The following is a 57,671-nucleotide window of genomic DNA, read 5'->3' as shown; positions in this document are numbered from 1 at the left end:
ATCTTGAACAGGTATCCAAGCACCAATCCCTTGTGAAGTCACATTTTTCACGACAATGGACCTCTTATTTCCTTTGAGCATAACATATACTTCTCCATAAGTTATCTTTCCTTTTTCATTTACAGCTGGAGCATATCCGAATAAATAGCCTAGTCTTTTGGGAGGGATATTATATACTTGATCTTTTTTTGTCCCTGTTCCGATAACTGTTTCAAAGGCTAATGGCAGGCCAGAATTTTGCATGGCTTTAACAAGCATCATTTTTTTCACATCATCTGCATTCGATACTTTTGCTGTTAATCCACCTCTTATTGTCTTTTGTGCCTCTTGAACATAATGAATTTGGTAAGCTGCATTACCGCCTCTGTTATCATAAAAGTTTGTATTAATTTTTTGATATTCCCAATTTGGTGCAGTTTCGGATGATTCATAATTAAGTGGCCATTGACCTAAATAGACAATCGCTTTATATCCAAGTGCGAATGGGCTACTATTGACTGTAGATTCATTTAACATTCGAATTAACTCGGGATTTTCAATTTTCACTTTGGATGAATTAATTAATTCTTGTGTTAATTCACTTGGTTGTAGCCTTGGCACATCTTGTGCAGGATTTGGATACGTATTTTCTTTCGTTATATTCATAACAGAACTAGGTATGGTTACAAGTTTAGATTTTGGTGCTTTTTCTTCTGTTTGCTTATCTGGTGCTTTCTCTGCATATGTGATCATTGGAAGCATTAACAATATAGATAAAAGCATTAATGAAATTTTTTTATACAAAGTAAAGAACTCCCTTCAATAATCCTTAAGACTAAGGTTATTTTCCTCGGAGTTCGACTAGATTATCCATTATTTTAAACTTTTTTTCCAAAAGCTACTTAATAATGAGCTTGCCTGAGAGCTTGGAACAAACAGGATGGAAAAATTGAATAGCTGGGCCAATCCCAATAGCAATAATGAGTGTTCCAAGACCAATTGGACCATTTACTAATAAGGCAAAAACTAAGGCCAATACTTCTCCAATTAGTTTTGCTACCACAAGATTTAATCCGAAGCGTACTTGAATAGATACCATGAAGTCATCAATTGGATTTAACGGAAAACTTGCCTGTAAATATAACGCAATCCCAAGCCCCACAATCAGTAAACCAATGATTAAAAGTGTTAATTGACTGCTAAACACAAAGAAATGAAAGCTATTCACTAGTCGAATCATCCAGAAGTCTACAAAAAAACCTAAAATAAAGACAGTGAACAGAGCAAGTAAATCAGGTTTCTTTTTTAATAAAATGGCATTAACACCGATTAGGATAATCCCTATGATGACAATCCAACTACCGATTGTTAGTCCAATTAAATGGGAGAGCCCTACATTCAATGCATCCCATGGCCCTGCTCCCAAATTAGCCTTAATGGTCAAAGATGCCCCAAAGGCTAGAATAAAGAGACCTCCTATATATAATAGCCCTCTATAAAACATGGTCATGTCATGGTCCTCCCTTCTAAATTACTTTCGAATTGTATATGTTCTATGCATATGCTTCACATTCCAAAAACTTGTCCAGAAAAGTGAAAAATAAATAATCAGAATATTTACATTTATCAGTAAATATAGTATACTAAAGCTATCAAAGAAAAGGAGGGCAGTCACTAAAGTGCCGCTTATATTAGATAAAAAGGAGGTTAAATAGTTACCTTTGAATACTCATCAATCCAAGCAATACTTAACTGTATTAAATAAAAAGAAGGTTGGTGATCTGATGGAAGCGACATGATAGATTGGCCTAATTCGCACATAATGAACATATTTTATACATCACTCTATAACAGAAGGGTCTTGATTCATACAAAAAAGCCTAGCTACTGTAAAGAAAGTAGCTAGGCTTTGTTTTGCTTATTTAAATTAGTTTATCCCATTTCACTCTAGAAAGTTCAATTAGATATCTTCCTTCGTTTTCCAAATGCAGCTTGAATTATTTATAATAAATAAAATCCAATTCCCATAATAGCATATGCTGCAAGCAGGGTAGCTCCCTCAAACCAGTTTGTCTCTCCATCATTGGACAAGCTGATCATTAACAGAACAGCGGCTGCCATAGAGACAAGTTCTGGTAGGGTAAATACAAGTGACATTCCAGTTGGAAAGAATAAAGAAATCAGGACTAATAATGGTGCAACAAACATGGCAATTTGTAAAGTAGATCCTATTGCAATTTCAACTGCTATATCCATTTTATTTTTGTATGCCATAACAACAGCTGATGCATGTTCCGCTGCATTACCTACTATTGCCACAATAATAATCCCGATAAATAACTCTGACCAGCCAAATGATTCTGCTACTACTTCAAATGTATGTACTAAATTCTCAGAAACATAGGCAACTGCAATTGTTGCTAAAGCAAGAATGGTAATACTTTTTTTAACGGTCCATTCGGGCACTTCATCATGATGACCACTTTCTCCATTATGTTCCACCTGATAAACGCCTCGATGTGTTACAAGCTTAAAGAATAGTGCAGCTAGATAGAGTAATATAAGAATAATAGCGACGCCAATACTTAATGAAAGAGTTTGATCTCCATCCATGTTTACTGAGAATACCTCAGGAATCACAAAAGCGACAATCACCGCAAACATTAATAATCCAGAATTATGACGAGCATCAAAGACATTAAACTTTTGTCTTTTATACTTTAATCCTCCTATAAAAAAGGATAATCCGGCTACAAGTAATAAGTTTCCAAGAACAGATCCTGTTAGCGATGCTAATACAACTTCTGTTAATCCTTCTCTTAACGCAAAAATAGCGATAATTAATTCTACCGCATTACCAAAAGTAGCATTTAATAAGCCCCCAATTCTTGGACCTGCCACAATAGCTAAGCTTTCTGTTGCTCTTCCCATAAAGCTTGATAAAGCAATGATTGTTAAACAATAGATGATAAACATGACAATACTAGACCAATGCAGCAAAGAACCAATTACTGACAGAGGAACACCAATAAATGCGGCAATCATAAAAATTTTATTTACCATGATGACTCTTCCTTTCTATTCATATCTAACTATTAATCCCCTCTCTTGCTGGAGAATAAACTTATTATACGTCTTCCATAACCAAATAAAACCAATTTATTAAAAAATATAAATCAACTTTACGAAACGGGATTAAAGGATGCCAATAGAGTAAATGCTAAGTTGTACCTTTATAAAGAAAGGAAGAATAAACAATGACTAATTCATTAAAACAAAAAATTGACCATCTTTTTCAAAACCATACAATCGGAACATTAGCAACTATTGAAGAGGGTAAACCATATAGTCGCTTTATGCTATTTTATCCAGAAGATCTACTTCTTTACACAGCAACAAGTAAAAAAACTCATAAAGTAGAATCACTGAAACAGAATCCTTATGTACATGTATTACTTGGTTTAGCTGGCGCTGGGCATGATGGTGCTTATTGTGAGTTAGAAGCAACCGTTAGTACCGAAGATTCTTTAGATAAAAAAGAAGCAGTTTGGAATGAAAAATTAAATAAGTGGTTAGATGGACCAGATGATCCTAATTATCTTTTACTAAAGTTGACACCTACTAAAATACGCTACTTTGCTGACTCTGCTTCTCCCGCTGAAGAGTATACTATATAACTTAACGTTAGCTAATATGTTGGTACACTAAACCAATGTATTAGCTTTTTTTATTTTTTCGCATTATTGTATTGCATAAGTTTTCAGTATTGATTAACATTTAGAGAGACTAAATACTATGTAACTGTGCTATCTAAAGGGAGAAAATATTATGAACAGTAAAAAATTTGCAGCTCTTATCACTATTGTTAGTATTTCGGGTTTTAGTCAGGGGTTATTATTACCGTTGATCTCCGTCATTTTTGAAAACGATGGACTTTCCTCTAGCTTGAATGGCCTAAATGCAGTTGGTCTTTATATGGGAATCATTCTTATTTCTCCATTCATGGAATATCCTCTTCGAAAATATGGATATAAACCTATTATTGTTTTCGGGGGACTAATGGTTATTGTATCTTTAGCACTTTTCCCATTATGGAAGACATTTTGGTTTTGGTTTATTCTGCGTCTTTTTATCGGTATTGGCGATCATGCTCTACACTTCTCTACACAAACTTGGATAACAACCGCTTCATCTGAAGCAAATAGAGGGAGAAATATTTCTCTTTATGGTGTTTTCTTCGGAATTGGATTTGCAGTTGGTCCATTATTAACACCTTTAATAGAAATAAATGAATCACTTCCATTCATACTATCTTCTATCCTCTGCTTCATTGCTTGGATATTTGTTTTATGGATTAAAAATGAGATTCCTGAACAAGAAGTAGAATCCAATTCTTTTAAAGAAACAATGAGCCGATTCTCTAAAGCAATGAAATATGCTTGGATTGCTTTTCTACCACCATTAGCATATGGATTCCTTGAATCAAGCTTAAATTCAAGCTTTCCTATATATGGTTTACGTATTGAGTTAGAGGTCATTCAAATTTCTTTGCTACTAACTTCCTTCTCGATAGGTGCCATTGTATTTCAGCTTCCTTTAGGAATGCTTAGTGATAAGTTTGGTAGACGAAAAACACTCATTACCATACTTTTAGTTGGCACCGTTTGTTTTACTATGGCAAGTGTACTCGAAGTATATATCACTGGTTTAGCTATTTGTCTGTTTGTGGCAGGAATGGCGGTAGGCTCTACCTTCTCTCTAGGAATCAGTTATATGACGGACCTTGTACCAACTAACCTCCTGCCTACTGGTAATCTTTTATGTGGCATTGCCTTTAGTGTAGGAAGCTTAATTGGACCATATTTAGGAGGTACCTTTATTCAATACTTCCAACAATTTAGCTATTTCTTAATCATTGCTTTTATCTTATTGATTGTATGTTCCCTTATTTTCCTTTTCGGAAAGAAAGAACAGAACAAAAACGCAGGTTTTGTAGAAGCAAAATAATATTCAACCACATACAATATGTGGTAGGATAAACATAATACAAATAAATACACCAAGAATTCTTTATTCTTTCTTGAATGCTGTCACCGACTAGGTGGCAGCTTTCGTGTTTTTTAAGGGTAATGACGTTGATTATCTCTATCATTTAAATAAAAGGAGGAAATATAATTGTCTACAGAAACAGAAATACGACCTTACTTAGAACCAAATACTGAAGAAAAGATATCTGTCTTTAAAAGAATGCTACCATTTATAGAATTAATTGCAGCAGGAGTTAGTGGAGTATTTATTCTTATAGGTTGGTTACTTAGCCACTATCATATAGAAACTCTATCAGTTATCTTCTATTTACTTGCTTTTGTAATCGGTGGCTATGCAAAAGCAAAAGAAGGCATAGAAGAAACAATTGCCAATAAAGAATTAAATGTAGAAATGTTGATGGTTTTTGCAGCAATTGGATCGGCAATAATTGGTTATTGGGCAGAGGGAGCAATTTTAATATTTATTTTCGCGGTAAGTGGTGCATTAGAAACATACACCATGAATAAAAGTAATAAAGAAATTTCTTCTCTGATGAGCTTACAGCCAGAAGAAGCACTAAGAATTCTTCCAAATGGAGAAGAAGAAATTGTATCAGTATCCGAATTAGCAATTGCTGACTCTATCTTTATTAAGCCAGGAGAGAGAATTCCTGCTGATGGAATCATCATAAAAGGAACTACGTCTATAGATGAAGCAGCCATTACAGGGGAATCTATTCCTTTAACGAAAGGCACCCAAGAAGAAGTATTCGCGGGTACCGTAAACCTAAGTGGTTCTATTACCGTTAAAATTACAAAGAATACGAATGAAACCTTATTTCAAAAGATCATTTCCTTGGTTCAAACAGCACAAAGTGAGAAATCTCCTTCTCAAGCATTTATAGAAAAATTTGAAGGTACTTATGTAAAAGTGGTTCTGTCTATTGTTGCACTACTAATGGTTTTGCCACATTTTCTTTTTGACTGGTCTTGGAATGAAACCTTTTATCGTGCCATGATTTTTCTAGTGGTGGCTTCACCTTGTGCATTAGTCGCAAGTATCATGCCTGCGACCTTATCAGCCATTTCCAATGGAGCAAGAAATGGCATATTATTTAAAGGTGGCGTTCATATAGAGAATTTAGCACATGTGAAAGCAATTGCCTTTGACAAAACAGGAACATTAACTAAGGGTAAGCCTATTGTTACTGATGTACTTGTTCACGAGGACTATAAAGAGGAAGATATACTCCCTTTCATCGCAAGCATGGAATCGCACTCCAATCATCCGTTAGCGAATGCTATTGTGCAATATGCAGAGCGTATCTATCCAAACAGCTTGATTAAACTAGATAACATCCAAGATCATTCTGGACTTGGTATTACAGCCGATATCGACGATCAGGAATGGAAAATAGGGAAAGCAGATTTTGTAGGAGAAAACAAAGCCTCAGATTTCCAAAATGGAGTGTATAAGTCTTTAGCAGGAGACGGAAAGACTACTGTCTTTATAAAAAGAAATACAGAAATAATAGCATTAATTGGCTTAATGGATGTTGTTCGGAGTGAGAGCAAGCAAGCTATTGCTTCCTTAAAAGAAGAAGGCATTTATACGGTTATGATTACAGGTGATAATGAAAAAACTGCTCAAGCTATTGCAAGAGCTAATGAAATAGATCATTATATAGCAGAATGTTTACCCGAAACAAAAGTACAATCCATTAAAGAACTAAAAGAAACATATAGAATGGTTGCAATGGTTGGTGACGGTATAAATGATGCTCCTGCACTTGCTACAGCAACGGTAGGTATTGCTATGGGAGAAGGTACAGATGTTGCTTTAGAAACAGCCGATATCGTTTTAATGAAAAATGACTTACCTCGCATCACAGAAGCGATTAAGCTGGCTAAACGAATGAATCGTATTGTAAAGCAGAACATCATCTTCTCACTTACCGTCATCATGCTTCTAATCATATCAAACTTTCTTCAGGTTGTTGATTTGCCATTTGGAGTAATTGGCCATGAGGGAAGTACCATTTTAGTTATTTTAAATAGTTTACGATTGCTTAAAAATTAAATAAAAATTAGAGTGGTTTAATAGCTATGAGGCTATAGACCACTTTTTACTTATTCCCACAAACTTAAAAGGCGTTCATCTTAAAATGAACGCCCCTAAACTAATATATAACCAACTATTTAATGATATCCATTCTGCCCATTAGCAGAACCAGATGTTTTATGCTTTGGTTTACTTTTTCCTTTTTGCTTCGTATTGCTGCCATCTTTTTTCGTATGTTTAGTCATCGTATATTCCTCCTGATTATATATTGCTTGCTTCCCCAATTATAGTTTGCACGATATAAAATCTTTTATAGAGGTAAATAACGGTTTCTCATCCGAGTATTGACTAATTAACATGATTTATCTTTACGCTCCGATAAAAAGGCATTTATTTCTCCACCAATTATAATAATAACGCCAGTCAGATAAAACCAAATCATTAAAACAATAATCGTCCCTATACTCCCATATGTAGCAGAGTAGTTTCCAAAATTCCCTACATAATAAGAAAAACCAAGAGATGCTACTACCCAACCTACAGCTGCAAAAACGGCTCCAGGAACTGCTTTTATGCATTTTATTTTCTTATTTGGTGCGAACCAATATAAAGCTAGAAAAACAATAAAAAGAATAGCTGCAGATACTAAAAACCTTAATGTATTCCAAATCGTTAGAAACTCATCTGTTAGATTAAATTGAGAAAATAAAAACATGCCAATTTGCTCACCGAAAACTGGTAATAGTAAGGCAATAACTACAACAGCAATCATGCCAAGAGTCAACACAATAGACATTCCTCTAGCCACAATAAAGGATCTCGTTTCCTTGACGTCATATGCTTTATTAAAAGCTTTTACAATTGCATTTAACCCATTAGATGCTGACCAAATAGTGGCGATAATACCAAAAGATAACAAACTAGGATTTCTACTTAAAATTTGGTCCACATTTGTTTCCATTACATCCATAATTTCGCCTGGAGCAAATCCCTCAATCAGGCCTAATAAATCGTCCTTTGTAATTGGTAAATATGGTAAAAGAGTCATAACAAAAATCATTAATGGAAAAATAGATAGCAAGAAATAATAAGCTAACTGTGCAGATAAATCAAAAACGTCATCTTTTATAATTCTGTTAATTAATCCTTTTACTGAATGAATGAACTCTCCCATAAAACACACCATCCTAAAAGTACTTGGAAAATAGCTTTTATGTACTTATTGCCCTTTGAATGAAATTTAGAAACATCTCTCATTAAATTAATAGCAGAGATAAGAAAGACACACTATGTCATTAAAGTGTGTCTTCTTTGAGTAATCTAGTTATGGTAAGTATTGTATGCTAGAAGTCAACTTTCTTTCCTGTTGATTTCTTCCTTCCGTAGAAAACGTATCTTTTGTCTCACGTATAATACCTGCTACTACAGGTGTGATTTCCTTTAACTCTTCTAATTTTTCTACCACAAAGGTAGCATCATCAGAAAGCTTAACCGCTGTACTTTTTATCTTTTCAGATGTTCTATTTATACTATTAGTCATCGCTTTTAAATCTGTTGCAGTTTCTTTCCAATTTCGAATATTCTGTACAGATTGTGTTCTCGTTTGCTTATCAAACAGACTAAAAGCCACACCCACCATACTCCCTATAAATAACCCTTTTGTTAAACTCATTCTCATCTAAATTCCACCTTCTTATCATTGCTATTCTAATGAAGGATGGAAAGGTAGAAAAATTATAATAGATATTTGCTTTTAATTTCCTGAAGTAATCCTTCACACCCATCCTTCACTAGTTCATATACTTCTTCAAAATTCCCTGTATAATAAGGGTCTGGCACTTCTTTTCCAGAGTAATGCTCTGTATAATCCATTAATAGTCGCACTTTTGTTCCATCTAATGCTTCACTTAGTTTTTTTATATTGCTAATATTGCTGTTATCCATTGCGATAAGATAATCAAACTGTTCTAAATCCTTATCTAACAATTGTCTAGCAAAAATACCTGTATCACTGATTTTATTTAGTTTCAAGATATCCCTTGTCCCTTGATGTGGAGGATTACCAGTATGCCATCCACCTGTTCCTGCAGAATCACAGCTTATAGTAGCTGATAACCTGTCTCTTTCTACCAGATTTCTAAATACTGCTTCAGCCATAGGAGATCGACAAATATTTCCTAAACAAATAAATAAAACTTTTACTTCCATTTTATTTTCCCTCCATTTTTTCTTTTACATACAAAGTTTATTCTGTTCTCTCTCTTATTTTTTCGTGCAATCAATAATATATTGACATTTTATCCTTGTCATGAAAAGATGAAAAAAAGAAATTCCCTTTATTAAGGAAAGGAGACACACCATGAATTTAGATAATAAGACTACTGAAAACGTCAATTATATGATAGAAAAAATAAAAGAGAAACTTAAAGTATTAAATATTGGGGCGATTAAATCATCTCACTTTAATGAAGAACTCTATGATGACATAAGAGATATATATGAGCTTGTCATGAAGAGAGAATCTTTTAGTCCTAATGAGATGCAAGCAATTGCTGAGGAATTAGGTAGTCTTCGCAAGCAATAAAAGCAAGAAGTGTCTCCAAACCTAATGCTAGAGACACTTCTTGTTTTTTTATGCATCTTGGTCTGTCAGAATAATAGGACCATCACTTGTAATCGCAATAGTATGCTCATACTGCGCGGAGAGTTTCCCATCTCTCGTTCGTGCTGTCCAACCATTATTGTCCATCTTCATCTGATAATCTCCTATATTCACCATTGGCTCAATGGTAAATACCATACCCTCTTTAATGCGCGGTCCTTTCCCTGGAAGTCCAAAATGAGGTACTTCAGGTTTTTCATGAATCACTTTTCCTATTCCATGACCAATGAAATCTCTTACTACAGAAAATCCTTCACCCTCTACATATTGTTGGATAGCATAACCAATATCTCCAATACGGTTACCTATTTGTGCTTGTTTGATTCCCTTATAAAGTGCTTTTTTTGTCACTTCCATTAATTTTTTGGCTTCAGCGGAAATATCTCCAACTGCATATGTCCATGCAGAATCCGCTAATCCTCCATGATAATTTACAACCATATCAATAGTGACAATATCTCCGTTTTTAAGTGGCTCTTTTCTAGGAAAACCATGGCAAATTTCATCATTTAAGCTAGCACAAGTGGCGTATTGATAATCACGATACCCCTTTTGCTCAGGTGTTGCTCCTTTTTCCTTCAAATATGCTTCTACTGCCTGATCAATTTCTAATGTACTCACACCAGGCTTAATCATGCTCGCAATTAGTTTATGGCAGCCAACTAGAATTTCACCAGCTTTCTGCATTTGTTCTATTTCTCTTTTAGATTTTAAAATAATCATTGTTATACCCCTTTCAAACGATGTTGCATTATGTACTTATTTCTTAGATTAACATAAAATAAAGCCTATACATAGTTATCCATATGAAGCAAGGATAACTTTATGTATAGACTCCTTATAAACTTTCTATTACTTATTTAAAAGCTTTAATGATTCTCTAATAAACGCTGGAATATCATCAGGTGTGCGACTAGTTACAAGCTGCTCCTTACATACTACAACTTCCTCATCCTTATAGTTTGCTCCTGCATATTCCATATCTACTTTAATGGATTTATAACCAGTTGCAGCTCTTCCTTCTAATGTTTTAGCTGTAATGAGGAGCTGTGGACCGTGACAAATAGCAAAGACTGGTTTGTCCGCATCCATAAATGACTTAGTAAAAGCAACAACACGGTCATCACTACGAAGTTGATCAGGAGAGAACCCTCCAGGTATAAATAGTGCATCAAATTCTTCAGGATTTACATCCGCAATACCTTTATCAATGGTAACAGTTGCCTCTTCTTGCTTTCCTTTTACTGTTTTTCCAGCCTCTAATTCAATTGTTACTACTTCATGTCCAGCTTCTTTATAGGCTTTAGCTGGCTCCGTGTACTCTACATCTTCAAACATATTTGTAATTAAAGTTGCGATTTTTTTACTCAAAGCTAGCATCTCCTTTTATTTTTTTCTTCACAAGTAAACTTCCCCTTTGAAAAAAAATAAAACATGCTAATGAAAAATTTATGGTTCATTTCTTCTAGCAAAATCTACAAATCGGAACTTATCTGGTCTATGTCGTGATTCCGTATACTGAAAAAGTGTCGCATTTTCAAAGTAGATATAGTTTTTTACTACTACAATAGAATGAAAACCCTCTAAGTCCAGTAAGTTAAAATCCTCCTCAGTTGGCTCCTCTACAGTGAATTCCTTTCTCGCAAAGCTAATTTTTAAGTGTAAATCTTTCTCAATATAACTAAAAATAGAATTTCTACAAATTTCTTCTGTTAAACCTGGAACATACTGCTCCACTAGATAGTCTTTATCTAAGATAATTCTCTCTTCATTTATTTCTCTCACGCGAACGATTTCATAAATAGAATCCTCTTTTGCTAACTGCATTTCTTTTTGTAAACTAGAAGAAGGATTTTTTTTGGCAAAGCTTTCAATAATGGTTACAGACGTATGTCCCATTTTTTCCGCTAGTTCTTTAAAACTAACTAATCCAGATATAGGAAATTGTAATTTTTCTAAATCTAATACTAAAGAACCTTTTCCACGTAATTTCTGAATATACCCTTTTTGTGATAATATGTTTAAGGCTTTCCTAATGGTTTCCCTTGAGGTATTGTATTGTTCAGCTAATTCATTTTCAGAAGGCAAAATTGTATTAGCGGCATACTTACCACTTCTTATTGCTGCTTCTAATTCTTCAAATATCATGTAGTATTTATTCAATGCTTATTCACCAACATTACTTTTTTTCACTATTCTACCGTTTTTTTTTCTTCATGTCTAAAAAGTGAAGGTTTTTTTCAAAAAAAGGTTTTGTTTATAGAAAGTTTGGGTAAATAATAAATGGTACTTTATAAGTTGTGAAGATGTCCCATAGAGCATATTATAAATAGGAAAAAGGGCTGAATTATTTGACTATTTTATGAATGTTCTCCATTAGAAATCATTTAATAATAGAACATATTGTTCTTTATATGGAACTTTTTACTTATAAATGCTATGATATGTATACATACTGTTAGTGAGGGTGAGTGAGGCCGTATGATCGGTGATAGAGTAAAACAGCTACGTTTAGAGAAAAGAATGTCTTTATCTGAATTAGCGGACCAAGCAGGAGTAGCGAAATCCTATTTAAGTTCATTAGAGAGAAATTTACAATCCAATCCATCTATCCAATTTTTAGAGAAAATAGCTGCTGTATTTCATATACCAGTAGATCAATTATTACATGATCAACAGAATAAAGATGATTTAGATTCTGAATGGTTAAAAATTGTAAAAGAAGCAATGGATTCAGGTGTTTCTAAAAATGAATTTCGTGAATTTCTAGAGTTTAATAAATGGAGAATTGAACAAAAAAAATAAATTTTACTCAAGTTTAACATTACATCCATTATAAATAGGATTATAAAAGGGTTAAAATCCATTCCTTGATTACAAGTAAGATTCGTTTTCAAGTGGGATAGATTTTAACCCTATTTGTTTTTAATCAGAAAAATCTGACTATTCTAGAGGTGCAATAGAATTTCCTTCAATTAAGCAATCTTTTTCTTTTTTTATAAACGCTCTTACTTCTTGTAAATTCATTCCAAGGCTTTTAGCTTCACTAATTAGCTGAATCCATTCCGCATCTAGTTGTTCCTTAAAAAGATTACTATCAATCACTTAATTCTTCCCTCCCAAAAATACCTTCGTATTTCGGTAGTCCGGCCATCATCGCTCAAATACACATTAGATCCGTGACTTTGCGTCCCAAACTTTCGCCTTGGTTTGCCCTTAACTAGTACGATTATGTTTATTTATTTTTATTATAGCTCTTTATTCCCCATCATAGTGCTACATTTTGTCATAAAATTAGGATAATATACTAAAATATTTCTTTCGTTTTCTACAATTTTTTCTTTTATCACTCGAGAAAGGTCGAAATAATCCTACTATTGCATTACCCATATAACTATTTGTTCAACTATGCTACTACTTATTTACTTTTATTATAATAATATTGTGTTTGATATGTATTTATTACTTTTTCAAAAGGATATCTAACATTTATTCTTTCAAAGGTAATAGCATTAAAAAACGGATAGTCTGTAAGATCATGATTACAAATAGGACAATACCATTTTCCAATTTCGCTGCTACTAAAAGATGGTCTTTTGCATCTATCACAATTTTTCCTGTACATTTTCCACCCTCTTATACTCATAATCTATTCATTTGAACAGAATGTCTCTTTCTCTCAATAAAAAGAACTAGTTCTTTTTATATGTATTTTATGTTCTTTTTTAAGAACCACTTCTTTAGTATAGGGCAAATCTATCATTTTCTAAAATTCCAAAATCAGCGATATTTTCTTTTTTAAGAACAGTTTCCGTTCTTTTTCTCGCGTTATCTCTTCTATTCTAGCTTTTTCGTATTTTTTAAAGAAAGGTTCGTTCGTTATAATGAAACTGTAGACTTCCATATGGAATGAGGAGATTATTATAAATGTTGGTTGGAGCAAAAATAAAAACACTAAGATTGAAAAGGGGATTTTCAATAAACGCTCTCTCTGATAGAGCCGGTGTCTCTAAATCATATTTAAGTTATATTGAGCGAGGAATCCAAAAAAACCCCTCTCTCCAAGTGTTATCTAAGCTAGCATGTACTCTTGATACAAATTTAGAAGAACTGCTAGACACGAACAGTACATCAATAGACAGCATGGATGAGGAATGGGTTAAGTTAGTTGAGGGAGCCATTGAAGATGGTATTACGACAGAAGAATTTGCCGGAATTCTTGATTATGTTAAATATAAGAAGAAGAGAGAAGAATAGTACATAAAAATTGGCATAGCTAGAAAAGGGAAAGAAAAAGGAGAAATGCTAGTGTGATAACATTTCTCCTTTCTGTTTTTATTTATTTAACTCTACTGCAATTCTAGAACCAACTTCTGCATTATTTTTAACTAGAGCAATATTAGCAACTAGGCTAGTGCCTTCTGTTAATTCTTTTACTTTACTTAATAGGAATGGTGTAACATTCTTACCTAAGATTTGCTTTTCTTTTGCTTCTTGAAGTGCTTTCTCAATGATTTCTGTAATATAGCTTTCTTCAAGAGCATCCTCTTCTGGTATAGGGTTAGCAATGACTACTCCACCGTTTAAACCTAACTCCCATTTAGTACGGATCATTTCTGCTACTTCTTTTGGAGTATCAATAGAGAAATTCACTTCAAATGGACTAGTTCTTGTATAGAAAGCAGGTAATGAAGTTGTACCATATCCAACCACTGGTACACCATATGTTTCTAAGTATTCTAGGGTTAAGCCAATATCCAAAATAGATTTAGCACCAGCACAAACAACAGCAACACTTGTCTTAGCTAACTCTTGTAAGTCTGCAGAGATATCCATTGTTTGTTCTGCTTCTCTGTGCACGCCACCGATTCCACCAGTAACAAATACTTCAATACCAGCAAGTTCTGCACAAATCATCGTTGCTGCTACTGTAGTTGCTCCATTTTTCTTGCCTGCAATTAGAAAAGGTAAATCTCTTCTACTAGCTTTTTCAATGTCATCACTTTTAGCTAGGAATTCGATTTCATCATCTGTTAAACCAATTTTTATTTTTCCGTTAATAATAGCAATAGTTGCAGGTACTGCTCCATTTTTGCGGATAATATCTTCCACTTCTTTTGCTGTTTGCACGTTTTGCGGATAAGGCATACCATGAGAAATAATAGTAGATTCTAAAGCGACAATTGCTTGGTTATTTTTCTTTGCTTCTAATACTTCGTTTGAGTATTCTAACCATTCTTTTTTCATTTTTTATGTCTCCTCTTAGTGAAAGTAATTTCCAAACGTTTCTTGCAACTTCTTATTATTCAACTGGGGATTAACTGTTTCATTGGATTGTAAGGTTAGTAAGGAACAAGCAATCCCTATTTTACAAGCATCTTCTGTATGTAACCCTTTAATGTGTGAATACATAATTCCTGATACTAAGGAATCTCCAGCACCTGTAACATCTACCACATTTATCTTTGGTGGCAAAATAACCCCTGCTTCTCCCGATTTAGTGAAGTAGATTAGTCCCTTATCTCCACGTGTAATAACTACTTTGTCTACTCCCTTTGAGAGAATAATTTCAGCAGCCTGGAAGAAATCTCCCTCTTCCTTAATGTTCATATCTGCCAACACTTCTGCTTCGTCTTTATTAGCAATTAGCCAAGACACACCATGTAAATTCTGCGGAAGCTTCTTAACCTTTGGGGCAGAAACTGGTGTTATACATAACGATTTCCCTTCTTTTCGACATCTTTCAATCACATATGCAAGAACGTCTGCTGGGAAATTAGTATCTAGTATGACTAGATCTGCTGAAGCAACATGTGCCCACTTTTTCTCTATTAATTCCTGATTAATACTGTTGTAAATAGACATATCAGCCAATGCCACTTGTAATTCACCTTCAGAATCTAGCAATGCTGTGTACGTTCCCGTCTGATGTTTTTCTTTCATTACAGAAGGCGTAATATCTACATATGCTTTTGTACTTTCTAAAAGCCATTCCCCGCCATGATCCTCTCCAATTATCGTAAAGAGAGAGGTTTGGACTCCTAGTCTCCCAAGGTTTTCAGCAATATTTCGTGCTACTCCACCTGCTGATTGACTAGAATAGGCTGGATTAGAAGTGCCATATTGAATGGTCTCTTCTGTTTGAAGCTTACGATCAATGTTTGCACCACCGATACATACGACTTCTTTCTTTTTAGGAAAAACGTACGCTCTTCCTAATAGTTTCCCTTCTTTTGTTAACGAGGAAATATATCCTGCTACAGCCGAACGAGATAATCCAGTTTTTTCTGCTAATTCATTCTGGGTAACAAAAGGGTTTTCTTTAATTAACTCCAGAATGTGAATCTCTTTATCATTCATATAGTCCTCCTTAAAAAGGAATTACACAAATAAACTTTTGTCTATATTATAGACTTTTGTTTTATAATAAACAACCCTTAACTAGTATTCGTTTATAATAAATAAAACATTAGCTTAATATACTGTAATCTTAAGAACCCTTATTCTCACTAGGCTAGGGAGATGACAGGGATAGACAGACAAACAAAAAAAGACTGATTGAAAGTCAGTCTTTTTCTTAATTCGTTACTTCTTCTCTTGGTTGAATTAATATATCAACACGTCTATTTTTTTCTCTACCTTCTGCTGTATCATTGCTTGCAATTGGTTGGTATTCTCCAAATCCTTTTGCACTGAATGCTCTTGGGTCTAACTCATTATTCTCTAATAGTAATTTCATGAAATTCAATGCTCTTGTTACACTGAGCTCCCAGTTAGAAGAGTATTGAGAATTATGAATCGGTACATTATCTGTATGACCACTTACTATGATGCTCCTCGGAGGGTCCATTACTAGTAATTTTGAGATTTCTGATACAATATTTTTGTCTGCATCACGCACTTCCGCACTTCCAGAAGCAAATAGTACATTATCTCTTATGGATACATGTAATCCTTCGTCAGTAAGCTCTGTTTCAAGCTTGCCACCTAAATTATTTTGCTCAATATAAGCATTAACCTTTTGTTGTACTTCTGCTAGTTCCTGTTGATCCTGTTCTTTTTGTAATTCCTTTAATTTTTCATCTGAAACACTTTTACTGTCATCTTGGTTGTTTTCCACTTCTTCATTTGTGTCCAGATTTTTTTCTTCTTTAGATGGTGCTGGACTAGGAAAATCGAGTACTCCTGTACCGCTTTGGAACTCTTGATTAAATACTTCTGCCATGGCAGAAAATTTCTTTGCATCTAAGGAACTCATTCCATACAAAACAATAAACAACGCTAATAGGAGCGTGAGAACATCCGCATAGGGAACAAGCCATGACTCATCTACATGCTCTTCATGATGTTCTTTCTTTTTCCTTTTTTTACTCATTAGCACTCACGCTACTTTCACTTTCCTCTAAGAATTTCTTTCTCTCGGTTACCGGTAAATAAGATGCTAACTTTTGTTCAATTACTCTAGGTGCTTCTCCTTCTAAAATAGAAAGAACTCCTTCAATCATCAAATACTTTTGCTTTGCTTCAATCTGTGATTTTCTTTTTAGCTTATTAGCAAATGGATGCCATAGGACATATCCTGTAAATATTCCCATTAGTGTAGCAACGAAAGCAGCACTTATGGCATGTCCAAGAGCTTCTGCGTCAGACATATTCCCAAGTGCAGCTATTAGACCAACAACCGCTCCTAATACTCCTAATGTAGGTGCATAAGTTCCTGCTTGAGTAAAAATAAGTGCTCCTGTACGGTGTCTTTCTTCCATTGCTTCTACTTCTTCTGATAATACATCTCTTATATACTCTGCACTTTGTCCATCAACAGATAAGGACAAGCCATTCTTTAGAAATGGATCTTCCACTTCATTTGTTCTTGCTTCTAAAGCAAGTAATCCTTCTTTTCTAGCAAGCTGTGCCCAATCAGAGAAAAGACGAATTAATTCTTTTGTATCCTGTAACTTCTGTTCTTTGAAAAGAATTCCAAATAACTTTGGAACTTTCATAATTTCTGGTAAAGGAAATGCGATGACAACAGCAGCAACTGTTCCCAATAAAATGATTAATATGGCAGCTGGATTTAAAAGAACGACAGGGCTAACCCCTTTCATTACCATACCTACTCCAACAGCAATTAATGCGAGTATTACTCCAAATAAGGACGACTTATCCATTGAATCCACCTATCTTTTAAAAATTTCGTTTCTAGTTCTTACTCTTTTTTTCGACATAATTACGTTTTTTTTTAGAAGTATTTTGTGTATATTTGTATAAATTTGTTTTTTCATGCAAATAGAGATGAATGAATCATCTCTCGTTTTTGATAAGTTCGCTTTCATTGCACCAAATAGATTGGGTAATTTTCTGAGAACCTGAAATGAAAAGTTCCCACCACTCTTTATATTACTATTATATATCATTTCAATTTTTCTTTTGGTATAGGATGATTTATTTTTTCTAAAAATAGGAGAGAACAGAAAGGAGTGTTAGACATGGCACGTGGAGAACATTTTAATCATAAGAAGAAACATCACCCAGGCCCTTTACCTGCGGACACAAGAAAACATACTCATGCAGAAGATGCTCCTGAAGACGAAGAGTTCATTGTGACACAAGAAGCATTTAAAAATCGAGTAGAAAAAGATTAATTAATCTAACTCCATTTAACGGCGCTCTTCTTTTTGTAAGGGCGTCGCATTCGTTTATCCCTCCTTTCTACCCCTTATATAGACTTACTCCATGTTATACTAATAGCTGGAACTAAAATATAGAATTTTCTTTTGAAGGGAAATTCATCTATTGGAAGGTGTATTATGAAATCTCTTGTATTATGTGAAAAACCAAGTGTTGCTCGGGAAATTGCCCGTGTGCTTGGTTGTAATAAAACTTCAAAAAGTTATATTGAATCAGATAAATATATTGTAACATGGGCACTTGGTCATTTAATTGAATTAAAAATGCCTGAAAACTATGATCCGAAATTTAAAAACTGGAACTTAGAGGACTTACCAATCATCCCAGACAAGATGGGAATAAAAGTGATGAAGCAAACTAGTCATCAGTATAAAGCCATTGAACAGCTTTCTAAGCGAAAAGATATTAAAGAATGCATAATAGCTACAGATGCGGGAAGAGAAGGAGAATTGGTGGCTCGTTGGATACTAGAAAAAGCACGTTTCAATAAGCCAACAAAACGTTTATGGATATCCTCCCAAACAGATAAAGCTATTAAAGATGGCTTTAAACAATTAAAACCTGGAAAAGAATTTGATTCACTCTATCAATCAGCAATATGTCGAGCACAAGCTGACTGGCTTATTGGTCTAAATGTGTCCCGTGCACTTACCACTAAATTTAATGATCCATTATCAGCAGGTCGAGTACAGACACCTACACTTTCTATGGTGATTGAACGCGAAAAGGAAATCCAAAGCTTTATACCGAAAGAATATTGGACTATTTCCGCTACCATTGAAGGAATGCAAGCAAGATATGAACTTAATGGAGAAAAAAGAATTTTCAATCAAAAAAAGGCAGAGGATATAGTAGCTAAATGTCAAAACCAAATGGCTATTACTGACTCTATTCATCGTAAAGAGAAGACAGAAAACCATCCACTTCCTTATGATCTGACAGAGCTACAAAGAGATGCGAATAAACGCTTTGGTTTTTCTGCCAAAAAGACCTTGAATGTACTTCAAAAACTTTATGAGCAACATAAAATTGTTACCTACCCGAGAACAGATTCACGCTACTTAACAACGGATATGAAAGATACCATGTTAGAAAGACTAAAAGCTATTTCTGGGGCATACAAAGAGGAAGTACAGCCGATTATTAATAAACAAGGGAAAGTGGAAGCTCCAAGTGTTTTTAATAATAACAAAGTATCAGACCATCATGCCATTATTCCAACTGAACAGCCAGTATTCTTAAACCGTTTAGATAATGATGAGATGAAATTATATGATTTGATTGTTTTACGTTTCTTAACTTTATTCTATCCTAAGTATAAATTTGAAACGATAACTGCTGAACTAAGCATAAATCGAGAAAAATTTACTGTCCAAGAAACCAATGTTCTTGAGCTAGGATTTAAAGCTCTAGACGCAAGGAAAGATACTAGCTCTCAAAAGTTAACTATCCAAAAAGGTCAGCAGTTAAAGGTTCAATCGATCGTAAAAGAACAAAAATTTACAGAAGCACCATCTCGCTTTACAGAAGCAGATATATTAGGGAAAATGGAGAAGTTTGGTTTAGGAACTCCTGCAACACGTGCTGAAATTATTGAGCGTTTGCTAAGTTCAGAAGTAGTGGAAAGACAAAATGGAAAATTACATTCTACTCCAAAAGGAAAACAACTTATTAACTTAGTTAATGATGATCTAACTACTCCTGATTTAACATCACAGTGGGAAAAAGAGTTAGAGGATATCGCCAAAGGAAAAGCAAACTCCATAACATTTATGAAGCAAATTAAAGAACAAACAAAACGTTTTGTTTCTGAAATTAAACACAGTGAGAAAAACTATAAAATACAAAATTTAACAGGTTCTAAGTGTCCAGAGTGTGGATCTTTCCTTAAAGAGAAAAATACTAAAAACGGAAAGATTTTGGCATGTTCAAGCATAGAATGCTCATTCAGTAAGAGAAAAGATCCAAAACTATCTAACAAGCGCTGTCCACAATGTCATAAGAAAATGGAAATTCATAACGGAGTAGCAGGAACCTACTTCCAATGTAAAGCATGTAATGTAGTAGAAAAAGCTACTGACCGTAAAAAGACCATTAATAAAAGAGAAGAGCGCAAACTTGTTCAACAGTATAGTAAAGATGATAACTTTGGTACAAGCCTAGGTGACTTGCTTAAAGCAGCTATGAAAAAAGAAGACTAATGAAATAAGTACCACTCGTGAGATGTACTGCACCTCGAACGTTAGAGTTAAGAATCTGACGTTCGAGGTGCAGCACAGAACGGGTGGTTTTTTCTTAGGTTAAGAAGCCTTTATTACTGACCAAACCTTAAAGAACTAGTGAAAGGGTCCGCTCTAGAGAACTATACTAAGGGCCAAGTGGAGAAATAACCGGAGGAATCCGACTATTTTCGTTATTACCTTAAAAAATAGCTCCAATAGACGGATATTTCCGGTTATCCTCCTAAAACACTTAAAAATGTGAAGGTTTTTCCTTGCTTAACCGGAGAAATCCACTTATTTAGTTAAATAATATGAAGAATAGCTCCAATAGACGGATATTTCCGGTTATTTTCCTAAAACACTTAAAATGTGAAGGTTTTTCCTTACTTAACCGGAGAAATCCACTTATTTAGTTAAATAATATGAATAATAGCTTCTATAGACGGATATTTCCGGTATTCTCCTAAAACACCTAAAAATGTGAAGGTTTTTCTCCTTGCTTAACCGGAGAAATCCGTTGTAGCACCAAAATATCATTCAATCAGTATTTAAGCGGAATTCTCCGCTTATTTTGCAAGTTACTACAAATTTGCTGGTGACCATACTATACTCCAAGATGGGTTTTTTCCATAGCCTGTAAAGAAACTTCTCTGCTTCTTACTTACTTTTAAATTTTTCCAATAGTGTAGAAGCAACTAACTCTTCCGTTGCTTTTACTTGCCAATCGGCTTGCTTAAAAATCTCTCCCTGTCCAATCCCCACAGAAAACATAGGTGTCCTAAGTATTCCGCTTAAACCAGCTTGACCATCCTCTATTGCTGCACAGTTTTCATACCTTACTCCTAAACCATCTGCAGCCTTCAGAAAAATTTCCGGATCCGGTTTTCCTTTTGTTAGTGAATGGGGATCTACAATACATTCAAACCAGTCTCTTATTCCAAATCGCTCTAATAAAAACGGCGCATTAGAACTAGAGGAGGCAATACCAAATTTAATTCCGGCTGCTCTTAGTTCTTGAAGAAATGTAAGCATCCCTGGAAGCATTTGTTCCGAAGTGAAATCCTTGATAAGATCTCTATAGTAATTACTCTTTCTGTTCCCTAGATCTTCTTTTTCCAGTTCAGTTAATACCTTATTTGTTCTAGCTAATAAATCATTTATAAGAACTTTTCTTGGCACTCCTTGATAATTCAGATTATCTTCTTCTGTAAAAGGAGCACCAATCTCCAAAGCCATCTTCTTTGTTGCTTTATAGTAATAAGGTACTGTATTTGCAATAACACCATCAAAATCAAAAATAACTGCTTTTAATTCTCTCAAAAAATAAACCTCCTAAAGATTCCTAAAAAACTCTGTTTGCCCACATATAACAGCTACTTTACATTATGGCAAAATAATTTTCCTACTAAAGTCTATCCTACCTATATTCTATCAAATCCATCTATTAATATGGGTAAATTCCTACTTGAAATTATGCTAATGTTGCAATGAATCAGTTTATTTATTCTCATAAAAAAGCTACAATAGAAGAAGCATCCATTCCCTCCTTGGGATTTATGCTCATACATAGAGCTACTGCTCAGGAAAAAGGAGAGTTTATATGAGTACATTTCAAGAAAATCTACAAAAATATGCAGAGCTTGCTGTAAAAGTAGGGGTAAATATTCAAAAGGATCAAACACTTGTAATTAATACAACTATTGATGCACTAGAATTTGTTCGCCTTGTCGTAAAATCTGCTTATGAAGTTGGCGCAAAGAATGTCGTTGTTAACTGGTCTGACGATGTTGTTACACGTACAAAATATGACTTAGCACCAAGTGAAGCATTTACAGAGTATCCAGAATGGAGAGCAAAGGAGCAAATAGAATTAGCTGAAAATGGTGCAGCATTTATGTCTATTACTTCTTCTAGCCCTGATCTTTTAAAAGGAGTAGACCCAGAGAGAATCAGTAACTTTCAAAAATCGGCTGGTACAGCATTAAGCACATTCCGCCGTTATGTACAATCAGATAAAGTAAGCTGGACTGTTATTGGAGTTCCTTCACAAGCTTGGGCAAATCTTGTTTTCCCAGATGCACCTGCAGAAAACCGTGTTGAATTACTATGGGATGCCATTTTTAAGGCTTCTAGAGTAGATACAAAGGATCCAGTTCAAGCATGGAAAGAGCATGATAATAATCTTCATACGAAAGTGGATTACTTAAATGAAAAATCCTATAAAAAGCTTCATTACACTGCTCCTGGAACAGATTTAACTATTGAGCTTCCAGATGGCCACTTATGGTGTGGAGCAGGCTCTATTAATGAAAAAGGTTTTGAATTTATGGCTAATATGCCAACAGAAGAAGTGTTTACCGTTCCTCATAAAACAGGTGTAAATGGTACTGTCTCTAGCACAAAACCATTAAGCTATGGTGGAAATATTATTGATAACTTCTCTGTTACTTTTAAAGATGGCCGTATTGTGGAAGTAAAAGCGGAACAAGGGGAAGAAATTCTTCGTAAATTAGTCGAAACAGATGAAGGATCTCATTATTTAGGAGAAGTGGCATTAGTTCCACATCGTTCACCAATTTCTCAATCTAACATTCTTTACTACAATACTCTATTTGACGAAAATGCATCTAACCATTTAGCTATTGGTAGTGCATATGCATTTTGTATTGAGGGTGGCAAAACAATGTCTAGTGAAGAATTAGCAGAAAAAGGATTAAACGAAAGTCTTACACATGTTGACTTTATGATTGGATCTGATCAAATGAACATTGATGGAATCACTTCTGATGGCAAAGTTGAGCCAGTATTCCGCAATGGAGATTGGGCATTTTAAATTTTAATGAACATTAAGGAAGAATCAGCCTTCTGAGGAAGGCTGATTCTTCCTTTAATTTACCCACTACTTCCTTTTCAATTGGATCGATTGAATCATTTGAGATTCATCTAAATGGATTAGTAATTGATAATTATTAGCATCATATGTTGCCATATACTCATTATCTATGTTTACAAGACTGTTCGGCTCCCCTAAAGCATTCTTAAAGGATTGAATAGATTCCTTCAAGCGGACACCTGGAATAGAGACGGACGTGACCATTTCTGTTCCAGTATCATAGTAGTAAGTAACCTCTGGAAAAATCAACCTTGCTTCCTGTATGTCGGCATCTTTTACGACATAATCAGGATTTATTTTTATTATTTCTTTTATACTAGTACCAATTGGATATTGAGTACCAATTAATAATCCTTGTTCAGCAAGCGTTATTATATTTGAATCAATTTTGACATTTTTAAAAGGATAATAATACTCTCCTTCTTCTAGCCATTTTGCTATTACTTCTTTATCTGAAATAAGTGTTTCATCCACCTTCTCAAGCTTTAACTTGTTTTTTTCCAACATCCAAGTGTCAAAGTGAACGTTCTCTTCATCTTGTTTACTCATTGTTTGCAAATAATTTTGTTGGATACTTTTTATATTCCTACTGGATAAATTTAAGCCACCATCAGATACACTTATTAATTTATTCTTATTTATGCTATAAAAGTAAGCAACAAGGTTATTTTTACTGTTTTCTTGTAATATCGCTGCAATGTTTTGCTGGTTAACCATATACGTACTGGAATTTTTCTCTGAGAGATTAAATGTCATCGGATTCGGAAGCTGCACATCCTGTCTATAGGCAAGCTGTCCATACTCTTCATTCCATAAGTAAAAAGAGAAGTCTCCTCTTACAATCGTATCATCTTTCTTCCCCAGCGTATTATCTTCCGCTAACTGCGATTTTTTCTCCCCTTCGCCCACAAGATATATTTCGTAATCACGGTCATTTACTTTCATATTAATAGTAAAATAGGCGTTTTGTTCCACCCAGTCTATATCTCTTGTTCCAATAGTATCTTTATTTATATTAGTTGTTTTTTTATTATCTATATAAAAATTTAATAATGTCGCACCGACTGAAAATACAATAATCACTAACAGGGTCCAAAGGAGCCACATATTCTTAGCTTTTCTCATTCATACTCTCCCATTACTTTGTAACAAATCTTCCTATGAACAATTATATGCTCAAGTTGTTTGCTCAACTAACTAATAGTAACAAAATCAACGACTTTCTACAAACCTAGCTTTTTCCAATTTCAAAGCTACCCCTGTATATCTCCCATTTAAAATAGAGAAAAATCGAAGAAAACTTTCATCCCTTGCACCAACAAAACCAATATGAGAAGATTAAAAGAAAAGCAAAATTAAACTCAATATCTTGCACAAACGGAAGATTGTTCATAAGTTTGCTATATATCAGTTGGGGTAGAAAAAGTTATAACGACACGGATTATAGGGAATTCTTTAAAGATAAAGCTACTTAGATAAGGGAAAAACAAGTGTTGTAAGCTTATAAAAAATGGTGGGAGGAACCATAATGATACAATATCATGTACTAGTGAGCGGAAAAGTTCAAGGTGTTGGTTTTCGTTATTTTGTCCAGATGACTGCTATGCAATATGAGATAACTGGTTGGGTAAAAAATAGATCCAATGGCATGGTAGAAATAGTCGCAATTGGCGAACAAAACGTTTTAGACTCCTTTCTAGTGGAAATAAAAAGAGGAAATCGTTTTGCAAAGGTTCAAAAAATGGATATAACAAAAGAGGAAACATCTGAACTCTTCACTTCCTTCCGTATTACCTATTAGCATCTATTAAAATAAGATTATATTTTCTAAAATTCAGGAGGTTACTATGTGGAAAGACTTTAAAGCATTTGCAATAAAAGGAAACGTTATAGACTTAGCAATTGGTGTGATAGTGGGTACAGCATTTAGTAAAATTGTTAATTCACTTGTATCAGATATAATTATGCCATTATTTACTCATTTATTTCTTGGAGTTGAATTTAAAACCTTAGTATACAAAGGTATTGAGTATGGAAACTTTATACAAACGATTGTAGATTTCTTTATTATTTCCTTCTCCATCTTCCTTGTGATTCGCTTGCTAAGTAAATTTAAGAAAAAAGAAGAAGTGAAACAAGAAGCAGTGAAGGTAGATTCGAAAGAAGAACTATTAAAAGAAATACGTGATTTATTAAAAGGTGACATGGTTAGAGAGAAATAAATATACTAACTAATGAAACATTCCTGTTAATAGGACGTATATAGATTATCATAATGATAATGGAGTGAAGAGAATGTATGCATATAGCCCAAGTAATGAATATATGCCATCTGTATTAAGAACTTTTGCCCTTTCACTAGGTATTGCCTTTACAGGAACCATGATAGGTAATTTTATTCCTTCCTATCTTTTTTTACCTTTAGCTATTTTAGAAATTGTATTATTACTCATTGCCCTTTTTGCTAGAAGAGGAAAATCTCTTTCCTACTCTTTCTTGTTTATCTTTACATTCATTTCTGGAATTACTACCTTCCCAATTGTGTCTTATTACGTTTCTACAGTTGGAGGAAATGTTGTAATAAATGCACTAGGAACTACCACAGTAGTTTTTGCTGCTTTGGCGATATATGCTACTAAAACAAAGCGAGATTTATCTTTCTTAGGAGGTATGTTATTTGCAGCATTAATAGCTTTAATAGCCATTAGTATCTTTAACTATTTTTGGCCATTAACTACAACTGGAATGCTTGCTTACTCTTTTATTGGTGTCCTTGTTTTTAGTGGATATGTATTGTTTGATTTTAATCGAATGAAGCATTATGGTATTACCGCAGAGCAAGTTCCTTTAATGGCATTAAATCTATACCTTGATTTCCTTAACTTATTCATCAGTATTCTTCGTATTTTTGGGATATTAGCTGATAAAGATTAAAAAATAAGCCATCTACCTGCATATTTCTTGCAAGGAGATGGCTTTATTTATTATTCAATTTTTCCTTTATTAACTCAATCCACTCTTCCGGATCATCTTTTATTACAAATGAGTATACTCCATGATTCGTATGAAGATACAAAATCTTATATGTATTGATGCTTTGCTTATAGGAAATATCATATATAGTATCCAAAGGAAATGTTTTTTCAGCAGAGGAAATTTTGTCATCTTGTAGAATGAGGGTTTTCTCTATTTCTGTACTCAACTGCCCGCTATAATCAATTGTTCTTGTAATAACATAATAAGAGAATACATTCATACTTGAACTCCTTTACTACTCTTTCAATCATTGTTTTTCAAGAACAGACAAATTGGTCAACAACATATCGGAAATTCTCATCATTTCCTGGAAAATAATTTGATATTTCGACAGCATTAATAAAAAAATGCCGACCAATTGTCTATTTATTACTTTATTCAGAGAGAAGGTTATCTCTAGTTTCGACAGGGTTCTGAAGGATAAAACCCTTAATATAAATCCTTATACTTATTTACTAGCTCTTCTGTCTCTTTCTTACGTTTCTTTCTTGCCTCTGCTCTATCCTTTGCAGATTCATATAGACTTTTTTCTTCTTCTGTTTGTGGAATCACTTTTGGCACTTTTGTTGGTTTCCCATTTTCATCAATTGCTACCATGGTTAAGAAGCTAAGAGCACAAAGATGTCTTTCTCCTGAAATTAAGTCCTCTGCACTTACCTTTACAAACACTTCCATAGAGGATGTACCTGTATATGTTACAAAAGCTTCCAAGCATACAGCATTGCCTTCCTGAATGGGATATAGAAAATCTACCGAATCCGTAGAGGCAGTTACAATTCCTCGTCTTGCATGGCGCATAGCTGCAATTGCTGCTGTATCGTCAATATACGCCATTAATTTACCGCCAAACAAAGTACCATAAGTATTTGTGTCTGTTGGAAATACAATACTTGTTTTTACCACTAATGATTCACTACAATATCTTGACTCTTCCATAAATCCTCCTTGACACCTTTGATGATATTCATTGCATTAAGTTTTTTGCTTGCTCTTATTATATGCTAACAAAGAAGGATGAGTCTAACCCTTAGCGGAAGAAGGAATTTTTCTTGCGCGGCTTTAATAAATCTCCCATCCAGCCACGTGACTTTAGATAGAAGAAGACAGCTACCGTCGACCCAATAATTATACCTAAAGAGAGAACATAGCCAAATTTCCAATCTAATTCTGGCATAAACTTAAAGTTCATTCCCCATAGAGCTCCCCATGCCATAATAGGTGTACAGAGAGTAGTAAAAACAGTAAGAGTTTTCATTATTTCATTTCCTCTGTGCTGAGAAACTACCTCCTCAAAGTTCACTAAGTTATTTAATTCCTTTTCATATTCAGAAACAAGTGTTAGTCCTCTTTCAATTCTTATGCTACTCCTTTTATACTCTCTCCCTTTTACGGCCGAATCACCAAAAGCTTCTTCAATTGCAAATTTAATCTCTAGAAAAGGAATCATGACATTTTTCCAAATAAGAATTTCGTGACGAGACTGATAAACTTTATCTAGCGTTTTTATACTATTTCTTTCTTTTAAATCCCAAATCAACCCTTCTAACCGTTTCTCATATGCATCTATATGATAAAGTAGTTCAGTCATGATGTGACCAATAATAATCATAAATCCTTCGACCGGCGTTGCAGCACGCATCATTCCTTCATATAAATTGTTACTGTCAGTATGTAAGCTATTATCATGATAATCATAAGTAATAAGACAATCTTCAGACAAGTAAAAGTGAAAAATTTCATAAACATCCTTTTTCTCCACTTCTCGGTTATATATCAAAGATCCACTTAATGTTTCTTTTCCTACTACTTTCGTTTCCATTTGGATATAATTACTTTTCTTGTCCTTCACTTCTTTAAACCATTTTTTTATATCATAGCCTTTATCTAAAATAACTTCATAAATGTCATTTTCATTCGTTAATTTATACCATTCCCAATCTTGCAAGTGATATTTATTCACCCTAATCCCCCTAACTTACTTATTTGTTCTCTTATTATTCCCTGAATAAAGTTTGTGGAAACAAGGGAAAGGGTAATTAATAGATAGTAAGGAAATTAATTTATTATAGGAGGGATTTTTATGTTTGGAAAAAACACAGTACGTACTTTTGCTATTGTCGGGGCTGGTGTAGGTAGTTTCCTTCTTTTTACGAATAAAGGGAAGGAGGTTATTCACCAATTAAAAAATAAGTTACATTCTCATTCAGACGAGGACTTGCTTTCTAAAGCGGGAAATCCTGCTCCTGATGATATAGGTGACAATAATATGGTTAATGAGGGTGCTATGTACTCTGTAAATTATTATAATGAGAAGTTGAACCAACAATAGATGACATGATTTTTATGCTCATTTATCTTGAGCATAAAAATCTATTATATTCCCTTTTACATAGATATCATCTTTTTGCTGATTACTTTTGGCTTTAGCTGCTCTTTTGCACGTTTCATTCTTGTTTTTACCGTAGAAAGTGGAGTGTTTGTATGATCACTTATTTCTACCAATGTTTGGTTATGATAATAGAAGAGTAATAGCGGTTCCTTATAGATAGGTGCAAGTTCCTCTAATGTTCCAATCATTTCTTCCTTATCACATTGACTAATAAGCGTTTCCTCAGGCTCTAAAGAAACCGACGTGTCTCGTGCATACGTATAGATGGATTCTTCCCAAAATTTCTTTGAAGTTTTTTCTTTCCTCCAATAATCTCTACATTTATTAATGGCTATTTTGTATAACCAACTCTTTATCTTTTTACAATCCTCAAAGGTTGGAAAAGATAGATAAGCAGAAATTAAAACTTCTTGATATAAATCCTCCGCCAGCTCTTTATGCTTTACTAAGGATAATACATATATATAAATAGATTTACCATGTTCTTTTACCATTTGCTCAAATATATTTGTTTGCTCTAAATGATTATCTTGAATTAATAGGGATTCCATTTCTATTCTCCTTCCCCTTTTTACATCACTACTTAATAAACGATTTCTTTTGATCGAATCCCTACAGTTTTTTTTATTTTTTATGAAATTTTATTAACTGGTACAAGCCATATAGAAAATCCAATCTTTTTACAAATAGTTAAATAATGTAAGGATGCTAATATAGCTGCTCCTAGATTCATTCCAATAGCTATTCCTCCCATCTGCAGCTCACTTAGGGAGCCTAAATAATAAATGGCTGAATAGGAAAATATAGTGGACCAAACACTGTGAAAAACAGCATCCTTTAATAAACCGAGTCCAATTAAATAAGCTTGCATGGGAATAGTAAAATAGTGTAATAGAAAATATGGCCATAGAAGCTGTACAATGGCTGCTGCCTGAGTGGAATGAAAAAATGTCATAGTAAGGGAATCTGCATAAAAGTAAAAAATACCAACAGCTACAGTACCATATATTAGTGTTATAATCATTACCTGTTGCAAAAGCTTTTGCAATTTCGTGTAGTCTCTCTGTGCATACGCTTTTGATACAGTTGGAATCAGCATAGTCATAAAGCTATGTGCAATAAAGGAAGGGAAAAAACCTATCGTAAATGCAATTCCAGCTAACATCCCAAATTGCTCCGTAGCATTTGCCGCAGAAATACCTGAAGCCACTAATGCTCCCTTAATCAAGAACGGTTGTATTGCGTGAGTAAGAGCATGAAAGATTCGAAGACCAGTGGTAGGAATAGAAACAGACAGTAAATCCTTCCAAATAGCCTTTCCACTTAAAATAGTATTCTTTTCTTTTCTAATTCGCTGATATTGAACAAAAAACATATGCATTAAATATAAAAATACAACCATATCACTTCCTACAATAGTAAAAAAAGCGATTAAGACAGATGTTTCAATATCGAATGAAAACCACTGAAATAAAAAGACTAATAATCCTAGTTGAACAATTTTTCGCAAGAAGTTAGAAACAGCAATTTTCCCCATTTGTTGTTTTCCCATAAAGTATCCTCTTGCAATGGAGGTAAAAGATATGATTGGTAACAGTAGAATAACCATCCATTTTAATAGTGGGTGATAGCTTTTAAACATCGGAATAAAAGGAATCACAATTGATGCAATAATAGTGAGTACAATGGTAAAGATAATGGTCCACTTTAACACTTGCTGTAGCATCCCTACATGATAATTAGAATCTTTCTCTGCTATAAATTTGGAAATAGAAGTGGGTAATTCAAAGCTTGCCAATAGAACAATAAGAAAAATGGTTGGCAGAATAGTCATATATAAACCTAGTCCATGTTCTCCTAGTTCTCTAGCCATTACCATATTGACAAGGAATTCAATGCATTCTCCGAAAAATGCTGTCACGATTAATAACAATGTACCTTTATAAAATGAACTCATGGACCTCTCCCTCAAATACTCTTCTACCTCAATACTAGTAAAAGAATAGTGTTTATTTTCCTTTTCTCTTATCATTCTATGAGACAAGTCCGAAAAATATTTTTCTAGTTTGTCTTTTTTCCATTTCTGATAGTCCAAGAAAAATTAATCAAACGTTTAATTAAGGGTGAGTTAGGTCTAAAATCATGATTGTTTACCTTTTTATTTATTCAACAAGAGAATGTTTGAATGCATAGATGACCGCTTGTGTTCGGTCTTGTACTTGTAATTTCCCTAAAATATTACTTACATGTGTTTTAACTGTTTTTAAAGCAATAATTAAATGATCTGCTATCTCCTGGTTACTCTTTCCTTCTGTCATCAGCAGCAATATTTCCATCTCTCTTGCCGTTAAGTCTTCATGAAGAGGAGTTATTTTCTTTTCTCGCATTTTTGTCATCATTTTATCTGTCACTTCTGGTTCAAGAACAATATGACCACTGAATGTTTTTCGGACTGCGCTCGCTATCTCGCTTGCTTTGGATGTTTTTAGCATATAGCTAGTAGCTCCTGCCTGAAGTGCTGGATATACCTTCTCATCATCAAGAAAGCTTGTGACAATGATAATCTTTGCTTCTGGCCAAGAATCAATAATCTGTTTGGTCGCCTCAATTCCATCCATTTCATCCATCACAAGGTCCATTAGAATGATATCAGGTCTTAATTCCAGTGCTAACTCTATTGCTACTTTTCCGTTTTCTGCTTCTCCTACCACTTCAATATCCTGTTGTGCAGAAAGATAGGATGATACTCCAATCCGAACCATTTCATGGTCATCAACAAACAACACTCTAATCATGCTTGCTCCTCTTCTCTTTCCAGTATTGGTACTTTTACTTCTAAGCGAGTTCCTTGCTTCTCTAAACTAACAATTTTTAATTGTCCGCCAATTTCAGCTGCTCTTTCATACATATTTTGCAAGCCATAAGATCCAGTTTTTCTCACATCAACATTAAATCCAACTCCATTATCAATCACTCTTAAAATGATAAAGGCTTCTCTTTCTATTAACTGTACTTCTAATTGTTCTGCCTTAGCATGTCTTAGCGTGTTAGATACGGACTCTTGCAGAATACGAAAAAGATGATCTTCCATTCCTTTGTCTAATTGGAGGTCCTCTAACTTCCAAACAATTTCTAACGTTACTTTTTGCTTTAATTCTGTTAGCAAATCCATAATCCCGATTTTTAAGGATTTTCCTTTTAATGCTACTGGTCTAAGATGAAGCAATAACGCTCTCATTTCTAATTGTGATTGTTGTATGGTTTCTTCCACTAGCTGCAATTGCTTCGTTTCTCGATCATCTGATAAAGGTCTTGTTTCATTAATGGCTGATAATAACATAGATGCTGCAAATAATTGCTGACTAACAGAGTCATGTAATTCTCTAGCCAGTCTATTTCGTTCTGCAATAATAACATTTTGTAGCTGCTTTTCTTGATCCTCTGCCTTTTCATTCACTAACTTTTGTGAAAGCTTCGTCTGCTCTAATAACTGCCTTTGAATGTGATTAATGGCATATTCTAGCTGAACTAACTCCTCTGTACTACTAGAAGGATAATTAGTCGATGGCTCTAACGGATCTAAGCTATGTATTCTTTCATCTAAAGCACTTAGCTGTCTTTTCCACACATACCCAGAAAAGAACCCAACCATAATTCCAATACCAAGATTTACACTACTAACAAAAAGGGCAAATGGTATGCCCATTAATTCTTGTTCCCAGAGTTCACTCCACTCTGTTGGGGGGAAGATTGTTAAATAACTTATAGAAAAGAATAGAAAAAACAAAAAGGAGGTACCTACTCCCCAAATAATCTGTCGAGTAATGATACTCATATTCTTTTCACCTCGAGCTTCCCAACAACAAAGGAGGTAACAATCTTCACTCTGGTGTTTGCCTTATTATAATCAGGTGTTTTCACCGTAACATTGTGGTTAACTAGATGGTTATCAGCATGCCCTAGAATACGATAAGAACCGAATATCGTAGAATGATTAATACTTACTTCCATATCATAAGGTATATATAATTTTACATCTCCAATTATATTTCTTATCCATATGACTGTTTCTCCTTCAGGAAGAACCGTATAGCTTAGATCAATTTTCGTGTTATTCAGACCACATTGAATGTTAATATCATCCCATTCATATACATGGTCAGGTGTATTGTTTCGATTATAAATAGCATTTGTAAAAAGAACTTGTTTTTTTATGATAGGTTCTTCCAGCCCATCAGTAGAATTCTTGCTTTTAATGAATGGTTTTATTATTTCTGTAGCCTTCTTATTTTGCATCAACTGCATAAGAAAATAGAGCAGTACACTAAATAAGAAAAACTTAAAGGTAAACATATTCAAAACACTTATGGATAGGATAAGTATTCCTAACCAAAATGAAAATTTGCCAAATAGCCCTTTTAATGATCTTTTTGATACATAGATCATCCCAACAGACACAAGAAGAGAAAAGATTAAGCCTGGATTAAATACAAAGAGTTCTAAAAGTAAAAGAATTCCTCCAATAATAAGAACCCAATGTGTATATTGGCCCTTAAATCTTTGAAACATAGACCCTCACTCTCCCTTCTTACTGTTTTTTCTGTAGGCTATTTCTTTTATCTCTATCTTTTATTATCTTATTATAAGCGATTTTATTTTTATCATCTTCTGTTTAAAAAGGCGTAAATATACTACGCCTTTTTAGGATACCACTTTTCTATAAACTTATGGAATCTTCTTCTTTTTTCAGCATGTTTTTTTCTAATGCAGCTAGCTTTTCATCCATTGTATGCTTATAGTATTTCGCATTAATCTTATTCTCTAATTTTTCTATATAGTCTTCCATCTCGCTAAAGCGTGCTGGATTTGTAGGGTTTGCTGCTTGTTCATCAAACACCTTATTCATTTTATAATTCGCTCTTGTTACATTTTCCTTTGCCATTAACTCCATTTGGCGTAACTTCATGTCTTTTAGTTTATGCAGCATATCCATGTATTTCTTTTCTAAATCATGTAATTGCTGATTAATGGTTACTAACGTTTCACTTAGACGTGCCGTTCTCTCTTCATAATGAGCTAGCTCTAATGATGCATAGGATTTTAACTCTTCTTCTCCAGCTTTCTCAGCCATTTCCACTTGAACTTTTCTCTTATTTGCCATTTGTTGTGCTTGTTGTTGTTCTTTCGTAAATTCTTCTTGCAATTTGTACTGACGATCTACAAGTTCCTTTACTTTATCTGTTTCTTTTTCACATTCTCTTAAATATTGGTTTAGTAATGCAATGGGATTTTTGTCTTCTTTCTTATCTAATAACTGATTTAGATCTGCTAAAATAGTTGTTTTCATTCTTTCTAATAAATTTGCCATTCTTATTTCTCTCCTTTTATTTCGTTAATTTAGACCATTGATTTTCAAAGTTTACAAATGGATCATCTGTATGTTGCGTTTTTACCACTACTTGTTTGTTATTGTTCCATTTCTTCATAACAAGATATAAAACATAGGCTGCTACTACACCAATAATAGCTGGTAGATTACTTGCAGTGATGACAAGCATAATAACGCCTGCAACTCCCCACCAAAACTTAGCTCCTTTACTCGTAGCTTTTGCGAATTGCTTATAAGCAAAATATAGAACCGCGGCACTGATAACCAACCCAATCATTGGACCAATTTGTGATAATAAGATGATGGTAGCTACTGCCCCTATTAAAAATAAACCAAATTTTTTCATTTCGTTTATCGCTCCCTTCTTATCTACTATGTTACCTTTCCTTTGATTTTTTCATAACATGCCTTAGCTTGATTTTCTTATACAACTTTAGTCTTAGATATTCATCATCCTTTTTGGAATAAAAATAAAAAGACCACATTGGGTCTTCTCATATGTCCACTTTAAATGGAATAAACAAAATAGTTATTTATGGGTGAACTTATTATTCAGTTAATAAAAACAAACTATTTTTCTAAATCGGTCAAAAAGCTTTTAGAGCGTATGCCTGATCTTCTCACAATGAAATCAAGATTCACGTTCACTTCGGCCTCCGTAAAGGTTTGGTTCCATTCGTCCTTCACCTTCATAAAGGCATCATAATCTTGTCTTCTTAGCATTTCTCCAAAACCAAAAATGTCTGTACCATATTCTTTTTGCACTTTTTTCACAGTATCCTCTATAGCTTTAGAAAATGTTTTGTTTATTCCCTTTTCATAACTTTCAATGGATCCTATCTCATCAATATCTTTATAACATTGTGTTCCTTCTAGGTAGCCTTCTGCTTTTATTTTTATATCAAAATACGGTTTATCGTCTTTCCACTTCGCTTTAATATCTGTTTGTGAATCTGTTAATCTTATGGAGCTATAATCATCTTTCTTACAAGTAAGTGATAAGGATGTTTGCTTTAGTTTATTTTGAATCCATAAGTAATTTCTTGCATCCTCTAATGGTAAAAAACCTACTAATTTTTCGTCTTTGAAAATACCTAAAGAGTCTACAACAACAAGCGCGTCTGGAGTTACACTCATAATATTCTCCATGCTTTTCCCTTTTTTCACATCTCCCTTTAACTTTACGGTAGCTAAAACAGGTTCTTTCCCTTCAAGTGCTAGTTCATCAATAAAATCATTAATTCGCACTCCTGGATCACCACCCCAGTCCTGTAATAATTGATTCAATTGAGGAGATAGCTTTAAAGAGGAGGCCTTCTTAAAATGAGTAGTAACTTTTAAAATATCTGCTGCTTTCCCTTCTCTTGCAATGATTATATTAAAATCATCACGCATTTCTCGATTTCTTTCCAAATAATCAATAAAATCCAACATACCTTTAGTAGCTATCTCTTCACTGATGACCAGTACTTTCATATGAGAAAATACTAGAAGTTGTGCTAAATATTCATTAAACTGGTGCGTGATTTCTGAAACGGAGTTACCTTCAATAGATTCCACAACTGTTGGAGCATTTCCACTTGCTGTTTGTGTACTAAGCTCAACTGCATTCAACGCTTCTACTGTTACTTTAAACTTTGCATCTTTCCCTTTATCAATCGCCATACCTGATACAATTTTAATATCTGATAGCTCTTTTCTGTCCCAGCATCCTGTTAATAGCAATAAAAATAGTATGCTTATAACCACTCCTATTTTTCTCATTTATTCTTCCCCTTATCATCTGGTTGGGGAGGGGATGGAGAGCCTTGTGGTTTTTGTTTATTAGTTTTATTTGGACTTAAATAGGATGGTCGTTTATTAATGGCCCATATAGGAGAACGAATAAATACATCCTTTTGATCCTCTAAAATAAATGGTGCAACTGGAGCTAAATATGGTACACCAAAGGAACGTAAGGAACTTAAATGAGCAACCATGAATACTAATACCAATAAAACGCCATATAACCCAATAACGGAAGCTACAATAATTAATACAAAACGGATAAGTCTAGAAGCATTTGCAAAGTTATAGTTAGGAAATACAAAATTAGCAATGGCAGTAATGGCTACAATGATAACCATGATATTGGAAATAATCCCTGCTTCTGCAGCTGCTTGTCCGATAACTAATGCACCCACAATAGAAACGGTTTGCCCAACTGCTCGAGGCATTCTTACTCCCGCTTCTCTTAATATTTCAAAGGTTACTTCCATCAGTAACACTTCCACAACAGCAGGAAAAGGAACATCCTCCCTCTGGGCAATAACACTTAACAGGAGGGTAGTAGGCAAGAGCTCTGGGTGAAATGTCAAAACTCCCACATAAGCAGAAGGCATGATTAACCCGATCATAAAACTTAAATAGCGAATCAAGCGTACAAAAGTACTCATGAAGTAATTTTGGTAATTGTCCTCTGGTGATGTAAAAAAATCAGTCAATACTGCTGGAACAACTAAAACAAATGGAGAACCATCAATAATAATAACCATTTTTCCGTCCATTAAATAAGTAGCCACACCATCTGGTCGCTCTGTATTGATTGCTAATGGGAATACGGTTAAGCTTTTATCTGCAATTAGTTCTTCAATATTAGATGATTCGAAAATTGCTGAGATATCGATATTCTTTAGACGTGTTCGCACTTCTTCTAATATTTTCTCATTCGCTATAGAATGCATATATCCTAAATAGACATTTGTTCTTGTTTCATTTCCTATCATAAACTTCTCAAAACGCAGATTTTGATTTCTTATCCGCTTTCTTACTAAGTTAATATTCGTAGAGGCATCCTCTACAAAAGAATCCTTTGGGCCACGTACTACTGTTTGTGTAGTTGGTTCTGTTACAGATCGCCCTTCACTGTTAATATAGCTTAAACTCAGAGCTTGCCCTACTCCTCTAAACACTATGACAATCCGACCTTCTAGTATAGAAGTAATAATGTCTTTCACACAATCAATTAATCGGTAGCCAGATACTCCAAAGCTTCTTTGACTCAGGAGTTGTAGATCCTCAACCGTTTCAATGACTATGTCACTATCTGCATTATTTTGCAGGGTAGTTCCTAACATTTCCTTTAACATTTCTGTATTAATTACAGTTTCTAAATAAAAGATGCATCCCTCACTTCTCCCTAATCGAATAACATCTGTTTGCAAGTCTGAAGTATGACCAAATGCTTTTGTAATCTCTAGCTTTAACCCTTCAAAAGTGATAGCATTCAAATTTATTTCCTTTGGTTTCTCAGGTATTGTATTTGAGGGAATCTCTTTTTTACTATTTATAGACAGTATCTTTTTAAACAAGTTCATCCTTTACCCTCCAATCCATGTTGTTTTCTTATTCCATTTCTTTATTAACAAGATAAATGTCGTTAGAATAGGTACTCCATACTCCAAAGGTATATGTAATAAGAAGAGATCAACTTGTAATCCTTCCACTAAATGATCTGAAAAATCCAAAGAAATAAAGATAGAAAAGATGGCAGTAAGACAAGCAAATGGCATAGCAAAATAACGATATGGAATTTTAAAAATATATTCAATCCCCTTAAGACAGCCATATAGGAACACAGAGCTCTTGATTAAGATCCCTAACATCATGATAAAGACAATCAGAGCATCTGTTCTTTCAATAAGTTCCCCAATATTTATTAATCTCGCCGCACTTAGTAGTGGAAAGGTCGTTCGATCGGCAGTTGTCTCTCCTAAGGAAGTCATAATTAGAAAAACAGATGCCATTAATATTAGACTTGCTACTGCAACACCGATCATACTTATTCTCTTACTCATCTTAAAATTGGAGGTATTAGTTAACACAACGGTAAAAGCAATTAACTCTCCAAAAGGAAATGCTAACATGGAGGGTATTACTGCATGTACAACTGGCTTGTAATCAACTAGGATAGGTTGTATTTTATTTAAATCTATTTTTTCTCCGCCATAAAGCAGGATGAATAAAAGTAGAATAAAAACAAAAGTATAGGGAGTAAAAATTTCTGAAGTACGTCCCAACACTTCAATCCCGGTATACAAAATATATCCAATGACGATTAAGAGAAGAAAATTAGTAAATTCTATTGGCGTTATAGGTAATATTGCAATAGAAATTAACTCCCCAAAGTCTCTAACTACTCTGCATGCAATATAGAAAAAATAAGTAGAGTATAATAATGTAAAGACAATAGCCACTTTCCTTGAGAAGCAATACTCAAATATTTCAAAAAGGTTTTTCCCTGGAAGTAAAGACATGAGATAAAGATAAAAGCTCATAATAAGTAACCCGAGAACCATTCCAATTAAAACTGCTATCCAAGCATCTCGCTTTGCTCCCATCCCAATGCCTACTACAATCGAACTACCCAATAAGAAATTGATCACCATTGTAAATATTTGTGTTAAAGACAATTTCTCTGTTAACATGCCCATTTCACACCTTTACAGAATTACTTTAGCCCTCTTGCTCCAAATCACTACCCACTGTTCCATTCTTCTTCTGTTTCATCGCTAATTTTAGTAACATAACACAAACCATTGCTACTGGAATACCAAATTGAAGAGGTATATGTAATAGAAACGGGTTGGAAATTAACCCTTCGTTTAGATGCTCTGTAAAATTCCGACTAATAAACACAGAGAACATGGCTACAATGCAGGTCATCGGAATACTAAAATATCGAAAAGAAAGTTTAAAGGTATATTCTAATGCCTTTAATCCACCGTACATATAAATACAGCTTTTTACTAATGTACCTAGCATCATACAGAATACTACAATCGCATCTATTCTTTGAATAAAGTCACCAATTGATACTAGTCTTGCAGCACTTAGCAACGGGAAGGTAGAACGTAGTGCAATTTCATTTCCTAATGCTAAAATAATCATGATGGAAGTGAGAAATAATAATAGCCCAGATGCTAGAACACTTAATATGATTAATTTCTTACTATACTTCACATTAGAAACACTGCTAAGAATATAAGTTAATACAATTAATTGACCATATGGACGAACTATTTCATATGGAAAAATAACCTCCCATATTGGTTTTAGTCCTTCTCCTAGTATTGGCTTTAGGCTAGAGTAATCTAAGCTTTTACCTACATATAAGAATAAAAAAAGTAACACATTAAGCACTATTCCATAAGGTGTAAAGATTTCAGCAGTTCTTGCTAGAACCTCTAATCCCATGTATAAGATGTATCCCATTAATAAGACGAGCATAACGGTAGAAACTTCAATTGGTGTTAAAGGGAGTACTGTACTTGCAATTAATTCTCCAAAGTCTCTAATTATTCGACAAGCATAGTAAAAAAAATAGATGGCATAAACCATACTCAAGGTAATTGCTATTGGTCGATTAAAACAGTATTCAAACATCTCAAACAAATTCTTACCGGGAGCAAGCGTTGTCATATAAATAAAAAAATAGGTAATACCTATTCCTATTAATAGGGAAATGAGAAGTGCAATCCATGCATCCTCCTTTGCATTTAACCCGAGACCAATGGCAACATTACTCCCTATTTGAAAGTTAAAAACAACCGCTGCTAGTTGTGTCAGAGAAATGTTTTCCTTCTTCATGCTGTATACACTTCCTTTAAAAAGCTCTTTTTCCTAGAAGTTAGTCAACCTTTCTTCTGCTTAGCCTGTGTCTTATTTTTCCTTAAACGCAGATCAACTACAACGGACCAGACAAATCCTAAAATAGCTGTAAAGACAATTGTTAAAGCTCCAGCTCCTACTTCCGCTTCATATATATTCTTAATCGATTTTATAGGACCATGGTGAAAAACAAAAAAATCCAATACCACTGTAAAAACAGACATTAATGTAAAGATTAATATATAGGCAAAAGTAACCATAATAGCCTTCCTTTTATCATTATTGTTAATTCTTGCTATTATCTTGTTTAGTTTGCCAGCTTTTTATTCGTATAATTTTTATTAGCTTTGAAAGAGTCAAGGAAATGTCCCTTTCCACTACATTTAAATCATTTAAACTTGAAAGGTCTTTTTATAAAAAAAAGACCTCACTCGAAGTGAAGTAGCATTTACTACTTTAAAATCAAGTGAGATCCTTTAAAAATATGTTAATTAGTAGATCTATCTTTATAATCTACAATTTCCCCATGGTAAAAGCTTTTTCTTGCTACAGAAATCTTAAGCTCCTTTGCTAACTGCTTAAGCTCTCTTTCTTCTCTTTGTGTTACTAAGCTAATAACTAAGCCCTCTGCTCCAAATCGGCCCGTTCGACCGGAACGATGGATATATTGTGTTTGATTTGTTGCAAGGTCATAATGAACAACATGTGTAATATTAGCTATGTCAAGACCTCTAGCTGCAACATCTGTTGCCAACAACATATTCGTTTTTCCAGAGCGAAAATTTCTTAAAGATTTTTGTCTTTCCATCTTATTCAGATCAGAATGAAGCATGCTTGACTGAATATTTTTATAGCCTAATTTTTCCTGTACGACAGTTAAATTTCCGATGTCCTTTACAAATACAAGAATTTTCGCTTTCTCCAGACGAGAAATTGGCTCTAATAATTTTACTTTATCTCTGTATTCTGCTTGGAAATAGATATGATTTACTTCTTTTGAATCAATTGTTTCATCTTTTTTCACTCGAATAATTTCCGCTTCTTGAACTAGCTCTTCTGCTAATTGTTCTGTTCTCTGTGTTAAAGTGGCAGAAAATAGAACAACTTGACGATCCTTCAATGTTGATTTAATTATTTGCTTTACAGAGTCTAGATGCTCTGCTACTAATAATTGATCTGCCTCGTCCAAAACAACTGTTTTTACTTCATGCATTTTTAATTTCTTTTGTTTTATTAACTCTAATGCTCTACCTGGAGTGCATATAACTAAGTGTGGGTGTTTCTTTAATTTTTCCAGCTGTCTCTTCACATTAGCACCACCGATAAAAGATGCTGCACGGATACCACTGCCTTCTCCCCATTTTTGCACTTCTGATAATATTTGCATTACTAGCTCTTGAGAGGATGCTAAACAAATAGCCTGTATACTTTTAGACTCCGTATCCATCTTATTTAGTAATGGTAATAAATAAGCTAACGTTTTTCCCGTACCTGTAGGTGATTCTGCAATAACATCCTTTCCTTCTAGCAAGGGAGGAATTGTTTTCTCTTGAATAGATGTTATGTTTTTAAAGCCTGATTTTTCCCAATTTTGTTGTATGAAAGGTTTTAATGATTGTATTAATTGCATTTCTAATATATCTTCTCCTTTTATATGGACAGTAACAGCTTCCCAAAAATTATCTTCTTATTATAAATTATTCACTAAAAAATAGATATGTAATCTATCAGAAAAGCAATAAAAATCTGGTGCGCTTAAAGTTCTGCTCCACAATCCGCAGTAAATGTGGAAGCAACTCTAAAAACAACCAGATTTTATATGCTTTATATTAAGGTTTGATCATGACCAACTGTTTGATAAATATCTACTCTATCTTTTATTTTTTTCATTTTAATATCTAATTCATGAGCTGCATCTGCAGCTTCTTTTAACTCGTCTAATAGATGGGATGGTACCCCTTTATCAAACTTATAATAAATCTTGTGCTCTAAGCTTGCCCAAAAATCCATAGCAATGGTTCTTATTTGTATTTCAACAAAAACCTCTTCCATACCCGTACTTAAATAGACGGGTGTGCGAATAATTAAATGCAAGCTTTTGTATCCATTTGGTTTTGGATTTTTTATATAATCTTTTACATTAATAACCGTAATATCATCTTGTTTCTCTAATAATTGGTATATCTCATATATATCAGAAATAAAGGAGCATGTGATACGAACTCCAGCAATGTCATGAATATGCTTCTTCGCATTCTCTACAGTAATATCAAGGCCCTTTCGGCTAAGCTTTTCCATTATTCCCCTAGGGTCTTTAATTCTTGATTTAATATGCTCAATAGGATTGTGATTATGGATGAATTGAAATTCTTCATTTAATATTTTTAGCTTAGTATTTATCTCTTCTAAGGCAAAGCGATAGATAATTAAATTATTTTTCCATTCATTTATTTCGTATGAAAATTCCTCTAAATCGAAGTCATTATTTTCTACATATTTTTTTATATGTGTTAAGCTATCCATTTACTGATAAGTCTCCTTTGGATTCTTATAAACCTTTTCTGCATCTACTCCGATACTCTTTAAAAATTCTATTATCTGATCAATAGTCTTCAAATTAACATCCACCTTTTTTGTAGTGCTCTTTTCATTTTTTACGGATTATCAATTAGCATACGAAGCCATTTTTTTATATAAATCGAACTGTTCAAAGGTTAAAGGCACCGAATCTACTTTTATTTTATACAAAAATGACCGGTCAGTCAATGTGCTAATTCTACCATCTCTGTATTAGAGGTCATTATCTTGTGAAGATTGATGTTGATTTTGCTGTAATTCGTAATAAAATCCTTTTTGATTTACTAACTTCTCATGACTCCCACTTTCTATAATAGTTCCGTGATTTAAAACAAGTATAGTATCAGCGTGCTTAATTGTATTTAATCGGTGTGCCACAACAAAACTTGTTTTCCCTTTCATTAATCGTTTTAAGGCCTCTTGAATTTTCAATTCTGTTATTGTATCAATACTGCTCGTTGCTTCATCTAAAATGAGGATAGCAGGGTCTGCTAAGATGGCTCTAGCAATGGACAATAGCTGTTTCTGCCCTTGACTAATACCGCTTCCATTTGAACGTAGAATCGTGTTATAACCATCAGGCAATTTTGAAATAAATCCATGGGCATTGGCCATTTTTGCAGCATTCTCTACTTCTTTGTCAGAGGCATTTAACTTCCCATATCGAATATTATCTCTAATAGTGCCCTCAAATAAATACGTATCCTGAAGTACAAATCCCATATGAGATCTAAGACTCTCTCTTTTTATGTTTTTAATATCCTGACCATCAATGAGAATTCGCCCACCAGTTGGATTATAAAACCTTGTTACTAACTGGATTATGGTTGTTTTCCCTGCTCCAGTAGGACCAACTAAAGCGATAGTATCTCCATAATTAGCTTTAAAGGTAATATCCTTTAAAATCTCTTTATCTGTATCATAGGAAAACGACACTTGTTGAAAAGTTACATTCCCTTTTATCTGGTCGATCTCTTTCGCAGTAGCTTCATCCGCATCTTCTGGTATTTCATCTAGCACCTCGAAAACACGTTCTGCACCAGCAATGGCAGAAAGTAATGTATTAAATTGATTAGATAAATCATTGAGTGGTCTTGTGAATTGTCTGGAGTACTCAACAAAAATAACAATAACACCAATTGATACTGTGCCATATTTTAATGCTAATAATCCACCAACTCCAACAATTAAGGCATAGCTGGCATTATTGAGCATATTCATTAGCTTTGGAATAAACCCTGAATAAACCTGTGCCCAGTATGCAGCATTTTTTAATTGGTCACTTTTCTCTTTTAATTCCTCTATCATTTTTTCTTCTAAAGAGAATGTTTTTACGATTTTTTGCCCTGAAATGGATTCTTCAATAAGACCATTCAATTCTCCTAGATTCCTTTGTTGCTCTTTAAATAATATACCCGTTCGATTTGTAATCCATCTCATTCCAAAATACATAAAAGGAATTACTATTAATGTTAAAAGAGTCAGCATAGGACTAAGCCACAGCATAACAACTACTGTTCCTATAAGTGTCAATATACTAGAGAAAATTTGAATCACAGAGCTATTTAAAGTGGAACTAACATTTTCAATATCATTCGTCACTCTACTCATGAGTTCCCCATGCTGCTTCTTATCAAAATAGCTAATAGGTAAAGTATGAAATTGCCCAAACAAATCTGTTCGTAATCGAAAGACAGTTGATTGGGAAATTCCTATCATCCAGTAGTTTTGCAGAAACAAAGCAACTGAATTAAAAAAGTAAATAATCCCAAGTCCCAGAAGTAGCCATCCGAAACCACCTAAATGACCATTTACAATATAACGGTCAATTGCATCACCTAGTATATATGGTCCCAATAATCCTAATCCACAGCTTACAGCAACCATTAAAATGACAAGAAAGAGCAACCCTTTTTGGTGTGCTAAGTACTTCCAAAGACGATATAAGGTTTTACTCATATTCTGTGGTTTTTTTCTATTTTTTTTCGAGGAAGACTTTATATCTATATTGGGCTTTGGATAATGAAAGGCATCAGTAAGTTCTTTATACATGCTTCAAAACTCCTTCCCCAGCTTGAGAATTCACGATTTGCTGATAGAGTTTACTTTTTTCCATTAATTGATTATGATTCGCATAATCTAATATCTCACCTGCATCCATCAATAGGATTCGATCTGCTTTCTTAGCAGTGGCGACCTTTTGTGTAATAAGCAAAATGGTACACTGATACTTTGAAATAGCAGCTAATAGCTTTTTCTCTGTTTTTACATCTAATGCACTTGTACTATCATCTAAAAGAAGAATACTTGGTTTTCTAACAAGTGCCCTTGCGATGGATAGTCGTTGTTTTTGCCCACCTGATAGATTGACTCCTTTTTGTCCAATTCTAGTATTATACTGTTCAGGTAATTGAATGATGGTCTCGTGAATCTGTGCATCCTTGGCAGCATCTATAACATCCTCTAGTGTTGCTTTTGGGTTTCCCCACATGATATTTTCTTTAATGGTTCCTGTAAATAACAAAGCTTCTTGCGGTACATAGCCTATCTGATGCCTTAATGTATTTAAAGAATAGGTTGCTACCTCTTGATCATCAATTAAAATATTGCCCTCTTTCGGTTCATATAGTCGAGGTATTAATTGAAAAAGTGTAGACTTTCCTGATCCTGTCGAACCTAATATAGCAATCATTTCCTTTGGATAAATGGTAATATCTATATTATTTAGCGTTCTTTCTTTATTCTCTGGATACTGAAAAGATACATCATTAAAATTAATTTTTCCTTTAATTTTCGATAGCTTAATCCCATCAGGTTGATCAGCATCCTTTTCTTCTTTATCGATTATTTGTTGAAGTCGATCTGCTGAAGCCTTAGAACGGGAAATAATCATTACTAACATACTGACAACAGAGATGGCCGATGTTATACGAAGTGTATAATTAATGATTGCTACTACCTCACCAACCGTAGCTTCACCTGTATTAATCTGCCCTCTTCCAAACCATAAAATGGCGATAATACAAAGATTCATAGCCAATAATAGAAGAGGGACAGTAGTTTCCATTATTCTTAATGCTCTTTGTGTTAATTCTCTAAGATCATCACTTGCTTGAAAGAAACGATTTTTCTCAAAAGTTTTTCTAATATATGCTCGAATAAGCCTTACAGCTGTTAGGTTTTCCAGCATTACATTATTGACAGAGTCTAGTTTTTGTTGGACTGAGGTAAATAAGCGTCTACCGCTACGAACAACATAAATAAACAAGACAACAATTAAAGGAATCGTAATGGCTAAGATAAGTGCCAGCTTTATATTTACGAAGAATGAAAGAACAATTCCTCCAACAACCAAAAGAGGTGCTCGTAATAAAAACCGTAATCCCATAAAGATGGTATTTTGTAATTGAGTAATATCATTTGTTAATCTTGTTATTAAAGATGAACTAGAAAAAGTTTGGCTACTTGCAAAGGTGAAGTATTGAATAATTTGATATAACTCATTCCGAAGACTATAGCCAAAATTCTGACAAACATGTGCAGAATAGAATGTATTGATAATTCCTGCAGCAAATGCCACTAATGAAAAAACAATTAAAAGTCCACCCCAAAAAAGAATGGTATTCATATCTTGGCTTGCTAACCCATCATCAATGATCTTAGCCATAATTAATGGTTGAAATAATTCGACTGCAAGCTCTGTTAACATAAGGATGAGCGCTATCGACACACTCCATTTATATTCTAGAAGTCTACCGAATATTTTGGACATAATTCCCCTCCATCTGTGTCTGCTTTTATTTAAGTAGGAATAATATATGTTTGAAGGAAACGTATTATCCTTCTATCACCTTTCAATTACTTAGGGATACTAAACAATATTTTTTATCATACCTCTTTTTCATTCAATAGAAAACCTCTTTCTCCATTTCATTGCTTGGAAAAACCCCGCATGAAGTCATGCGGGGTAAACTATCCTATTTATGCCGGGTTAACTTAGTCTATAAAAAACTCTTTATACAATGCACTAACTGCTGTTTTTGCAACGGGTTCTTTTACTCCAAACATCATGCTAACCTCTGATGATCCTTGGTTGATCATTTCGATATTGACTCCTGCATCTGCCAAAGCTCTTGTTGCTCGAGCTGTTGTTCCCACATTATGTCTCATTCCTTCTCCAACTAACATAATAAGAGCTAAGTGATGCTGTATTTTAATCTCTTCTACTTGTAACTCTTCTGCAATCTTAGAAAGAATTTCCTTTTCATCTTTTCCCTGTAATTGATTCTCTCTCAAAATAATGGTTACATCATCAATTCCTGATGGCATGTGCTCATAAGAAATGCCATACTCTTCTAAGATAGATAGAATTTTTCTTGCAAAGCCAACTTCTCTATTCATTAAATATTTACTTATATAAATAGAGCAAAAACCTTTATCATTTGCAATACCAATTACTGGACCATTTACATTATTTCTTGAAGCTACAATCTTCGTTCCTCTAGCATTCGGGTTATTTGTATTTTTCACCTGAACTGGTATTCCTGCTCTATATGCGGGAATTAATGCTTCCGCATGAAATACAGAAAAACCTGCATACGATAATTCCCTCATTTCACGATATGTAAGCTCTTTAATTTCCTTTGGATTTTGCACAATAGTAGGGTTAACAGCAAATACAGCATCTACATCCGTAAAATTCTCATAAATTTCCGCCTTCACTCCATTAGCAAGAATAGCTCCAGTTATATCAGAACCACTTCTTGAAAAAGTAACAACCTCTTCATTCGCATTATAACCAAAGAAACCAGGGAAAACGATGACTTCTTTTCTATTTCTAAGTTCATACAAACGATCATAGGATTCTGGTAGTACTTGAGCATTACCAGGTTCATCACTAACGATTAGACCTGCTTCTTTAGGGCTAATATAGACAGCGTCTAGCCCTCTTGATTGAAAGAAATGGGCAACTAATTTAGCGTTATTATCCTCTCCACTTGCTTTCATCACTTCTAGAAATGCCTCTTTATTCTTAGATTGATTTTCTATAAGCTCTAATAAATCGAACTTAATTTGATCAATAATCTCATTAGAAATGTTTAATTCCTTCGCAATACTTGCATACCTATCTACAATTATTTCTAGAATTTCCTGATAATCCTCTCCATGTAAAACATGCTCTGCACATTGTATAAGTAGATCTGTTACTTTTTTGTCTTCCTCAAATCTTTTACCAGGTGCTGAGACGACAACCACTTTTCGTTCCTTTTCTGCCTTTACAATTTGCAAGACTTTTTCTAATTGACTTCCTGATGCTAATGAACTTCCCCCAAACTTTACTACTTTCATTGTTACAACTCCCATACCCGTTTAAATTATCTTTATATTCAAACTAAATTGTCTTTTTTCATTATCCTTGTTCCCTTTAAAAGAAGCAAGAGATTTCCGCGTATCATTTACATATGTTCTTTTCATAAAGACTGCAGAGAAATTATGGCTTCTGTATAATTAACTTTTAAGAAAACTGGCTCCCAACCTCTTTTATTTACATAAATTTTACGTTAAACTAATATTTAGTTAAACGAAATGGTTTACTAGAAAGAAGTGTTTTTATGGAACGTCAGCTCTTTACAAAGAGAAATTTATTTATTATGTGGTTTGCCAACTTTTTTATAAGTGGTTGTATGACAATGGTATTGCCGTTTTTATCACTCTACATCGACTCATTTGGGAATTATTCTAAAGAATATGTTCAGCACTGGTCAGGTATATGTTTCTCCATCACCTTTGTCGCAGCTTTTTTATTTTCACCAATATGGGGGAAAATAGGCGATAAATTCGGAAGGAAAAAAATTCTTATTACCTTAGCGATAGGACTAGGTATCTCTATATTTCTTATGAGCTTTGTCCAATCCGTATGGGCCGTTTTTATTCTTCGCTTTTTCACCGGTTTTTTCACTGGATTTATTCCTATGTCTCAAGCTTTCATCTCTACACAAACACCTAAAAAAATTGCTGGTAGAGTATTAGGAACACTACAAACTGGTAGTATTACAGGTTCGCTAATAGGTCCACTTCTTGGAGGTGTACTTGCAGATAGCTTTGGTTATGCAGATACATTTCGATTTACTTCCATTGCAATATTTATTTCCGCGGCTTTAGTATTTGCTACTAAAGAGTTTGTATTGCCTGTACAAAAAGGGACCAAATCAAGCTATACAAGCAAAGAAGTACTATCTTATATTCTTCGAAACCCAATCTTTATCTCTGTACTACTGATTTCTGCCTTTATTCAAATTGCCCACTTCAGTATTCAGCCTATTCTCTCTCTATTTGTAAGTGAATTACATGGGCCCCAAAACATTGCGTTCTTTTCTGGACTTGCTTTCTCAGCTGCTGGATTAGGTAATTTACTAATGGCGAGAAAATGGGGAGAAATCGGCGACCGTTCTGGACATCTAAAAGTGTTAGTACTGCTATTGTTTATTGCTGGGATTATATATTTCCCAGGAGGATTTGTTGATGAGTATTGGCAGCTCTTAATTATAAGATTTATATTAGGCGTATCTATCGGTGGAATGATTCCTGTTCGTATAGCCTATATTCGACAAGAGGTTCCCATTGCCATGCAAGGTGAGGTAATGGGATATGAAACAAGTCTTCGATTCTTAGGAAATATCATTGGCCCTGCTCTTGGAGGTTTGATAGCAGGTAAATTTGGATTTTCTATGGTATTTTTCTCAACTAGCTTCTTATTACTAGCTAGTGGTATATTCTTGTTCACTATGATGTATAGACATCCTAAATTAGCTAAGCAACATGCTTCTTAACCTAATTAGGTAAACATTTAATTTCCTTTCATTTACTTTTACCTTTTCCTTCTAATGAAGTAAAATAATATTAGTTACATTTTAGGAGGGAAAGTCATTATGGCTAAATCGGCTGCACGTAAAAAACGCGAAAAGCAATTAAGAGAAACAGGATTTGATCAAACAATTAAAAGAGGTACATGGGGTGGTATTGTTCCTGTTACAAAAACAACGAAGACAAAACAAGAACTATTAACCCATAAGGATAAGAAATATAAAAGAAACCATTCTTCTTCTAACAATGATGAGAATGGTTTTTATTTTTCTCAAAATTTCTTTTTTGAAAAGTCGTTGCCTAAATAATCACCTAATTTTATAATGAATAATGAAAATATTTCGATAAAGGTGAATTTAAAATTGGACGTATCTAATAGTAAAGTACAACAAGCAGTAAATATTTACTCATTTAAAGATGGAATAAAAGATTGTGTTCCTACTCTTCTTGGTTATATTAGTATTGGAATTGCGATGGGCGTTGTTGGTATTTCTTCAGGTCTTTCCGTGGTTCACATTTTTCTATTATCCACCTTTGTTTATGCCGGTGCTTCTCAATTCATCATTTGTGCAATGATAGCATCAGCTAGCCCTATAAGTGCCATTATTATGACCACTTTCATTGTAAATTTAAGACATTTACTACTAAGCTCAGCACTAGCTCCTACATTCACAAAATATTCTATTTGGAAAAACATCGGAATCGGGTCACTTGTTACAGATGAATCTTTCGGTGTTGCCATTACTAAAATTGCCCGAAAAGCACCTATAACTGATGCTTGGATGAATGGATTAAACCTGACTGCTTATATCGTATGGATACTCTCTTGTACACTAGGAGGCATTATAGGAGGCTGGTTTCCCGATCCCGCTACTTTCGGTTTAGACTATGCCTTAACTGCCATGTTTATTGCGCTGTTAATTCTTCAATTACAAACCATTGAGCCTAGTAAATTAAGACACTACCTATTTCTTATTGTTTTAATGATTCTCTTTATGTCTATTTTTTCTACTTTTTTATCCAGTAGCTTAAGTGTCATTCTCTCAACTGTTATAGTAGCTACTATAGGGGTGGTGACAGATAAATGATTAGTAATAGTATATTTTTTGCCTTATTAGTAGGTTGTATGCTTGTAACACTTATCCCACGAGTAGTTCCGTTTTTAATAGCTCGTAATTTTACTATCTCAAAACCAGTGGAGAAATGGCTATCCTACTTACCAGTTTGTATCTTTACTGGACTAATTGTTGAAAGCTTACTAAATACAGAAGGAGCTGGCTTTTCCATTAAATGGAGTGTGCTTCTTGCAACGATTCCTACTTTTATTGTAGCAATACTATCGAAAAGCTTGTTAATTACTGTACTTGTTGGTGTAGCTTGTATGGCAGTCGTTCGATTAGTACTATACATATAACACTAAATACTGAGCAAGCCTTGGTCTGCAAAAAGATATGTTGATCTCGGCTGTCTCTTCCATCACACAAATCAAATAGAAAATTCCTTGTCTTTTCCCTCATTACACCAGAGATTTCTAGTCCAAAAACCTAATTCTCCTCCTATCTATTTTCTTTCTCTATAAAGTCTCAACAAATTTCTCCTACTTTCATTCCTTTTCTATGAAGTTTATAATAAAATATTGGTTATATTATTGGTATAATTATATTTATATACATCCGATTGTCGTTGTTGTTTCATGAGGCTAGTTAATATGCTTAGTACCTCGTTGAAAATAATAACTATTCCCGATGGTGTTACTAGTAAATATACATATTGAAAGGTGGCTACAATCTTGGAGATCAACTCTAATTTTATAAAAAATATAATGAAAGAAGATTTAGAAACAGGGAAGCATGACAAAGTAATCACTCGTTTTCCTCCTGAGCCAAATGGATACCTACATATCGGACATGCTAAATCCATATTTATAAATTTTGGCTTGGCTGATGAGTTCGGAGGTCAAACAAATCTTCGTTTTGATGACACAAATCCACTAAAAGAAGATGTGGAGTATGTAAACTCTATTAAAAAAGATGTTGAATGGCTTGGATACGAATGGGAAAATCTTTTATTTGCTTCTGACTACTTCGAAGAGATGTATAACAGAGCAGTTCTATTAATTAAAAAAGGACTTGCTTATGTAGATGATTTATCTGCAGATGAAATTCGTGAACACCGTGGAACATTAACAGAACCAGGAAAAGAAAGTCCATATCGTACTCGCTCTATTGAAGAGAGTTTACAATTATTTGAAGCAATGCGTAATGGTGAATATGGTAATGGAGAAAAAGTACTTCGTGCCAAAATTGATATGGCTTCTCCTAATATTAATTTAAGAGATCCTGTTATCTATCGTATAGCACATGCAACACATCACAATACAGGAGATAAATGGTGTATCTATCCAATGTATGCATTTGCTCATCCATTAGAGGATGCCATCGAAGGAGTAACTCATTCCCTTTGTACAACAGAGTTTGAGGACCAACGTCCACTTTATGATTGGGTTATTCGTGAGTGTGAAATGGAAAGTACGCCTCAACAAATTGAGTTTGGCCGTTTAAACATTACAAATACCGTTATGAGTAAGCGAAAGTTAAAGCTATTGGTTGATGAAAATTATGTGGATGGTTGGGATGATCCTCGTATGCCTACCATTTCTGGTTTAAGAAGAAAAGGTGTAACACCTGAAGCAATACGCAACTTCAGTATGGAATTAGGTATTTCAAAAGGATCTGGTGCAGTTGATGCTGCTATGCTTGATCATTTTGTACGTGAAGATTTAAAATTAAAAGCTCCACGTACAATGGGAGTATTAAATCCACTTAAGGTCGTGATCACGAACTATCCTGAAGGGGAAGTGGAAATGCTAGATGCAGAAATTAATCCAGAAAATCCTGAAATGGGAATTAGACAAATACCTTTTTCCCGCGAAATTTATATTGAACAAGAAGATTTCATGGAGAACCCTCCAAAGAAATACTTCCGTTTGTTCCCTGGAAATGAAGTTCGCTTAAAGCATGCTTACTTTATTAAATGTGAAGAAGTCATTAAAGATGAAGAAGGCAATGTTATTGAGTTACATTGTACGTATGATAAAGAAACAAAAAGTGGTTCTGGATTTACTGGTAGAAAAGTAAAAGGTACCTTACATTGGGTAGAAGCAACACAAGCTATTCCTGCAGAGTTCCGCCTTTTTGAACCATTAATTAATGATGATGATGAAATGGAAGATGGCAAAACATTCTTAGATTACGTTAATCCTAAATCCCTAGAAATCATTCAAGGATTCATTGAACCAAACATGAAGGATGTACAAGCACAAGACAAATTCCAATTCTTCCGTCATGGTTATTTCAATGTAGATACTAAATACACAACAGCTGAAATGCCTGTATTTAACCGCATTGTTTCATTGAAGAGTTCTTTTAAACTTTAAATTTTAGACAAAAGCTGTGTAATTGGTTACACGGCTTTTTGTTTTGCTCTTCTGTTTTCCCTCATACTGATCCATATTTGTTGTTTGTTTTTTATATGGGAATTCGTTCTTTTGTTTTTCTACCATGAACGACCTTTTTTTCTTTTTTTTAGCATTTCGAGCTTTCATTTCTTGAATGAACGACCTTTTTTCTTTTTTTTAACATTTCGGGCTTTCATTCCCTGGATGAATGACCTTTTTTTCTTTTTTCCAGCATTTCGGGCTTTCATTTCTTGAATGAACGACCTTTTTTTCTTTTTTCCAGCATTTCGGGCTTTCATTTCTTAAATGAATGACCTTTTTTTCTTTTTTTCAGCATTTCGGGCTTTCATTCCCTGGATGAATGACCTTTTTTTCTTTTTTTCAGCATTTCGGGCTTTCATTTCTTGAATGAACGACCTTTTTTTCTTTTTTCCAGCATTTCGGGCTTTCATTTCTTGAATGGACGACCTTTTTCTCTTTTTTTCAGCATTTCGGGCTTTCATTTCCCAAATGAACGATCTTTTTCTCTCTTCTCATATATATTTCGAGCTTTCATCCCCAAACAAAAAAAGAAAGTCAGAATAAATCTCCCAACTCTCTCTTTCCTCATTTTATTACCATGTAGTAGTTGTAACCTTAACTGTATTTGCTAGCCAATCATATTGTAATAATCGCAGTTCAAATAATCTTAACGGATCGTGGAACATTGCTGGATTCTTTTTCAAACGACTTAGTAAATCTCTATATTCCTCGATTTCTGTTGTTTTTACTTCTACTGTCGTTTGAAGTGTTTGTATCGGTTGAACATAGAATAACTGAATATCCCTTGCTAGCCCTTTTTCATAAAAATCAAATTGTTGAAGAACCTTTTCTGCGACTTCATTCGCTACTTCTTGGAAATCTTCTGTTTCCATATATTTCTGATATTTACTTTGTAGCATTTTTTTATTTTGCTGCATAACACCTAGCAGTTTCCCTGCACTTTTCAAGAACATTTGTGAGGGATTGAAACGCATAAATATATTTAACTGATCTACTTGCATTCCACCAGTCAAACGACGTGCATCTCTATGCCAATCATCAATAATGGAGAAATCGCATGTTAATGTAAGTGTTTGTTCTTGATAGATATCGTTAAAGCTCTCTTTCAATTCATTTAGAAAAATCTGGCTCTTTTCTAATTCTGTCTGTGAATGCTGAATCCAATCTTCTGTATGTTGATGAACTCTTGGAACCATTGTTTCTTGTAGATAACTATTAATACGCTTATTCATCTCTTCATTTAATATTAGATGAATTTTACTAAAATCACTATCTTCTTTGACTAGTTCTTTACAGTTTCTAAGAAGCTCTGGAACTTCCTTTATTATTTCTTCTTTTATATTTCTCTTCAAATCATGAAACTGTTTGATTACTAAATCAGATTGCATTGCTTCCATATCAATTAGCTGATTTTTCGCTCCGGACAGCTTACTAACCATCTCTTCATATACTTGTAAAGAAGTTTGTAAGCTACTTTCCATTTCCACTCTCTTATCTAATAAACTCGTAATAAGATCTTGGATGATTGTAGTGCTTTTGGATAATCGCTCTTCTTTCACATCTCTCTCTTGAAAATGCTGTGTATAATATAGACTAATTTCATCCAATTGTGAATGTGGATTCTCTTGTTTAGAATAAATAAAAATTTTACTATCTGAAAAATAGTGTTGTATGGTGCTAATGGCTTTTTGCAAGCGTTTGGTAGCTACTCTATCATGATCCACATCATCCACATAGATTAAAAATTGTATCGTTAGATGAGGAGATTTCTCTTTCCACTGATTAAGCTGCTCATATTCGGTGTAGGAAAAAACAGCTTTTTCATTAATAACAAATAACAAGCTGTCTGCTAGTAATGCATAATCACAGTAAGAATCCTCACTAACAAAAGGTGCTGTTGAAACTGTCCATTTATTCTCTCTTAAGTAGGAAGAAGGAGCATAGAGATTAAAGACTCTTGGATTTTCCGTGTAATCATGAATATTTAATAATTCATCATAAAAGTTAGTTAAGTTATCCATTGTAACGAATCCTGAGTCTGTTAATTCTTTCATTTCAAGGTAGTCTTGATCCTGAATCGTTACAACAGCTTTTGTTTCTTCAGCAAGTATGGTTTCGCCAATAAGTTCATTAATATACGTATTTACTCCACTACCAGTAGAACCTAACATGAGTATATGATTGTTTTGAGATGGAATATACTCCATTACTTTACGAGAAAATTTATGATCAATATGAATATCATGCTTGTTTGCCCAAGTAACAATAGATTGGAATAAAGACATAAATTCCTCTGTTCCTACATCGCTATTAGACGCTAGATTAATATTTGTCTCCGCTTGCTCTACGACTGAGCGATCAATAGATTCTTTGAACATCTCATTCCATGCTAACACAGCTGATGCTGCAGTATGCTTTTTCTCATCCACAGCAGATAAGAAATAGTTTGCTAATAAAGAGGGGATGAATTCTTTCACTTCATTAATCGGGTATTTACCGCTAATTAAATAGTGGTAGGATTTTTCAATAACCTCTGCAAGACTATTTTCTTCTTCTTCACTTGGAACAAAAATTTCGTTAAATAATTGGACCCATGCTAGATTATGAGTAGTTTCTTGATAATTTGGCCACATAGCAACTACTAATCTAGTAAATGTTGGACGATCTAGCTCTTGAACATTTTGTAACGTTTCCTTAAAATAAGAAGGTGGATAATTCTTTATTAATTCTAATTTACTGTATGGAATAAGGGCATCATACCACTTAAGTGAATCTGTTCTTAACCCTTCATGAACTGCAAGTTGAATCGCTTCATCCCATTCTTGTTGTTCCTCATAATACTTTTTAGCAATAGTTGTAATATTTGCATAGTCTGGATTAGAGATAACTAGACTTTTTATCATATCTAATGCCATTTCATGATTCCCTTTTTGAAGGTACAATGAAAATAATTGTAATGATATTTCTGTAGTTAATAAATCGGAGTCTGTTGCAATAGATTTATAAAAACTTTCCGCTGTTGAATACTCTTCTAATTCAAGATAGGCATCTGCTAGATTCTTTTTTGCCCATGGCTCTAATTCTCCGCTTATATTCTCCCATTTGAAAATAGCAGCCTCGTAATCATGATATTGAAAATACAATTCACCCTGTGCAAAACGGATAGAAGTCATATCTGGCACATTTTTTCTTTGCTCTTGCATATATAATTGTCCTAGAACCTCAAAAGGCAGTTCATCTCTATCCTTTGTATAGCTTTCATAATAAGTTTTTTCTATTAATTTCTTTTCTAAAGTCATAACTTCCCCCTGTTATTTAAGTATCGAAATGTCCCTTTAGAGCTACATGACTAAGTATGATATTTATGCTTTACTTTCCATTTTATGATTTTTTGCTATCCTTCATTTTAGCAAACCTACTCATTTCATTGATTTCTATTAAGCATCAAAATGGTTACAAATCCTTAACAGAAAGAATTTATTGGGAATATGAAATTCATCCTAAATACTAACAGAGTATGTTTATTTCAACCTAGCTAGCCGTTATCTTTAGATTACTGAAAATGCAGGGCTGCCTCTAGTGTCTAAATTCCCTATCTTATTAGTAAATTCCTCCCTAACCCATTCTTTTTTCCTATCCTTCTCTCTATTTTCCAAGCTTTATCTTACGTTTTTCATAACAAAAAAACCATTTCTATTACGAAATGATTTTTTTGATCCATTACTTCTGATTATTATTTCCTCTGTCGTCTTTTTTAATCTTCTCAACCGGAGAATGACCCATCCAGTCTTTTTCTTTCATCTTCTTTTTTCTTCGTCTTTGTGAAACAATTATAGCAACGATGATAAGAACAAGTAATAAAAGTGGGAAACCAAAAAAGGCATAAAGTATATTAAAAAGACCCTCGAAAAAATCTGACATAATGAAACCTCCCCTTAAAAAACGCCATTTAACCCTATACGCTAATCTATACCTCTACTTTTCCCTTTTTCCTACTTTTTAAACGCTAGATTCTAGGCATAGCAAGGAGAATTTCACTGCTTATTTCTTCTCTGGAAGCTTTTCTAAATAATCAATTGCTTCTTGCAAAGAACTTACAGGTACAATCGTAATATCTTCATATCCTTCTTCTTTCACTTTTGCTTTAATTTCTTTTTCATTTGTATCGTAGCTATTGATATCTTTTGGATAGAAGAATATATCTACATCCTCTTTATGTGCTGCTACTATTTTATGTTCAATACCACCAATTTGGCCGACATTTCCGCTTGCATCCATTGTTCCAGTACCAGCCACTTTATACCCCTTCGTTAAATCTCCTTTTTCTATTTGGTTATAAATTTCTAATGAAAACATTAAACCAGCTGATGGTCCACCAATATTTTCACTGTTAATGTCTACCTCAATAGAAGGCTCTATGGTCATATTATTTTCAGGTGAAATTCCTATCCCTACTTGCCCTGTTTTTTTATTTAACTCAATCACTTCAATAGAAGCTTCCTTTTTTTCCTTACCATGCATAAATTCAATGGTAACGTGATCTCCGACTGGCTTATCTTTTAGATAATTAATGAGTTCTTCACTTTCATTAAATGTCTGTCCATCTACTTTCTTTATAACATCTCCAACGTGAATAATGGATTTAGCCTTAGAATTCTCTAATACTTGTGCTACAAAGATGCCATTATAGTGATACTCCACTTTCTTATTCGCTTCTGTTAAACTGGCAATAATA

At 33.9% G+C, this 57,671-nt stretch carries 61 protein-coding genes and 1 riboswitch (2 of these 62 cut by a window edge); of the genes, 18 read left to right on the top strand and 43 right to left on the bottom strand.

The features are described 5' to 3' along the window. The 3 genes from F9279_RS02600 to cax form a co-directional block, all read right to left on the bottom strand. Positions 1 to 783 carry the 5' portion of a YfkD famly protein gene (locus tag F9279_RS02600; RefSeq protein WP_152111111.1) on the bottom strand. 42 nt of this gene lie to the left of the window's left edge, so only the first 783 of its 825 coding nucleotides appear in the window; its start codon is at positions 781 to 783; the stop codon falls past the left edge of the window. A 94-nt stretch (positions 784 to 877) separates the two neighbouring features. Beyond that, the gene (locus F9279_RS02595) at positions 878 to 1,489 is read right to left on the bottom strand and encodes a YczE/YyaS/YitT family protein (protein ID WP_152111109.1); all 612 of its coding nucleotides are present in this window, start codon (positions 1,487 to 1,489) and stop codon (positions 878 to 880) included. 491 nt (positions 1,490 to 1,980) lie between these two features. Next, a complete protein-coding gene (cax, locus tag F9279_RS02590) occupies positions 1,981 to 3,042 on the bottom strand; it encodes a calcium/proton exchanger (RefSeq protein ID WP_152111107.1) in 1,062 nt (353 codons plus the stop codon). Positions 3,043 to 3,236: 194 nt separating this feature from the next. Here cax and F9279_RS02585 point away from each other — a divergent pair, with 194 nt between their 5' ends. The 3 genes from F9279_RS02585 (at position 3,237) to F9279_RS02575 (ending at position 7,086) form a co-directional block, all read left to right on the top strand. Next, a complete protein-coding gene (locus F9279_RS02585; RefSeq protein ID WP_152111105.1) occupies positions 3,237 to 3,656 on the top strand; it encodes a pyridoxamine 5'-phosphate oxidase family protein in 420 nt (139 codons plus the stop codon). 151 nt (positions 3,657 to 3,807) lie between these two features. Further along, positions 3,808 to 4,986 (top strand): MFS transporter, encoded by a 1,179-nt coding sequence (locus F9279_RS02580; RefSeq protein ID WP_152111103.1) that lies wholly within the window; start codon positions 3,808 to 3,810, stop codon positions 4,984 to 4,986. Between the two features lie 240 nt (positions 4,987 to 5,226). Next, a complete protein-coding gene (locus F9279_RS02575) occupies positions 5,227 to 7,086 on the top strand; it encodes a heavy metal translocating P-type ATPase (protein WP_152111386.1) in 1,860 nt (619 codons plus the stop codon). A 334-nt stretch (positions 7,087 to 7,420) separates the two neighbouring features. Here F9279_RS02575 and F9279_RS02570 read toward each other — a convergent pair whose 3' ends face one another. The 3 genes from F9279_RS02570 to F9279_RS02560 form a co-directional block, all read right to left on the bottom strand. Further along, positions 7,421 to 8,242: a YihY/virulence factor BrkB family protein gene (locus tag F9279_RS02570; protein ID WP_152111100.1), complete on the bottom strand. Its 822-nt coding sequence runs from the start codon at positions 8,240 to 8,242 to the stop codon at positions 7,421 to 7,423. Between the two features lie 150 nt (positions 8,243 to 8,392). Next, positions 8,393 to 8,746, bottom strand: a complete 354-nt coding sequence (locus tag F9279_RS02565; RefSeq protein ID WP_152111098.1) for a hypothetical protein — start codon at positions 8,744 to 8,746, stop codon at positions 8,393 to 8,395. A gap of 56 nt (positions 8,747 to 8,802) precedes the next feature. Then, positions 8,803 to 9,276 carry a low molecular weight protein-tyrosine-phosphatase gene (locus F9279_RS02560; protein WP_152111096.1) on the bottom strand — a complete coding sequence of 158 codons (474 nt, stop codon included), beginning with the start codon at positions 9,274 to 9,276 and terminating at the stop codon, positions 8,803 to 8,805. A 151-nt stretch (positions 9,277 to 9,427) separates the two neighbouring features. On the opposite strand from F9279_RS02560, the gene F9279_RS02555 reads away from it, so the two are divergent. Next, positions 9,428 to 9,652, top strand: coding sequence for a DUF1128 domain-containing protein (locus F9279_RS02555; RefSeq protein ID WP_152111094.1), 225 nt, complete (start codon positions 9,428 to 9,430; stop codon positions 9,650 to 9,652). 48 nt (positions 9,653 to 9,700) lie between these two features. On the opposite strand, the gene map is transcribed toward F9279_RS02555, so the two are convergent. From map to treR, 3 genes are all read right to left on the bottom strand, one after another. After that, positions 9,701 to 10,453, bottom strand: a complete 753-nt coding sequence (gene map / locus F9279_RS02550; protein WP_152111092.1) for a type I methionyl aminopeptidase — start codon at positions 10,451 to 10,453, stop codon at positions 9,701 to 9,703. A gap of 129 nt (positions 10,454 to 10,582) precedes the next feature. After that, positions 10,583 to 11,101: a type 1 glutamine amidotransferase domain-containing protein gene (locus F9279_RS02545; protein ID WP_152111090.1), complete on the bottom strand. Its 519-nt coding sequence runs from the start codon at positions 11,099 to 11,101 to the stop codon at positions 10,583 to 10,585. 78 nt (positions 11,102 to 11,179) lie between these two features. Further along, complete coding sequence (treR, locus tag F9279_RS02540; RefSeq protein ID WP_152111385.1) at positions 11,180 to 11,878, bottom strand: trehalose operon repressor; 699 nt, start codon at positions 11,876 to 11,878, stop codon at positions 11,180 to 11,182. A gap of 333 nt (positions 11,879 to 12,211) precedes the next feature. Between treR and F9279_RS02535 the strand changes: the two genes are divergently transcribed. Then, positions 12,212 to 12,535: a helix-turn-helix domain-containing protein gene (locus F9279_RS02535; protein ID WP_152111087.1), complete on the top strand. Its 324-nt coding sequence runs from the start codon at positions 12,212 to 12,214 to the stop codon at positions 12,533 to 12,535. Between the two features lie 138 nt (positions 12,536 to 12,673). On the opposite strand, the gene sinI is transcribed toward F9279_RS02535, so the two are convergent. Beyond that, positions 12,674 to 12,835, bottom strand: coding sequence for a DNA-binding anti-repressor SinI (gene sinI, locus F9279_RS02530; protein WP_226793134.1), 162 nt, complete (start codon positions 12,833 to 12,835; stop codon positions 12,674 to 12,676). Between the two features lie 32 nt (positions 12,836 to 12,867). After that, positions 12,868 to 12,955, bottom strand: a riboswitch (cyclic di-GMP riboswitch). A 193-nt stretch (positions 12,956 to 13,148) separates the two neighbouring features. After that, a complete protein-coding gene (locus F9279_RS26140) occupies positions 13,149 to 13,355 on the bottom strand; it encodes a hypothetical protein (protein ID WP_193224410.1) in 207 nt (68 codons plus the stop codon). Between the two features lie 302 nt (positions 13,356 to 13,657). Here F9279_RS26140 and F9279_RS02520 point away from each other — a divergent pair, with 302 nt between their 5' ends. Then, positions 13,658 to 13,987, top strand: a complete 330-nt coding sequence (locus tag F9279_RS02520; RefSeq protein WP_152111083.1) for a helix-turn-helix domain-containing protein — start codon at positions 13,658 to 13,660, stop codon at positions 13,985 to 13,987. Between the two features lie 78 nt (positions 13,988 to 14,065). Here F9279_RS02520 and F9279_RS02515 read toward each other — a convergent pair whose 3' ends face one another. The 4 genes from F9279_RS02515 to motA form a co-directional block, all read right to left on the bottom strand. Further along, positions 14,066 to 14,977, bottom strand: a complete 912-nt coding sequence (locus F9279_RS02515) for a pseudouridine-5'-phosphate glycosidase (RefSeq protein WP_152111081.1) — start codon at positions 14,975 to 14,977, stop codon at positions 14,066 to 14,068. 15 nt (positions 14,978 to 14,992) lie between these two features. Beyond that, a complete protein-coding gene (locus tag F9279_RS02510; protein ID WP_152111079.1) occupies positions 14,993 to 16,090 on the bottom strand; it encodes a carbohydrate kinase in 1,098 nt (365 codons plus the stop codon). Between the two features lie 217 nt (positions 16,091 to 16,307). Then, on the bottom strand, positions 16,308 to 17,105 hold the full coding sequence (gene motB / locus F9279_RS02505) for a flagellar motor protein MotB (protein WP_152111077.1): 798 nt from the start codon (positions 17,103 to 17,105) through the stop codon (positions 16,308 to 16,310). After that, positions 17,098 to 17,898 carry a flagellar motor stator protein MotA gene (motA, locus tag F9279_RS02500; protein ID WP_152111076.1) on the bottom strand — a complete coding sequence of 267 codons (801 nt, stop codon included), beginning with the start codon at positions 17,896 to 17,898 and terminating at the stop codon, positions 17,098 to 17,100. Before motA ends, motB begins: the two co-directional genes overlap by 8 nt. A 318-nt stretch (positions 17,899 to 18,216) precedes the next feature. Between motA and F9279_RS24895 the strand changes: the two genes are divergently transcribed. Next, complete coding sequence (locus tag F9279_RS24895; protein ID WP_193224409.1) at positions 18,217 to 18,372, top strand: hypothetical protein; 156 nt, start codon at positions 18,217 to 18,219, stop codon at positions 18,370 to 18,372. A 165-nt stretch (positions 18,373 to 18,537) separates the two neighbouring features. After that, complete coding sequence (locus F9279_RS02495) at positions 18,538 to 20,619, top strand: DNA topoisomerase III (protein ID WP_152111074.1); 2,082 nt, start codon at positions 18,538 to 18,540, stop codon at positions 20,617 to 20,619. Positions 20,620 to 21,297: 678 nt separating this feature from the next. Here F9279_RS02495 and pgmB read toward each other — a convergent pair. Then, the gene (gene pgmB, locus F9279_RS02490; protein WP_152111072.1) at positions 21,298 to 21,960 is read right to left on the bottom strand and encodes a beta-phosphoglucomutase; all 663 of its coding nucleotides are present in this window, start codon (positions 21,958 to 21,960) and stop codon (positions 21,298 to 21,300) included. 280 nt (positions 21,961 to 22,240) lie between these two features. Here pgmB and F9279_RS02485 point away from each other — a divergent pair, with 280 nt between their 5' ends. Then, entirely contained in the window at positions 22,241 to 23,473 is a 1,233-nt protein-coding gene (locus F9279_RS02485; protein WP_152111070.1) for an aminopeptidase, read from the top strand. Positions 23,474 to 23,539: 66 nt separating this feature from the next. Here F9279_RS02485 and F9279_RS02480 read toward each other — a convergent pair whose 3' ends face one another. Then, positions 23,540 to 24,658 carry a hypothetical protein gene (locus F9279_RS02480; protein ID WP_152111068.1) on the bottom strand — a complete coding sequence of 373 codons (1,119 nt, stop codon included), beginning with the start codon at positions 24,656 to 24,658 and terminating at the stop codon, positions 23,540 to 23,542. 403 nt (positions 24,659 to 25,061) lie between these two features. Between F9279_RS02480 and F9279_RS02475 the strand changes: the two genes are divergently transcribed. From F9279_RS02475 to F9279_RS02465, 3 genes are all read left to right on the top strand, one after another. Further along, the gene (locus F9279_RS02475; RefSeq protein ID WP_152111066.1) at positions 25,062 to 25,334 is read left to right on the top strand and encodes an acylphosphatase; all 273 of its coding nucleotides are present in this window, start codon (positions 25,062 to 25,064) and stop codon (positions 25,332 to 25,334) included. Between the two features lie 46 nt (positions 25,335 to 25,380). After that, positions 25,381 to 25,755: a large conductance mechanosensitive channel protein MscL gene (mscL, locus tag F9279_RS02470; protein WP_152111064.1), complete on the top strand. Its 375-nt coding sequence runs from the start codon at positions 25,381 to 25,383 to the stop codon at positions 25,753 to 25,755. Positions 25,756 to 25,828: 73 nt separating this feature from the next. Beyond that, the gene (locus tag F9279_RS02465) at positions 25,829 to 26,467 is read left to right on the top strand and encodes a Bax inhibitor-1 family protein (RefSeq protein ID WP_152111063.1); all 639 of its coding nucleotides are present in this window, start codon (positions 25,829 to 25,831) and stop codon (positions 26,465 to 26,467) included. Between the two features lie 43 nt (positions 26,468 to 26,510). Here F9279_RS02465 and F9279_RS02460 read toward each other — a convergent pair whose 3' ends face one another. From F9279_RS02460 to F9279_RS02450, 3 genes are all read right to left on the bottom strand, one after another. Further along, positions 26,511 to 26,789, bottom strand: coding sequence for a hypothetical protein (locus F9279_RS02460; protein WP_152111061.1), 279 nt, complete (start codon positions 26,787 to 26,789; stop codon positions 26,511 to 26,513). 209 nt (positions 26,790 to 26,998) lie between these two features. Continuing rightward, a complete protein-coding gene (locus F9279_RS02455; RefSeq protein ID WP_152111059.1) occupies positions 26,999 to 27,505 on the bottom strand; it encodes an acyl-CoA thioesterase in 507 nt (168 codons plus the stop codon). Positions 27,506 to 27,596: 91 nt separating this feature from the next. Next, entirely contained in the window at positions 27,597 to 28,529 is a 933-nt protein-coding gene (locus tag F9279_RS02450; RefSeq protein ID WP_152111057.1) for a magnesium transporter CorA family protein, read from the bottom strand. A 120-nt stretch (positions 28,530 to 28,649) separates the two neighbouring features. On the opposite strand from F9279_RS02450, the gene F9279_RS02445 reads away from it, so the two are divergent. Beyond that, entirely contained in the window at positions 28,650 to 28,898 is a 249-nt protein-coding gene (locus F9279_RS02445; RefSeq protein WP_152111056.1) for a hypothetical protein, read from the top strand. A 56-nt stretch (positions 28,899 to 28,954) separates the two neighbouring features. Here F9279_RS02445 and F9279_RS02440 read toward each other — a convergent pair whose 3' ends face one another. The 17 genes from F9279_RS02440 to F9279_RS02360 all read right to left on the bottom strand — a co-directional run bounded on the left by F9279_RS02440 (position 28,955) and on the right by F9279_RS02360 (position 47,922). Then, positions 28,955 to 29,509, bottom strand: coding sequence for an RNA polymerase sigma factor (locus F9279_RS02440; protein ID WP_152111055.1), 555 nt, complete (start codon positions 29,507 to 29,509; stop codon positions 28,955 to 28,957). 80 nt (positions 29,510 to 29,589) lie between these two features. Beyond that, entirely contained in the window at positions 29,590 to 30,915 is a 1,326-nt protein-coding gene (locus F9279_RS02435) for a polysaccharide biosynthesis protein (RefSeq protein WP_152111054.1), read from the bottom strand. A 205-nt stretch (positions 30,916 to 31,120) separates the two neighbouring features. Then, a complete protein-coding gene (locus F9279_RS02430; protein ID WP_152111053.1) occupies positions 31,121 to 31,753 on the bottom strand; it encodes a response regulator in 633 nt (210 codons plus the stop codon). After that, a complete protein-coding gene (locus F9279_RS02425) occupies positions 31,750 to 32,793 on the bottom strand; it encodes a sensor histidine kinase (RefSeq protein ID WP_152111052.1) in 1,044 nt (347 codons plus the stop codon). Before F9279_RS02425 ends, F9279_RS02430 begins: the two co-directional genes overlap by 4 nt. Further along, complete coding sequence (gene liaF / locus F9279_RS02420) at positions 32,790 to 33,527, bottom strand: cell wall-active antibiotics response protein LiaF (RefSeq protein ID WP_152111051.1); 738 nt, start codon at positions 33,525 to 33,527, stop codon at positions 32,790 to 32,792. Before liaF ends, F9279_RS02425 begins: the two co-directional genes overlap by 4 nt. A 148-nt stretch (positions 33,528 to 33,675) precedes the next feature. Beyond that, positions 33,676 to 34,326 carry a PspA/IM30 family protein gene (locus F9279_RS02415; protein ID WP_152111050.1) on the bottom strand — a complete coding sequence of 217 codons (651 nt, stop codon included), beginning with the start codon at positions 34,324 to 34,326 and terminating at the stop codon, positions 33,676 to 33,678. A gap of 16 nt (positions 34,327 to 34,342) precedes the next feature. Then, the gene (locus F9279_RS02410; RefSeq protein ID WP_152111049.1) at positions 34,343 to 34,693 is read right to left on the bottom strand and encodes a flagellar basal body rod protein; all 351 of its coding nucleotides are present in this window, start codon (positions 34,691 to 34,693) and stop codon (positions 34,343 to 34,345) included. Positions 34,694 to 34,917: 224 nt separating this feature from the next. Next, positions 34,918 to 36,111, bottom strand: coding sequence for a Ger(x)C family spore germination protein (locus F9279_RS02405; RefSeq protein WP_152111048.1), 1,194 nt, complete (start codon positions 36,109 to 36,111; stop codon positions 34,918 to 34,920). Further along, the gene (locus F9279_RS02400; RefSeq protein ID WP_152111047.1) at positions 36,108 to 37,703 is read right to left on the bottom strand and encodes a spore germination protein; all 1,596 of its coding nucleotides are present in this window, start codon (positions 37,701 to 37,703) and stop codon (positions 36,108 to 36,110) included. Before F9279_RS02400 ends, F9279_RS02405 begins: the two co-directional genes overlap by 4 nt. A gap of 3 nt (positions 37,704 to 37,706) precedes the next feature. Further along, on the bottom strand, positions 37,707 to 38,813 hold the full coding sequence (locus tag F9279_RS02395) for a GerAB/ArcD/ProY family transporter (protein ID WP_152111046.1): 1,107 nt from the start codon (positions 38,811 to 38,813) through the stop codon (positions 37,707 to 37,709). 28 nt (positions 38,814 to 38,841) lie between these two features. Continuing rightward, the gene (locus F9279_RS02390; protein ID WP_152111045.1) at positions 38,842 to 39,975 is read right to left on the bottom strand and encodes a GerAB/ArcD/ProY family transporter; all 1,134 of its coding nucleotides are present in this window, start codon (positions 39,973 to 39,975) and stop codon (positions 38,842 to 38,844) included. A gap of 44 nt (positions 39,976 to 40,019) precedes the next feature. Continuing rightward, the gene (locus F9279_RS02385) at positions 40,020 to 40,256 is read right to left on the bottom strand and encodes a hypothetical protein (protein ID WP_152111044.1); all 237 of its coding nucleotides are present in this window, start codon (positions 40,254 to 40,256) and stop codon (positions 40,020 to 40,022) included. A 227-nt stretch (positions 40,257 to 40,483) separates the two neighbouring features. Then, a complete protein-coding gene (locus tag F9279_RS02380) occupies positions 40,484 to 41,626 on the bottom strand; it encodes a DEAD/DEAH box helicase (protein WP_152111043.1) in 1,143 nt (380 codons plus the stop codon). Positions 41,627 to 41,820: 194 nt separating this feature from the next. Beyond that, positions 41,821 to 42,519: a GTP pyrophosphokinase family protein gene (locus tag F9279_RS02375; RefSeq protein ID WP_152111042.1), complete on the bottom strand. Its 699-nt coding sequence runs from the start codon at positions 42,517 to 42,519 to the stop codon at positions 41,821 to 41,823. A gap of 267 nt (positions 42,520 to 42,786) precedes the next feature. Continuing rightward, on the bottom strand, positions 42,787 to 44,625 hold the full coding sequence (locus tag F9279_RS02370) for an ABC transporter ATP-binding protein (RefSeq protein ID WP_152111041.1): 1,839 nt from the start codon (positions 44,623 to 44,625) through the stop codon (positions 42,787 to 42,789). Further along, positions 44,618 to 46,345: an ABC transporter ATP-binding protein gene (locus F9279_RS02365; protein WP_152111040.1), complete on the bottom strand. Its 1,728-nt coding sequence runs from the start codon at positions 46,343 to 46,345 to the stop codon at positions 44,618 to 44,620. The genes F9279_RS02370 and F9279_RS02365 overlap by 8 nt, the downstream gene beginning before the upstream one ends. A 224-nt stretch (positions 46,346 to 46,569) precedes the next feature. Next, entirely contained in the window at positions 46,570 to 47,922 is a 1,353-nt protein-coding gene (locus tag F9279_RS02360) for an aspartate kinase (RefSeq protein ID WP_152111039.1), read from the bottom strand. Between the two features lie 263 nt (positions 47,923 to 48,185). Between F9279_RS02360 and F9279_RS02355 the strand changes: the two genes are divergently transcribed. From F9279_RS02355 to F9279_RS02335, 5 genes are all read left to right on the top strand, one after another. After that, positions 48,186 to 49,403: an MFS transporter gene (locus tag F9279_RS02355; protein ID WP_152111038.1), complete on the top strand. Its 1,218-nt coding sequence runs from the start codon at positions 48,186 to 48,188 to the stop codon at positions 49,401 to 49,403. A gap of 99 nt (positions 49,404 to 49,502) precedes the next feature. After that, a complete protein-coding gene (locus F9279_RS02350; protein WP_152111037.1) occupies positions 49,503 to 49,745 on the top strand; it encodes a hypothetical protein in 243 nt (80 codons plus the stop codon). 15 nt (positions 49,746 to 49,760) lie between these two features. Further along, positions 49,761 to 50,525, top strand: coding sequence for an AzlC family ABC transporter permease (locus F9279_RS02345; protein WP_152111036.1), 765 nt, complete (start codon positions 49,761 to 49,763; stop codon positions 50,523 to 50,525). Continuing rightward, a complete protein-coding gene (locus F9279_RS02340) occupies positions 50,522 to 50,851 on the top strand; it encodes an AzlD domain-containing protein (RefSeq protein ID WP_152111035.1) in 330 nt (109 codons plus the stop codon). The genes F9279_RS02345 and F9279_RS02340 overlap by 4 nt, the downstream gene beginning before the upstream one ends. Before the next feature lie 375 nt (positions 50,852 to 51,226). Next, positions 51,227 to 52,873: a glutamine--tRNA ligase/YqeY domain fusion protein gene (locus tag F9279_RS02335; protein ID WP_152111034.1), complete on the top strand. Its 1,647-nt coding sequence runs from the start codon at positions 51,227 to 51,229 to the stop codon at positions 52,871 to 52,873. 3 nt (positions 52,874 to 52,876) lie between these two features. Here F9279_RS02335 and F9279_RS24890 read toward each other — a convergent pair whose 3' ends face one another. The 6 genes from F9279_RS24890 to F9279_RS02315 form a co-directional block, all read right to left on the bottom strand. Beyond that, positions 52,877 to 53,041: a hypothetical protein gene (locus F9279_RS24890; RefSeq protein ID WP_193224408.1), complete on the bottom strand. Its 165-nt coding sequence runs from the start codon at positions 53,039 to 53,041 to the stop codon at positions 52,877 to 52,879. Next, complete coding sequence (locus tag F9279_RS24885; RefSeq protein WP_193224407.1) at positions 53,038 to 53,193, bottom strand: hypothetical protein; 156 nt, start codon at positions 53,191 to 53,193, stop codon at positions 53,038 to 53,040. Before F9279_RS24885 ends, F9279_RS24890 begins: the two co-directional genes overlap by 4 nt. A gap of 3 nt (positions 53,194 to 53,196) precedes the next feature. Further along, a complete protein-coding gene (locus tag F9279_RS02330) occupies positions 53,197 to 53,397 on the bottom strand; it encodes a hypothetical protein (protein ID WP_152111033.1) in 201 nt (66 codons plus the stop codon). 111 nt (positions 53,398 to 53,508) lie between these two features. Beyond that, on the bottom strand, positions 53,509 to 56,235 hold the full coding sequence (locus F9279_RS02325) for a hypothetical protein (protein ID WP_152111032.1): 2,727 nt from the start codon (positions 56,233 to 56,235) through the stop codon (positions 53,509 to 53,511). A gap of 421 nt (positions 56,236 to 56,656) precedes the next feature. After that, complete coding sequence (locus F9279_RS02320; protein WP_152111031.1) at positions 56,657 to 56,857, bottom strand: hypothetical protein; 201 nt, start codon at positions 56,855 to 56,857, stop codon at positions 56,657 to 56,659. 120 nt (positions 56,858 to 56,977) lie between these two features. Beyond that, positions 56,978 to 57,671: the 3' portion of a SepM family pheromone-processing serine protease gene (locus tag F9279_RS02315; protein WP_152111030.1), read on the bottom strand. 344 nt of this gene lie beyond the right edge of the window; only the last 694 of its 1,038 coding nucleotides appear in the window; its start codon lies beyond the right edge, outside the window; the stop codon is at positions 56,978 to 56,980.

It is taken from the genome of Bacillus sp. B1-b2 (assembly GCF_009183415.1).
Taxonomy (GTDB): Bacteria; Bacillota; Bacilli; order Bacillales; family Cytobacillaceae; genus Niallia.
Note: the sequence above shows the minus strand (reverse complement) of the source record. Positions and strands in the feature narration are given on the sequence as shown.

Coding starts and splice junctions, on each gene's coding strand:
- F9279_RS02595 (WP_152111109.1), bottom strand. CDS start 1,489: ATGACCATGTTTTATAGAGGGCTATTATATATAGGAGGTCTCTTTATT.
- cax (WP_152111107.1), bottom strand. CDS start 3,042: ATGGTAAATAAAATTTTTATGATTGCCGCATTTATTGGTGTTCCTCTG.
- F9279_RS02585 (WP_152111105.1), top strand. CDS start 3,237: ATGACTAATTCATTAAAACAAAAAATTGACCATCTTTTTCAAAACCAT.
- F9279_RS02580 (WP_152111103.1), top strand. CDS start 3,808: ATGAACAGTAAAAAATTTGCAGCTCTTATCACTATTGTTAGTATTTCG.
- F9279_RS02575 (WP_152111386.1), top strand. CDS start 5,227: ATGCTACCATTTATAGAATTAATTGCAGCAGGAGTTAGTGGAGTATTT.
- F9279_RS02570 (WP_152111100.1), bottom strand. CDS start 8,242: ATGGGAGAGTTCATTCATTCAGTAAAAGGATTAATTAACAGAATTATA.
- F9279_RS02565 (WP_152111098.1), bottom strand. CDS start 8,746: ATGAGAATGAGTTTAACAAAAGGGTTATTTATAGGGAGTATGGTGGGT.
- F9279_RS02560 (WP_152111096.1), bottom strand. CDS start 9,276: ATGGAAGTAAAAGTTTTATTTATTTGTTTAGGAAATATTTGTCGATCT.
- F9279_RS02555 (WP_152111094.1), top strand. CDS start 9,428: ATGAATTTAGATAATAAGACTACTGAAAACGTCAATTATATGATAGAA.
- map (WP_152111092.1), bottom strand. CDS start 10,453: ATGATTATTTTAAAATCTAAAAGAGAAATAGAACAAATGCAGAAAGCT.
- treR (WP_152111385.1), bottom strand. CDS start 11,878: ATGATATTTGAAGAATTAGAAGCAGCAATAAGAAGTGGTAAGTATGCC.
- F9279_RS02535 (WP_152111087.1), top strand. CDS start 12,212: ATGATCGGTGATAGAGTAAAACAGCTACGTTTAGAGAAAAGAATGTCT.
- F9279_RS26140 (WP_193224410.1), bottom strand. CDS start 13,355: ATGTACAGGAAAAATTGTGATAGATGCAAAAGACCATCTTTTAGTAGC.
- F9279_RS02520 (WP_152111083.1), top strand. CDS start 13,658: ATGTTGGTTGGAGCAAAAATAAAAACACTAAGATTGAAAAGGGGATTT.
- F9279_RS02515 (WP_152111081.1), bottom strand. CDS start 14,977: ATGAAAAAAGAATGGTTAGAATACTCAAACGAAGTATTAGAAGCAAAG.
- F9279_RS02510 (WP_152111079.1), bottom strand. CDS start 16,090: ATGAATGATAAAGAGATTCACATTCTGGAGTTAATTAAAGAAAACCCT.
- motB (WP_152111077.1), bottom strand. CDS start 17,105: ATGAGTAAAAAAAGGAAAAAGAAAGAACATCATGAAGAGCATGTAGAT.
- motA (WP_152111076.1), bottom strand. CDS start 17,898: ATGGATAAGTCGTCCTTATTTGGAGTAATACTCGCATTAATTGCTGTT.
- F9279_RS24895 (WP_193224409.1), top strand. CDS start 18,217: ATGGCACGTGGAGAACATTTTAATCATAAGAAGAAACATCACCCAGGC.
- F9279_RS02495 (WP_152111074.1), top strand. CDS start 18,538: ATGAAATCTCTTGTATTATGTGAAAAACCAAGTGTTGCTCGGGAAATT.
- F9279_RS02485 (WP_152111070.1), top strand. CDS start 22,241: ATGAGTACATTTCAAGAAAATCTACAAAAATATGCAGAGCTTGCTGTA.
- F9279_RS02480 (WP_152111068.1), bottom strand. CDS start 24,658: ATGAGAAAAGCTAAGAATATGTGGCTCCTTTGGACCCTGTTAGTGATT.
- F9279_RS02475 (WP_152111066.1), top strand. CDS start 25,062: ATGATACAATATCATGTACTAGTGAGCGGAAAAGTTCAAGGTGTTGGT.
- mscL (WP_152111064.1), top strand. CDS start 25,381: ATGTGGAAAGACTTTAAAGCATTTGCAATAAAAGGAAACGTTATAGAC.
- F9279_RS02465 (WP_152111063.1), top strand. CDS start 25,829: ATGTATGCATATAGCCCAAGTAATGAATATATGCCATCTGTATTAAGA.
- F9279_RS02460 (WP_152111061.1), bottom strand. CDS start 26,789: ATGAATGTATTCTCTTATTATGTTATTACAAGAACAATTGATTATAGC.
- F9279_RS02455 (WP_152111059.1), bottom strand. CDS start 27,505: ATGGAAGAGTCAAGATATTGTAGTGAATCATTAGTGGTAAAAACAAGT.
- F9279_RS02445 (WP_152111056.1), top strand. CDS start 28,650: ATGTTTGGAAAAAACACAGTACGTACTTTTGCTATTGTCGGGGCTGGT.
- F9279_RS02440 (WP_152111055.1), bottom strand. CDS start 29,509: ATGGAATCCCTATTAATTCAAGATAATCATTTAGAGCAAACAAATATA.
- F9279_RS02435 (WP_152111054.1), bottom strand. CDS start 30,915: ATGAGTTCATTTTATAAAGGTACATTGTTATTAATCGTGACAGCATTT.
- F9279_RS02430 (WP_152111053.1), bottom strand. CDS start 31,753: ATGATTAGAGTGTTGTTTGTTGATGACCATGAAATGGTTCGGATTGGA.
- F9279_RS02425 (WP_152111052.1), bottom strand. CDS start 32,793: ATGAGTATCATTACTCGACAGATTATTTGGGGAGTAGGTACCTCCTTT.
- liaF (WP_152111051.1), bottom strand. CDS start 33,527: ATGTTTCAAAGATTTAAGGGCCAATATACACATTGGGTTCTTATTATT.
- F9279_RS02415 (WP_152111050.1), bottom strand. CDS start 34,326: ATGGCAAATTTATTAGAAAGAATGAAAACAACTATTTTAGCAGATCTA.
- F9279_RS02410 (WP_152111049.1), bottom strand. CDS start 34,693: ATGAAAAAATTTGGTTTATTTTTAATAGGGGCAGTAGCTACCATCATC.
- F9279_RS02405 (WP_152111048.1), bottom strand. CDS start 36,111: ATGAGAAAAATAGGAGTGGTTATAAGCATACTATTTTTATTGCTATTA.
- F9279_RS02400 (WP_152111047.1), bottom strand. CDS start 37,703: ATGAACTTGTTTAAAAAGATACTGTCTATAAATAGTAAAAAAGAGATT.
- F9279_RS02395 (WP_152111046.1), bottom strand. CDS start 38,813: ATGTTAACAGAGAAATTGTCTTTAACACAAATATTTACAATGGTGATC.
- F9279_RS02390 (WP_152111045.1), bottom strand. CDS start 39,975: ATGAAGAAGGAAAACATTTCTCTGACACAACTAGCAGCGGTTGTTTTT.
- F9279_RS02385 (WP_152111044.1), bottom strand. CDS start 40,256: ATGGTTACTTTTGCCTATATATTAATCTTTACATTAATGTCTGTTTTT.
- F9279_RS02380 (WP_152111043.1), bottom strand. CDS start 41,626: ATGCAATTAATACAATCATTAAAACCTTTCATACAACAAAATTGGGAA.
- F9279_RS02375 (WP_152111042.1), bottom strand. CDS start 42,519: ATGGATAGCTTAACACATATAAAAAAATATGTAGAAAATAATGACTTC.
- F9279_RS02370 (WP_152111041.1), bottom strand. CDS start 44,625: ATGTATAAAGAACTTACTGATGCCTTTCATTATCCAAAGCCCAATATA.
- F9279_RS02365 (WP_152111040.1), bottom strand. CDS start 46,345: ATGTCCAAAATATTCGGTAGACTTCTAGAATATAAATGGAGTGTGTCG.
- F9279_RS02360 (WP_152111039.1), bottom strand. CDS start 47,922: ATGAAAGTAGTAAAGTTTGGGGGAAGTTCATTAGCATCAGGAAGTCAA.
- F9279_RS02355 (WP_152111038.1), top strand. CDS start 48,186: ATGGAACGTCAGCTCTTTACAAAGAGAAATTTATTTATTATGTGGTTT.
- F9279_RS02350 (WP_152111037.1), top strand. CDS start 49,503: ATGGCTAAATCGGCTGCACGTAAAAAACGCGAAAAGCAATTAAGAGAA.
- F9279_RS02345 (WP_152111036.1), top strand. CDS start 49,761: ATGAATAATGAAAATATTTCGATAAAGGTGAATTTAAAATTGGACGTA.
- F9279_RS02340 (WP_152111035.1), top strand. CDS start 50,522: ATGATTAGTAATAGTATATTTTTTGCCTTATTAGTAGGTTGTATGCTT.
- F9279_RS24890 (WP_193224408.1), bottom strand. CDS start 53,041: ATGAAAGCTCGAAATGCTAAAAAAAAGAAAAAAAGGTCGTTCATGGTA.
- F9279_RS24885 (WP_193224407.1), bottom strand. CDS start 53,193: ATGAAAGCCCGAAATGCTGGAAAAAAGAAAAAAAGGTCGTTCATTCAA.
- F9279_RS02330 (WP_152111033.1), bottom strand. CDS start 53,397: ATGAAAGCCCGAAATGCTGAAAAAAAGAGAAAAAGGTCGTCCATTCAA.
- F9279_RS02325 (WP_152111032.1), bottom strand. CDS start 56,235: ATGACTTTAGAAAAGAAATTAATAGAAAAAACTTATTATGAAAGCTAT.
- F9279_RS02320 (WP_152111031.1), bottom strand. CDS start 56,857: ATGTCAGATTTTTTCGAGGGTCTTTTTAATATACTTTATGCCTTTTTT.